56 protein-coding genes, 2 tRNA genes and 1 riboswitch are annotated in these 48452 nt (G+C 32.8%); of the genes, 54 read left to right on the forward strand and 4 right to left on the reverse strand.

The window, feature by feature from the left end; translation table 11 throughout:
• The first annotated feature begins 55 nt into the window (after positions 1 to 55).
• The 26 genes from ACO6VN_RS13625 to fabZ all read left to right on the forward strand — a co-directional run bounded on the left by ACO6VN_RS13625 (position 56) and on the right by fabZ (position 21479).
• The gene (locus ACO6VN_RS13625; protein WP_422404783.1) at positions 56 to 1483 is read left to right on the forward strand and encodes an aldehyde dehydrogenase family protein; all 1428 of its coding nucleotides are present in this window, start codon (positions 56 to 58) and stop codon (positions 1481 to 1483) included.
• Positions 1484 to 1906: 423 nt separating this feature from the next.
• On the forward strand, positions 1907 to 3223 hold the full coding sequence (gene rho, locus ACO6VN_RS13630; RefSeq protein WP_064204158.1) for a transcription termination factor Rho: 1317 nt from the start codon (positions 1907 to 1909) through the stop codon (positions 3221 to 3223).
• 110 nt (positions 3224 to 3333) lie between these two features.
• Positions 3334 to 3588, forward strand: coding sequence for a type B 50S ribosomal protein L31 (locus ACO6VN_RS13635; protein WP_016998893.1), 255 nt, complete (start codon positions 3334 to 3336; stop codon positions 3586 to 3588).
• 117 nt (positions 3589 to 3705) lie between these two features.
• A complete protein-coding gene (locus tag ACO6VN_RS13640) occupies positions 3706 to 4305 on the forward strand; it encodes a thymidine kinase (RefSeq protein WP_016998894.1) in 600 nt (199 codons plus the stop codon).
• Positions 4298 to 5374: a peptide chain release factor 1 gene (prfA, locus tag ACO6VN_RS13645; protein WP_422404784.1), complete on the forward strand. Its 1077-nt coding sequence runs from the start codon at positions 4298 to 4300 to the stop codon at positions 5372 to 5374. The genes ACO6VN_RS13640 and prfA overlap by 8 nt, the downstream gene beginning before the upstream one ends.
• Complete coding sequence (gene prmC / locus ACO6VN_RS13650; protein WP_422404785.1) at positions 5361 to 6215, forward strand: peptide chain release factor N(5)-glutamine methyltransferase; 855 nt, start codon at positions 5361 to 5363, stop codon at positions 6213 to 6215. Before prfA ends, prmC begins: the two co-directional genes overlap by 14 nt.
• Before the next feature lie 91 nt (positions 6216 to 6306).
• On the forward strand, positions 6307 to 7353 hold the full coding sequence (locus ACO6VN_RS13655; protein ID WP_422404786.1) for an L-threonylcarbamoyladenylate synthase: 1047 nt from the start codon (positions 6307 to 6309) through the stop codon (positions 7351 to 7353).
• The gene (locus tag ACO6VN_RS13660) at positions 7350 to 7766 is read left to right on the forward strand and encodes a low molecular weight protein arginine phosphatase (protein ID WP_016998898.1); all 417 of its coding nucleotides are present in this window, start codon (positions 7350 to 7352) and stop codon (positions 7764 to 7766) included. Before ACO6VN_RS13655 ends, ACO6VN_RS13660 begins: the two co-directional genes overlap by 4 nt.
• Before the next feature lie 86 nt (positions 7767 to 7852).
• A complete protein-coding gene (rpiB, locus tag ACO6VN_RS13665) occupies positions 7853 to 8290 on the forward strand; it encodes a ribose 5-phosphate isomerase B (RefSeq protein ID WP_016998899.1) in 438 nt (145 codons plus the stop codon).
• Positions 8287 to 8811 (forward strand): TIGR01440 family protein, encoded by a 525-nt coding sequence (locus ACO6VN_RS13670; RefSeq protein WP_103268935.1) that lies wholly within the window; start codon positions 8287 to 8289, stop codon positions 8809 to 8811. The genes rpiB and ACO6VN_RS13670 overlap by 4 nt, the downstream gene beginning before the upstream one ends.
• Positions 8812 to 8835: 24 nt before the next feature.
• Positions 8836 to 10077, forward strand: a complete 1242-nt coding sequence (glyA, locus tag ACO6VN_RS13675) for a serine hydroxymethyltransferase (RefSeq protein ID WP_016998901.1) — start codon at positions 8836 to 8838, stop codon at positions 10075 to 10077.
• 21 nt (positions 10078 to 10098) lie between these two features.
• On the forward strand, positions 10099 to 10728 hold the full coding sequence (gene upp / locus ACO6VN_RS13680) for a uracil phosphoribosyltransferase (RefSeq protein ID WP_216683333.1): 630 nt from the start codon (positions 10099 to 10101) through the stop codon (positions 10726 to 10728).
• 21 nt (positions 10729 to 10749) lie between these two features.
• On the forward strand, positions 10750 to 11886 hold the full coding sequence (gene wecB / locus ACO6VN_RS13685) for a non-hydrolyzing UDP-N-acetylglucosamine 2-epimerase (protein WP_216683332.1): 1137 nt from the start codon (positions 10750 to 10752) through the stop codon (positions 11884 to 11886).
• A gap of 161 nt (positions 11887 to 12047) precedes the next feature.
• Complete coding sequence (locus tag ACO6VN_RS13690; RefSeq protein WP_016998903.1) at positions 12048 to 12398, forward strand: ATP synthase subunit I; 351 nt, start codon at positions 12048 to 12050, stop codon at positions 12396 to 12398.
• A gap of 30 nt (positions 12399 to 12428) precedes the next feature.
• The gene (gene atpB, locus ACO6VN_RS13695) at positions 12429 to 13151 is read left to right on the forward strand and encodes a F0F1 ATP synthase subunit A (protein ID WP_016998904.1); all 723 of its coding nucleotides are present in this window, start codon (positions 12429 to 12431) and stop codon (positions 13149 to 13151) included.
• A gap of 51 nt (positions 13152 to 13202) precedes the next feature.
• Positions 13203 to 13421 (forward strand): F0F1 ATP synthase subunit C, encoded by a 219-nt coding sequence (atpE, locus tag ACO6VN_RS13700; RefSeq protein ID WP_016998905.1) that lies wholly within the window; start codon positions 13203 to 13205, stop codon positions 13419 to 13421.
• Between the two features lie 98 nt (positions 13422 to 13519).
• A complete protein-coding gene (locus ACO6VN_RS13705; protein WP_016998906.1) occupies positions 13520 to 14044 on the forward strand; it encodes a F0F1 ATP synthase subunit B in 525 nt (174 codons plus the stop codon).
• Positions 14044 to 14583 (forward strand): F0F1 ATP synthase subunit delta, encoded by a 540-nt coding sequence (locus ACO6VN_RS13710; RefSeq protein WP_016998907.1) that lies wholly within the window; start codon positions 14044 to 14046, stop codon positions 14581 to 14583. Before ACO6VN_RS13705 ends, ACO6VN_RS13710 begins: the two co-directional genes overlap by 1 nt.
• Before the next feature lie 19 nt (positions 14584 to 14602).
• On the forward strand, positions 14603 to 16117 hold the full coding sequence (gene atpA, locus ACO6VN_RS13715; RefSeq protein ID WP_016998908.1) for a F0F1 ATP synthase subunit alpha: 1515 nt from the start codon (positions 14603 to 14605) through the stop codon (positions 16115 to 16117).
• A gap of 31 nt (positions 16118 to 16148) precedes the next feature.
• A complete protein-coding gene (gene atpG / locus ACO6VN_RS13720) occupies positions 16149 to 17018 on the forward strand; it encodes an ATP synthase F1 subunit gamma (protein ID WP_422404787.1) in 870 nt (289 codons plus the stop codon).
• A 17-nt stretch (positions 17019 to 17035) separates the two neighbouring features.
• Positions 17036 to 18451 (forward strand): F0F1 ATP synthase subunit beta, encoded by a 1416-nt coding sequence (gene atpD, locus ACO6VN_RS13725; protein WP_422404788.1) that lies wholly within the window; start codon positions 17036 to 17038, stop codon positions 18449 to 18451.
• Between the two features lie 22 nt (positions 18452 to 18473).
• The gene (locus ACO6VN_RS13730) at positions 18474 to 18878 is read left to right on the forward strand and encodes a F0F1 ATP synthase subunit epsilon (protein WP_016998910.1); all 405 of its coding nucleotides are present in this window, start codon (positions 18474 to 18476) and stop codon (positions 18876 to 18878) included.
• Between the two features lie 193 nt (positions 18879 to 19071).
• The gene (locus ACO6VN_RS13735) at positions 19072 to 19302 is read left to right on the forward strand and encodes a DUF1146 family protein (RefSeq protein WP_016998911.1); all 231 of its coding nucleotides are present in this window, start codon (positions 19072 to 19074) and stop codon (positions 19300 to 19302) included.
• A gap of 152 nt (positions 19303 to 19454) precedes the next feature.
• A complete protein-coding gene (gene murA, locus ACO6VN_RS13740; RefSeq protein ID WP_194201562.1) occupies positions 19455 to 20750 on the forward strand; it encodes a UDP-N-acetylglucosamine 1-carboxyvinyltransferase in 1296 nt (431 codons plus the stop codon).
• 1 nt (position 20751) lies between these two features.
• Entirely contained in the window at positions 20752 to 21036 is a 285-nt protein-coding gene (locus ACO6VN_RS13745; RefSeq protein ID WP_016998916.1) for a DNA-directed RNA polymerase subunit beta, read from the forward strand.
• Positions 21036 to 21479 (forward strand): 3-hydroxyacyl-ACP dehydratase FabZ, encoded by a 444-nt coding sequence (gene fabZ, locus ACO6VN_RS13750; protein ID WP_016998917.1) that lies wholly within the window; start codon positions 21036 to 21038, stop codon positions 21477 to 21479. Before ACO6VN_RS13745 ends, fabZ begins: the two co-directional genes overlap by 1 nt.
• A gap of 94 nt (positions 21480 to 21573) precedes the next feature.
• Here fabZ and ACO6VN_RS13755 read toward each other — a convergent pair whose 3' ends face one another.
• Complete coding sequence (locus tag ACO6VN_RS13755; protein ID WP_016999715.1) at positions 21574 to 22011, reverse strand: YwpF family protein; 438 nt, start codon at positions 22009 to 22011, stop codon at positions 21574 to 21576.
• Positions 22012 to 22194: 183 nt separating this feature from the next.
• Between ACO6VN_RS13755 and ACO6VN_RS13760 the strand changes: the two genes are divergently transcribed.
• The 7 genes from ACO6VN_RS13760 to yidC all read left to right on the forward strand — a co-directional run bounded on the left by ACO6VN_RS13760 (position 22195) and on the right by yidC (position 28271).
• Positions 22195 to 22776: a single-stranded DNA-binding protein gene (locus tag ACO6VN_RS13760; protein WP_016999714.1), complete on the forward strand. Its 582-nt coding sequence runs from the start codon at positions 22195 to 22197 to the stop codon at positions 22774 to 22776.
• 470 nt (positions 22777 to 23246) lie between these two features.
• Positions 23247 to 24080 carry a LysM peptidoglycan-binding domain-containing protein gene (locus tag ACO6VN_RS13765; protein WP_194201563.1) on the forward strand — a complete coding sequence of 278 codons (834 nt, stop codon included), beginning with the start codon at positions 23247 to 23249 and terminating at the stop codon, positions 24078 to 24080.
• Positions 24081 to 24225: 145 nt separating this feature from the next.
• Positions 24226 to 24323: riboswitch (TPP riboswitch) on the forward strand.
• Between the two features lie 76 nt (positions 24324 to 24399).
• On the forward strand, positions 24400 to 25080 hold the full coding sequence (gene tenA, locus ACO6VN_RS13770) for a thiaminase II (RefSeq protein ID WP_135031102.1): 681 nt from the start codon (positions 24400 to 24402) through the stop codon (positions 25078 to 25080).
• A gap of 2 nt (positions 25081 to 25082) precedes the next feature.
• On the forward strand, positions 25083 to 25895 hold the full coding sequence (thiD, locus tag ACO6VN_RS13775) for a bifunctional hydroxymethylpyrimidine kinase/phosphomethylpyrimidine kinase (RefSeq protein WP_103268929.1): 813 nt from the start codon (positions 25083 to 25085) through the stop codon (positions 25893 to 25895).
• Positions 25888 to 26679: a hydroxyethylthiazole kinase gene (gene thiM, locus ACO6VN_RS13780; RefSeq protein WP_194201565.1), complete on the forward strand. Its 792-nt coding sequence runs from the start codon at positions 25888 to 25890 to the stop codon at positions 26677 to 26679. The genes thiD and thiM overlap by 8 nt, the downstream gene beginning before the upstream one ends.
• On the forward strand, positions 26679 to 27323 hold the full coding sequence (gene thiE / locus ACO6VN_RS13785) for a thiamine phosphate synthase (protein WP_194201566.1): 645 nt from the start codon (positions 26679 to 26681) through the stop codon (positions 27321 to 27323). The genes thiM and thiE overlap by 1 nt, the downstream gene beginning before the upstream one ends.
• A gap of 78 nt (positions 27324 to 27401) precedes the next feature.
• Positions 27402 to 28271: a membrane protein insertase YidC gene (gene yidC / locus ACO6VN_RS13790; protein WP_016999708.1), complete on the forward strand. Its 870-nt coding sequence runs from the start codon at positions 27402 to 27404 to the stop codon at positions 28269 to 28271.
• A gap of 116 nt (positions 28272 to 28387) precedes the next feature.
• On the opposite strand, the gene ACO6VN_RS13795 is transcribed toward yidC, so the two are convergent.
• Positions 28388 to 29044 (reverse strand): HD domain-containing protein, encoded by a 657-nt coding sequence (locus ACO6VN_RS13795; protein ID WP_194201567.1) that lies wholly within the window; start codon positions 29042 to 29044, stop codon positions 28388 to 28390.
• Between the two features lie 132 nt (positions 29045 to 29176).
• Positions 29177 to 30658: a cardiolipin synthase gene (cls, locus tag ACO6VN_RS13800; RefSeq protein WP_422404789.1), complete on the reverse strand. Its 1482-nt coding sequence runs from the start codon at positions 30656 to 30658 to the stop codon at positions 29177 to 29179.
• 164 nt (positions 30659 to 30822) lie between these two features.
• Between cls and ACO6VN_RS13805 the strand changes: the two genes are divergently transcribed.
• Complete coding sequence (locus tag ACO6VN_RS13805) at positions 30823 to 31026, forward strand: copper ion binding protein (RefSeq protein ID WP_016999705.1); 204 nt, start codon at positions 30823 to 30825, stop codon at positions 31024 to 31026.
• Between the two features lie 140 nt (positions 31027 to 31166).
• Positions 31167 to 31301, forward strand: a complete 135-nt coding sequence (locus ACO6VN_RS13810) for an Lmo0850 family protein (protein ID WP_016999704.1) — start codon at positions 31167 to 31169, stop codon at positions 31299 to 31301.
• Between the two features lie 106 nt (positions 31302 to 31407).
• On the opposite strand, the gene ACO6VN_RS13815 is transcribed toward ACO6VN_RS13810, so the two are convergent.
• The gene (locus ACO6VN_RS13815) at positions 31408 to 32601 is read right to left on the reverse strand and encodes an FtsW/RodA/SpoVE family cell cycle protein (RefSeq protein WP_216683326.1); all 1194 of its coding nucleotides are present in this window, start codon (positions 32599 to 32601) and stop codon (positions 31408 to 31410) included.
• Positions 32602 to 32781: 180 nt separating this feature from the next.
• Between ACO6VN_RS13815 and ACO6VN_RS13820 the strand changes: the two genes are divergently transcribed.
• From ACO6VN_RS13820 to ACO6VN_RS13910, 19 genes are all read left to right on the forward strand, one after another.
• Entirely contained in the window at positions 32782 to 33855 is a 1074-nt protein-coding gene (locus ACO6VN_RS13820; protein WP_135021142.1) for a D-alanine--D-alanine ligase, read from the forward strand.
• A gap of 11 nt (positions 33856 to 33866) precedes the next feature.
• Complete coding sequence (locus ACO6VN_RS13825; RefSeq protein WP_422404790.1) at positions 33867 to 35216, forward strand: UDP-N-acetylmuramoyl-tripeptide--D-alanyl-D-alanine ligase; 1350 nt, start codon at positions 33867 to 33869, stop codon at positions 35214 to 35216.
• Positions 35213 to 35902, forward strand: a complete 690-nt coding sequence (locus ACO6VN_RS13830) for an alpha/beta hydrolase (RefSeq protein ID WP_422404791.1) — start codon at positions 35213 to 35215, stop codon at positions 35900 to 35902. Before ACO6VN_RS13825 ends, ACO6VN_RS13830 begins: the two co-directional genes overlap by 4 nt.
• A 164-nt stretch (positions 35903 to 36066) precedes the next feature.
• The gene (locus tag ACO6VN_RS13835; RefSeq protein WP_194201572.1) at positions 36067 to 37596 is read left to right on the forward strand and encodes a DEAD/DEAH box helicase; all 1530 of its coding nucleotides are present in this window, start codon (positions 36067 to 36069) and stop codon (positions 37594 to 37596) included.
• Positions 37597 to 37682: 86 nt separating this feature from the next.
• Positions 37683 to 38162 (forward strand): PH domain-containing protein, encoded by a 480-nt coding sequence (locus tag ACO6VN_RS13840; protein ID WP_194201573.1) that lies wholly within the window; start codon positions 37683 to 37685, stop codon positions 38160 to 38162.
• Entirely contained in the window at positions 38152 to 39684 is a 1533-nt protein-coding gene (locus ACO6VN_RS13845) for a PH domain-containing protein (RefSeq protein WP_422404792.1), read from the forward strand. Before ACO6VN_RS13840 ends, ACO6VN_RS13845 begins: the two co-directional genes overlap by 11 nt.
• Positions 39674 to 40192 (forward strand): PH domain-containing protein, encoded by a 519-nt coding sequence (locus ACO6VN_RS13850; protein WP_194201575.1) that lies wholly within the window; start codon positions 39674 to 39676, stop codon positions 40190 to 40192. Before ACO6VN_RS13845 ends, ACO6VN_RS13850 begins: the two co-directional genes overlap by 11 nt.
• Positions 40170 to 40538, forward strand: a complete 369-nt coding sequence (gene acpS / locus ACO6VN_RS13855) for a holo-ACP synthase (RefSeq protein ID WP_194201576.1) — start codon at positions 40170 to 40172, stop codon at positions 40536 to 40538. The genes ACO6VN_RS13850 and acpS overlap by 23 nt, the downstream gene beginning before the upstream one ends.
• Before the next feature lie 47 nt (positions 40539 to 40585).
• Positions 40586 to 41734, forward strand: coding sequence for an alanine racemase (gene alr, locus ACO6VN_RS13860; RefSeq protein WP_422404793.1), 1149 nt, complete (start codon positions 40586 to 40588; stop codon positions 41732 to 41734).
• An 86-nt stretch (positions 41735 to 41820) separates the two neighbouring features.
• Positions 41821 to 41988 (forward strand): type II toxin-antitoxin system antitoxin MazE, encoded by a 168-nt coding sequence (gene mazE, locus ACO6VN_RS13865; RefSeq protein WP_016999693.1) that lies wholly within the window; start codon positions 41821 to 41823, stop codon positions 41986 to 41988.
• Positions 41989 to 42360: a type II toxin-antitoxin system PemK/MazF family toxin gene (locus ACO6VN_RS13870; RefSeq protein WP_016999692.1), complete on the forward strand. Its 372-nt coding sequence runs from the start codon at positions 41989 to 41991 to the stop codon at positions 42358 to 42360.
• 103 nt (positions 42361 to 42463) lie between these two features.
• Positions 42464 to 43468 (forward strand): SpoIIE family protein phosphatase, encoded by a 1005-nt coding sequence (locus ACO6VN_RS13875; RefSeq protein WP_194201578.1) that lies wholly within the window; start codon positions 42464 to 42466, stop codon positions 43466 to 43468.
• Positions 43469 to 43540: 72 nt separating this feature from the next.
• Positions 43541 to 43867 (forward strand): anti-sigma factor antagonist, encoded by a 327-nt coding sequence (locus ACO6VN_RS13880; RefSeq protein ID WP_016999690.1) that lies wholly within the window; start codon positions 43541 to 43543, stop codon positions 43865 to 43867.
• A 1-nt stretch (position 43868) separates the two neighbouring features.
• On the forward strand, positions 43869 to 44345 hold the full coding sequence (rsbW, locus tag ACO6VN_RS13885; RefSeq protein ID WP_016999689.1) for an anti-sigma B factor RsbW: 477 nt from the start codon (positions 43869 to 43871) through the stop codon (positions 44343 to 44345).
• Complete coding sequence (sigB, locus tag ACO6VN_RS13890; RefSeq protein WP_016999688.1) at positions 44320 to 45090, forward strand: RNA polymerase sigma factor SigB; 771 nt, start codon at positions 44320 to 44322, stop codon at positions 45088 to 45090. Before rsbW ends, sigB begins: the two co-directional genes overlap by 26 nt.
• Before the next feature lie 133 nt (positions 45091 to 45223).
• Positions 45224 to 47377, forward strand: a complete 2154-nt coding sequence (locus ACO6VN_RS13895; RefSeq protein WP_422404794.1) for a Tex family protein — start codon at positions 45224 to 45226, stop codon at positions 47375 to 47377.
• Positions 47367 to 47822 (forward strand): SprT family protein, encoded by a 456-nt coding sequence (locus ACO6VN_RS13900; protein WP_422404795.1) that lies wholly within the window; start codon positions 47367 to 47369, stop codon positions 47820 to 47822. The genes ACO6VN_RS13895 and ACO6VN_RS13900 overlap by 11 nt, the downstream gene beginning before the upstream one ends.
• Positions 47823 to 48081: 259 nt before the next feature.
• Positions 48082 to 48167, forward strand: a tRNA-Leu gene (locus ACO6VN_RS13905).
• Between the two features lie 22 nt (positions 48168 to 48189).
• Positions 48190 to 48263 (forward strand) — tRNA-Gly (locus ACO6VN_RS13910).
• Positions 48264 to 48452: the final 189 nt, after the last annotated feature.

Consider the following 48452-nt stretch of genomic DNA (forward strand, 5'->3'; position numbering starts at 1 on the left):
TGGGTATAACATACTATAATAAATAATGTAATGACTATAAAGGAGAAGATAATATATGAGACAAGATGTAAAGCAATATATTAATGGCGAATGGATAGATAGTCATAGTGGTAAAACTCTTGACGTAATCAATCCAGCAACTGAAGAAGTTGCAGGTAAGATTGCTGCAGGTAACAAAGAAGATGTTGACGATGCTGTAGCAGCAGCAAAAAGTGTATATGTAAAATTTAGAAACACATCAGTAGAAGAAAGAAAAGCATTATTAGAAAGAATTGCTGATGAGTATGAAAATAGAAAAGAAGATTTAATAGATGCAATGACAGATGAACTTGGTTCACCGATAGAAAAATCAGAATCAGTTCATTATCAAATGGGATTAAATCATTTTAGAGAAGCAAGTAAAGCAATTGATAGAATAGAATTTGAAGAACGTCGTGGTGATGACTTAGTTGTTAAAGAAGGTATTGGTGTTGCAGGTTTAGTTACACCATGGAACTTCCCAACTAACCAAACATCATTAAAATTAGCTGGTGCTTTTGCAGCAGGTTCACCTGTAGTGTTAAAACCATCAGAAGAAACGCCGTTTGCAGCTATCATTTTAGCTGAAATATTTGAAAAAGCTGGAGTGCCAAAAGGTGTATTCAACTTAGTAAATGGCGATGGTGAAGGTGTAGGTGATCCATTAAGTGAGCATCCAGATGTTCGCATGATGTCATTTACAGGTTCAGGCCCAACTGGTAGAAAAATTATGGAAAAAGCTGCACAAGACTTCAAGAAAGTTTCATTAGAATTAGGTGGTAAATCACCATTAGTTATTTTAGATGATGTTGATGTCGAAAAAGCAGCTAAAGGAGCAGTAGCTAAATTTGTTTTAAATACTGGTCAAGTTTGTACAGCAGCAACTCGTACAATTATACCTGAAAGTATTAAAGATGAATTTATAGAAGCTGCAACAAAAGCTATAAACAATGTAAAAGTTGGTAATCCTAGAGAAAAAGGACAAGATATTGGTCCAGTTATTTCTAAAAAACAATTTGATACAGTACAAAGTTATATTCAAAAAGGTATCGATGAAGGCGCAACACTAGCAGCAGGTGGAGTAGGTAAACCTGAAGGACTAGAAAAAGGTTATTTCATAAAACCGACATTGTTTACAGATGTTAAAAACGATATGACAATTGCTCAAGAAGAAATATTCGGTCCGGTAGGTACAATCATTACCTATAAAGATTTAGATGAAGCAATTGAAATTGCTAATGATACAGTATATGGATTAGCAGCTTATGTTTATGGTAATGATACAGATCAAGTTAGAAAAGTAGCTAGATCAATCGAAGCAGGAACTGTCGAGTTAAATGACGCAGGTAGAAAACCTGACTTACCATTCGGTGGTTATAAACAATCAGGTATTGGTAGAGAATGGGGAGACTATGGTATAGAAGAATTCCTAGAAGTCAAAGCAATACCAGGCTACTTTAAATAAGTATTATAAAAATGATACAGGATAAATTGTTCCTGTGAATATTAAAACCAGCAACTTTCTTAATCAAAATAGAAAGTTGCTGGTTTTTTAATAAATAGTAATTAGGATTTGGAAATTAACAGCTACTAACGTTCAAAATTGAGTAAATTCACATTGTATAATTAAGTTATAATTACAAAAATAATGTATTATTTCTTGATGTTTTAAGCTATTTTCACGATTGAAGTAACAAATTATAGTATAATTTTACTATAAAAAGAGATAAATATAGATGTTTAGGTATATTTTACCATATACAAGTATTTTTTAATTAAAGTTCACAACATATTTTGTCTTAAACGTAAAAAAATGCTATAGTTTAATGGCAGATTGTAAATCTGGGTAAAAGTAATAAATAGATTTTAAGAAATGGGTGTCAATATCATGGCAGAAAGAGTCAGAACAAGTCCTCAGTATGAATCGTTTCACGAATTATACAAGAATTATACAACTAAAGAATTAACATCTAAGGCTAAAGAACTCAAAATCAGTAGCTATAGTAAATTAAATAAAAAAGAACTTGTCTTAGCCATTATGGAAGCACAAATGGAGAAAGACGGAAACTATTATATGGAAGGCATTTTAGATGATATACAACCTGATGGATATGGTTTCCTAAGAACAGTTAACTACTCTAAAGGTGAGAAAGATATTTACATCTCAGCTAGCCAAATAAGACGTTTTGAAATAAAAAAAGGTGATAAAGTAACTGGTAAAGTTAGAAAACCTAAAGAAAATGAAAAGTATTACGGTTTATTACAAGTAGATTTTGTGAATGATCAAAATGCAGAAGAAGTTAAAAAAAGACCACACTTTCAAGCGTTAACCCCTTTATACCCACAAGAACGTATCCAATTAGAAACAACAGAAAAAAATTATTCAACAAGAATTATGGATTTAATTACACCTATTGGTCTTGGACAACGTGGAATGATAGTTGCCCCTCCTAAAGCAGGTAAAACATCATTATTAAAAGAAATCGCTAATGCTATTGCAATAAATCAACCTAATGCGAAATTATTTGTATTATTAATTGGAGAACGACCTGAAGAGGTTACAGATATTGAGAGATCTGTAGAACAAGCAGAAGTAGTGAATTCTACTTTTGATGAGCCGCCAGAACACCATGTCAAAGTAGCTGAGTTGTTATTAGAACGCGCTAAGCGACTTGTTGAAATTGGTGAAGACGTAATCATTTTAATGGATTCATTAACGAGATTAGCACGTGCATATAACTTAGTTATTCCGCCAAGTGGTAGAACTTTATCCGGTGGTTTAGATCCAGCATCTTTACACAGACCTAAACATTTCTTCGGCGCTGCAAGAAATATTGAAGCGGGTGGTAGTTTAACAATTTTAGCAACTGCACTTGTTGAAACTGGTTCACGCATGGATGATATGATTTATGAAGAATTTAAAGGTACAGGTAACATGGAACTTCATTTAGATCGTAAATTATCAGAGAAACGAGTATTCCCTGCAATTGACATAAGAAGAAGTTCAACACGTAAAGAAGAATTGTTACTTGATCCAAAAGAATTAGAAATGGTATGGCAGTTAAGAAACCTATTTACGGACCAAAATGATTTTGCAGAACGTTTTATAAGAAAATTAAAACGCACAAAAACTAATGAAGAGTTCTTTGAAGTTTTAAGAAAATCTATGTTAGAAAGTGCTAAAACTGGCAAGTCCATCATATAAAATTTAAGGTTGCAATTTAATTACTCAACATATATAATATGTAAGTATTGAGTGAATAAGTCACAAATAAACTCTGTTCCAGATGGTTCAGGGCAAAGGAGCTGAAAGAAATGAAACAAGGAATTCATCCAGAGTATCATAAAGTAATCTTTTTAGATACGACTACAGACTTCAAATTTTTAAGTGGTTCTACTCGTACTTCTAGTGAAACAATGGAATGGGAAGATGGCAACGAATACCCAGTTATCCGTTTAGATATCTCTTCTGATTCACATCCATTCTATACTGGACGTCAAAAATTCGCATCTGCGGATGGTCGTGTGGAACGCTTCAACAAAAAATTTGGTTTCAAATCAAACAACTAATCATGAAGCGCATCAAGCATCCTTTTTTAAAGGGTGCTTTTTTTTGTAAAAATTAAGAACAGAAATTTATAATATGATATAATTAAGCGATTATGTTGAAAAAGGTGGACAAGTAATATGTACGAAAATTACCATTCCGGTTGGATAGAATGTATTTGCGGAAGTATGTTTAGTGGTAAATCTGAAGAACTAATTAGACGGCTCAGAAGAGGTTTGTATGCTAAACAAGATGTTAAAGTATTTAAACCGGCTATCGACAATCGTTATAGTGAACAAGCAGTCGTGTCTCATAACGGTAATCAATTAGATGCTATAAGCATTGAACATTCAAGTGAAATTTTAAAGCACGATTTACAAGGTATTGATATAATTGGTATTGACGAAGTTCAATTTTTTGACAATGAAATCGTTGCAGTTGCACAAAAATTAGCCGAAGAAGGCTATCGTGTAGTTGTAGCAGGACTGGATATGGATTTCAAAGGTGTGCCCTTTGAACCTATGCCTGAAATGATGGCAGTCGCTGAAATCGTAACTAAATTACAGGCTGTTTGTGCTGTTTGTGGATCACCTTCCAGTCGCACACAAAGGCTTATTAACGGGGAACCCGCTCATATTAATGATCCTATTATTTTAGTAGGGGCAGATGAAAGTTATGAACCGAGATGTAGAGATCATCATATTATAAGAACAGAAACAAGGAGTGATATAAATGTTTGATCAATTAGAAATCGTAGAAAATAGATATGAACAACTTAACGAACTATTGAGTGATCCTGATGTTGTATCTGATACGGATAAGCTTAGAGAGTATTCTAAAGAACAATCTGATTTACAAAAAACAGTAGACGTTTTTCGAACATATAAATCAGTGAAAACTGATATCGAAGACGCAAAAGTAATGCTAGAAGAAACAGATGACAAAGACGATCAAGAAATGTTAAAAGATGAAATTAACAGTTTAACTGATCGCATCCCAGAATTAGAGTCAGAGTTGAAGTTCTTACTTATTCCGAAAGATCCAAATGATGAGAAAAACGTAATCGTTGAGATACGTGGTGCAGCAGGTGGAGATGAAGCTGCAATATTTGCTGGAGACTTATTTAGAATGTATTCTCGTTTTGCTGAAATGGAAGGATACAAAATAGACGTAGTAGAAGAAAACCCAAGCGATCATGGTGGTTATAAGGAAATCAGTTTTTCTGTTCAAGGGACGGGTGCGTTTAGTAAATTAAAATATGAAAATGGTGCACACCGTGTGCAACGTGTTCCAGAAACTGAATCGGGTGGTAGAGTTCATACTTCAACTGCGACTGTTGCTATATTACCAGAGGCTGAAGACGTGGAAGTTGATATTCGTAGTGAAGACTTGAAAATTGAAACTTATCGTTCTAGTGGTGCAGGTGGTCAGCACGTTAACACGACTGACTCAGCCGTACGAATTACACACGTACCTACAGGTATTATTGCAACATCTTCTGAAAAATCACAAATTAAAAACCGTGAAAAAGCACTAAAAGTATTAAAAGCAAGAGTTTTTGATATGATGGTTCGTGAAGAACATGCCAAATATGCTGAAAAAAGGAAATCAGCTGTTGGGACAGGTGACCGTTCTGAACGTATTAGAACATATAATTACCCACAAAACAGAGTTACTGACCATCGCATAGGTTTAACAATTCAAAAATTAGATCAAATAATGGACGGTAAAATTGGTGAAATTATAGATGCGTTAACGATGCATGAACAAACAGAGAAATTGGAAGATTTAAACAATGGAGAATTATAATTTTCAAACATTATTAACTGAAACATATAAAGCTTTATCAGCACGAGGGTTAGAAACTTCTCGTGCTGATTGGCTATTAGAAGACATATCTGGTTTGTCCAGAACACAAATCCTTTTAAAACAACAAGAGCCAGTACCAGATAATATACTTAAGAAATTTTTGACTTATAGAGAACGAATGTATTTAGGGGAACCCGTACAGTACATCGTTGGATTTGCTGAGTTCTATGGACGAAAATTCATAGTAAATAATGATGTACTAATCCCTAGACCTGAAACTGAGGAATTAGTTTTGCAAACATTAAATACTATAAATCAACACGAGCAAACAGTTTGCGATATTGGAACAGGCACAGGGGCTATTGCAATTAGCTTAAAGAAGGAGCTTACTAATTTAAATGTTATTGCAACTGATATTAGCGATGATGCATTAAAAGTTGCGAAAGAAAATGCTCGATTAAATCAAGCAGAAATTGAGTTTCTTCAAGGCGATGCTTTGAAACCTCTGATTAATAATGGCATTAAAGTCGATGTACTTTTATCAAACCCACCTTATATAAGCTACGAAGAAAAAGTAGAAATGTCAGAAACCGTACTGGAATATGAACCACACCTTGCTTTATTCACACAAAACAATGGTTTAGCTATTTACAAACGCATACTAAATGATTTAGATAAAGTGATGAAAAAAGATGGACTAGTCATATTTGAAATCGGTCATTTACAAGGTCAAATTTTAAAATCATATATTCATGAACACTATAAAGTTAAAAATTTGGCAATTATCAAAGATATAAATCAAAAGAATCGTATGATACAATTTAATTGGATGGGTTGTTAATAAGTTATGCACAAAAGGGTTGAGTTACCCACAAAATGTGTATAACTTTTATTTGTATACAGTAAATACGATGAGGAAGGGAAGTATAGCCTTGGAAACATATGTTTGGGATGTGCGTAAGTTTGTTCATAACTTAGCTAGTTATCCACACATCAATCAGATTATAGATGGTTACCGTCAAAATCAACTTATAGCTTTGCCGACGGAAACAGTATATGGATTAGGAGCAAATGCAAAAGACGAAGAAGCAATTAAAAATATTTATAAAGCTAAGGGTCGTCCATCTGATAACCCACTTATTGTTCATATTCATAATAAAAATCAATTAAAAGATTTTACTAAAAATATCTCAGAAGAAACAGAATTGTTGATGGATGCTTTTTGGCCAGGTCCAATTTCATTTATCGTTCCATATAAGTCAGGATATTTAGATGATAGAGTAACGGGAGGGTTGAATTCAGTTGCTGTAAGAATGCCTAGTCATGCTATTGGAAGAGAGATTTTGCAATTAGTCAATTTACCAATTGCAGCTCCAAGTGCAAATTTAAGTGGGAGACCTTCGCCTACAAAATTTGAACATGTAAAACATGACTTAAATACGAGGATTTATGGAATTATACAAGCTGAAGATATAGATGAAGGAATAGAAAGTACAGTAATAGATTGTACGACTTTTCCTTTTAAAATAGCAAGACCAGGGTCTATAACTGCTGAAATGATTAATGAGGTTTTGCCGAATAGTATTATAGATAAAAAAATAGATATAAATAAACCAATTGCCCCAGGAATGAAATATCAGCACTATGCACCTTCTCAACCAGTAACGTTAATAGAGGGTGGTATAACAAAACCGCTCGACCTTAATTTATTAAATAGTAAAAAACTAGCTTTTATTGGTCCAAGAAGCATAGAGCATTTAGTTCCTGAAAACATTAAATTTATTCCTTTAGGAAAAAATAAAAATGATATTAAAGGTGCTCATCATGATTTGTACGATGCATTAAGAATCGCAGACCAATTAAATGATATTGAACATATATTGATAAATGGTTATGAACGAACAGATCAAACTGTTGCATTAATGAATAGAATAGATAAAGCAAGCGGACATAGATTTAAAGGGGAAGATGAATTGTGAAAATAATATTTGTATGTACAGGTAATACTTGTAGAAGTCCATTAGCAGAAGCTATAGCTAAAGATTTGATGCCTGATTACGAAATACATTCGAGAGGTATTTCAGCATTTAACGGTGCACCGATATCTCAACAATCAATGGATATTATATTGGAAAATAATTTACCGATTCCTGAATCAGCGCAACAATTTAGCGATGCAGATTTAGATGCAGATTTAATTTTGACTATGACAGAAAATCACAAATCGATATTGCAATCCATGTATGAACATAAAAATATTGATTCATTAAAACATTATACGAGTGGAAAAGCTGGAGACGTAGTAGATCCAATTGGACAGCAAATAGGTGTGTATAGAAATACTTATGAAGAAATTAAGAAATTGATAATCGAATTATTACAGAGTAATTAAGAATACAAATAATTTGTATAATAGCTATATCACGCATGAAAAATACGTTATAATATGAAAGTATAAACAAATTGGGAGGTGGGAAGATGAAAGTAGCTATTGCAGCAGACCATGGAGGCTTTGAATACAAAGAAGCAATTAAAAAATTATTAGAAGAAATGAACATTGAATATAAAGATTTTGGAACACATAAAGGTGAATCAGTGGATTATCCAGATTATGCTAAACCTGTTTCAGAAAATGTAGCAAATGGTAATTTCGATAAAGGTATTTTAATTTGTGGAACTGGCATTGGTATGTCGATTGCTTCTAATAAAGTAAAAGGGGTACGTTGTGCACTTGTGCATGATGTTTTTACTGCGGAAGTAACAAGACAACATAATGATTCAAACGTATTAGCATTAGGCCAACGTGTCATCGGTGAAGGATTAGCACTTCTCATCGTCAAAACTTGGTTGACGAGCGAGTTCGAAGGCGGTAGACATCAAAAACGCATAGATAAAATTGAAGGCGATTGTTCATGAAAAATAATTTAATACAATTAATCAATGAACTTAAGTCTAAACAATTTTTTAATGAAAATGAACTATGTATTATAGGATGTTCTACTTCAGAGATTAGAGGGGCAAAAATAGGCTCGAATGGTTCAGCAGAGATTGCGAAAGAATTGTATGAAACGCTTGATTCAATACATAAAGAGACAGGTGTTCATTTTGCATTTCAAGGTTGTGAACATATAAATCGAGCTATTACAATCGAACGCGAACTGTTTGATCCCTACTTAATGACTGAGGTTTCTGTTGTTCCACAACGGAATGCTGGAGGCAGCTTATCAACCTATGCATATCAACATATGGATGATCCTGTATTAGTTGAACATATCAAATGCGATAAAGGTATTGATATTGGTCAAACATTAATTGGTATGCATATTAAGCATGTAGCAGTACCGATATCAGTTGAAACTAGACAAATCGGTGAAGCAGTAGTAACAGTAGCAACAAGCCGTCCAAAATTAATTGGCGGTGAAAGAGCAAAGTATTAAATTCTTAAAAGCGAGGGATTGTACATGTCATTTATTAAAAAGCAAGACGAAAAACTTTTCGAAGCAATGGAAAAAGAGTTCGACAGACAAAATAACAACATAGAATTAATCGCGTCTGAGAACTTTGTTTCTGAAGCGGTGATGGAAGCTCAAGGTTCTGTATTAACTAATAAATACGCAGAAGGGTACCCTGGTCGTCGTTATTATGGTGGTTGTGAGCATGTTGATATCGTAGAAGATATAGCGAGAGAACGCGCAAAAGAAATCTTCGGTGGAGACCATGTTAACGTACAACCACATTCTGGTTCACAAGCAAATATGGCTGTGTATTTTGTTGCTTTAGAACCAGGTGATACTGTGCTTGGAATGAATTTAAGTCATGGTGGACATTTAACTCACGGAGCTAAAGTTAACTTTAGTGGTAAACTATATAACTTTGTAGAGTATGGCGTGTCTAAAGAAAATGAACAAATTGACTATGATGAAGTTTTAAGAGTAGCTAAAGAAACTCAACCAAAATTAATAGTTGCTGGTGCTTCTGCTTATCCAAGAGGAATTGATTTTAAACGTTTCAAAGAAATTGCAGATGAAGTAGGCGCTAAATTAATGGTAGATATGGCTCATATCGCCGGTTTAGTTGCTGCTGGATTACACCAAAACCCAGTAGAATATGCTGACTTTGTTACAACTACGACGCACAAGACACTTAGAGGACCTCGTGGTGGCATGATTTTCTGTAAAGAAGAATATGCTAAAGAAATCGATAAAATCATTTTCCCTGGTATCCAAGGTGGTCCATTAATGCATGTGATTGCAGGTAAAGCTGTATCATTTGGTGAAGCATTAGAACCAGAATTTAAAGATTACCAAAAACAAGTGATTAAGAATGCTCAAAAGTTAGCTGCTACACTAGAAGAAGAAGGTTTACGTATTGTATCTGGTGGAACAGATAACCATTTAATCTGTGTTGATGTTAAAGGTTCTCTTGGTATTACAGGGAAAGTTGCTGAAAATGCTTTAGATGAAGTAGGCATAACTTGTAATAAAAATACAATACCATTTGATCAAGAAAAGCCTTTCGTAACAAGTGGTATTCGATTAGGTACACCAGCTGTTACATCTCGTGGATTTGATGAAAGTGCAATGGAAGAAGTTGGTAGAATAATGGCGACAGTGCTAAAAAATCCTGAAGATGAAACAACATTAAAAGAAGCACATGAACGTGTATTATCATTAACTTCTAAGTTCCCACTTTACAACAAATAATAGTTATTGGAGGATTGCCTTATGGGTAAAGTACATGTTTTTAATCACCCGCTCATTCAACATAAATTGAGCTATATTCGTGATAAAAAAACTGGAACAAAGGAATTTAGAGAGCTTGTTGACGAAGTAGGCATGCTTATGGCTTATGAAGTTACAAGAGATTTTGATTTAAAAGACGTAGAAATTGAAACACCTGTTACAAAAATGACAGCGCAAAGATTATCAGGTAAGAAATTAGCGCTCATTCCTATTTTACGTGCTGGTCTTGGTATGACAGAAGGTATTATGAAACTTGTACCTGCTGCGAGAGTTGGCCACGTTGGTTTATATCGTGACCCAGAAACACTTGAAGCAATAGAGTATTTTGTTAAGTTACCTCAAGATATTGAAGAACGTGAAATTATTGTAGTAGATCCTATGCTTGCTACAGGTGCATCTGCGATTGAAGCTATTCAATCATTAAAAAATCGTGGCGCTACTAAAATCCGCTTTATGGGATTAGTTGCTGCACCTGAAGGGGTTAAGGCACTACAAGAAGCACATGAAGATGTAGATATATATATTGCCGCTTTAGATGAAAAATTAGACGAGCATGCATACATTACACCAGGACTTGGTGATGCAGGTGACCGTCTGTTTGGCACTAAATAATAATAGGAGGATTTTATTACAATGAAGAAAATTATGACGATATTTGGTACGCGACCTGAAGCTATTAAAATGGCACCTTTGGTTTCAGAACTGAAAAATGATCCGGAGTTACAACCAATTGTAGTTGTGACTGCACAACATAGAGAAATGCTGGACTCAGTTCTTGAAACATTTGATATCACACCAGATTATGATTTGAATATCATGAAACAAGGGCAAACACTTTCTGAAGTAACTTCTAGAGTGCTAGGTGGACTTGAAAGTGTTATTCAAGAAGCGAAACCAGATATGATATTGGTACATGGAGATACAACTACTACTTTTGCTGGTAGCTTAGCTGCTTTTTATAACGAAGTCGCAATTGGACACGTTGAAGCAGGTTTAAGAACTTGGAATAAGTATTCTCCATTCCCAGAAGAAATGAATCGACAAATGACGGGGGTCCTTGCTGATTTACACTTCTCACCAACTGATCAGTCTAAACATAATTTACTTCAAGAAAATAAAAAAGACGAATCTATTGTTGTTACAGGTAATACAGCTATTGATGCATTATCAACAACGGTTAGTGAAAATTACGAAAGTGAAATCATTAATCGCCATAAAGATAAACGCATCGTGTTGTTAACAGCGCATAGACGCGAAAATATTGGCAAACCAATGGAAAATATCTTCAAAGCTGTTAGACGTATTGTTGAAGAGCAAGAAGATGTTGTCGTTGTATACCCAATGCATAAAAATCCAAAGGTCAGAGATATAGCTGGACAATTATTAAGTGATCATAATCGTATCGAACTAATAGAGCCATTAGAAGTTATTGATTTTCATAACTTTGCGGCAAATTCTCATTTGATTCTTACTGATTCTGGCGGTGTACAAGAAGAAGCGCCTTCACTTGGGAAGCCAGTCCTTGTTTTGAGAGATACAACTGAGCGCCCAGAAGGGGTAGAAGCTGGTACGCTAAAATTAGTTGGCATAGAAGAAGAGGATGTCTACAACGAAACGAAAAAACTATTAAATGATCAATCTTCATATGAAAGCATGAGCATTGCTCAAAATCCATATGGTGATGGCTTAGCATCTAAGAGAATATGTGAAAATATTAAGTATTATTTTGATATTTTGACTGAAGCACCTGCACCGTTCAAAACAAAATAAGTTAGAAGTGGTTTGTGTCAATTCTGTGACAAAAAAATGGCAAAAATTTGTTTTCTATTTTTGACATAGCATTGACACTATAAGGCCACTATATTATCATGAAAATTGTGTGATGAAACGGTTTTCAAAGATATATAACTAATTAAAGGAGTTTCAGCTGCATGTTTGATTTCAAGGGCTTTTTCAAGTCTTATTTACAGTATTTTATTTTCTTCGTTATTTTTCTAGTTGTCGTTTATTTCTTCTTGAAACATGAGTTCATTTTAGGACTAATAATTGGAACAATAGCATCAGCTGTTAACTTGTTTTCATGGGAAGTTTACCTCAATCGAGCAAAAAATGCTGAATCATTACAATTATCAACTGGAAACTGGGTAAGGTACCTTGTAACTATTGTTGCATGTTGTTTCTGGCTTAAATATCCAATAATTGTTGATATTATCGGAATTTTAGTAGGGCTGATGATTGCATATGTGTTAATCATGTTTAGGTCACTCAAAAATCTCGATTAAATAATTAAAATTGTGAAAAGAGGTGAAAATATGGAACACGAATCACCTTTGTGGTCCATCAATTTTGGAGGGTTTGACTTAATATTCAATCTTTCAAGTGTCTTAATGATAGTAGTTTCAGCAATTATCGTTTTTGCGATAGCTGTAGCTTGTACTAGAAATTTAAAAGTAAGACCTTCTGGTGCTCAAAACTTTATTGAATGGATTTTTGACTTCGTTAAAGGCATCATTCAAAGTAATATGGCATGGAAAGAGGGAGGGAAATTCCATTTCCTTGCAGTAACATTAATATTATTTATTTTTGTTTCTAATATGTTAGGACTTCCATTCTCAATTGTTGTAGGACACACATTATGGTGGAAATCACCAACAGCAGATCCTACTGTGACATTAACATTAGCTACTTTAATGGTATTGCTCACACACTTCTACGGTGTGAAAATGCGTGGAACGAGTGGATATTTAAAATCGTTCGTTCAACCGGTAGCTTTAATGGTACCATTCAAAATTGTTGAAGAATTTGCTTCAACATTGACGCTTGGTCTACGTTTGTACGGTAATATATTTGCAGGTGAAGTATTATTAGGTTTACTAGGTACTTTAGCTGCTGGCGGCGCTTTAGGAGTTTTAGGCGCATTTTTACCTGCTATGGTATGGCAAGCATTCTCAATTTTTATAGGTTCAATTCAAGCGTACATATTTGTAATGTTATCAATGGTTTATATGTCCCACAAAGTGGCAGAAGATCATTAATATAAAATTTAAAAAACAATTAATATTTTTAATTCTAGGAGGAAAATTATAATGAGTTTAGGTGTATTAGCAGCGGCAATCGCAATCGGTTTAGCAGCATTAGGAGCAGGTATTGGTAACGGTCTTATCGTTTCAAGAACAGTTGAAGGTGTTGCACGTCAACCAGAAGCACGTGGTCCATTAATGACAATTATGTTTATCGGTGTTGGTTTAGTTGAAGCCCTACCTATCATTGCAGTTGTAGTAGCATTCATGGTAATGAACCGATAAGCTAACATATTTTTAGAACAGGCGGAGTCTATCTAAAAAGGATTTCGCCATTCATTTATGAGGTGTTAGAACCTTGACTTGCAATGAAAGGAGTGTAATTGGCAGTGGATCATAACGTATTGGTTTTAGGTGCAACAGGCAGTGGCGTTGAATGGGGAACAGCTTTATTCACATTAATCACGTTTTTAATCCTGTTAGCTTTATTAAAGAAATATGCTTGGGGACCATTGAAATCCATAATGGATGAACGTGAAGAAACTATCAATAAAGATATTGATGACGCTCAAGCAGCAAAGGTAAATGCAAAAAAATTAGAAGAAGAAAATAGAGACATCCTTAAAAAGACTCAAGAAGAAGTACAAACAATTCTTGATGATGCAAAACATCAAGCTAAAGTACAACAAGAGCAAATTATAAGTGATGCAAATGTTAAAGCAAATGGGTTAATTCAATCAGCACAAGCAGAGATTCAGCAAGAGAAACAAAGAGCAATTGCTGATATTAATAATCGTGTATCTGAACTTTCTGTATTAATAGCTTCTAAAGTAATTAATAAAGAGATTTCTGAACAAGATCAAAAAGAACTTGTTGAAAAATACATTAAAGAGGCAGGGGAAAAATAATGGCGAATATAAGTCAAAAATATGCCCAAGCTTTATATGATGTAGCAGAAGAACATAACATAGAAGACACAATATTAAACGAACTCGAAACGCTAGAAAATAGTGTGAAACCAAATCTAGATGAAATTAAGGCTATAGATTATAATCCAAAGTTAGCTCAAGAAGACAGACAAGCTTTAGTTGAAAATGTATTCAAAGGCGTATCTAAACCTTTAATGAACACATTATTCTTATTAGCTAATAACAACAAATTGTCTTTAATTCCTAGTGTTTTTATAGATTATAGAAATATTTATAATCAAGTACATAGTCAAGATTTAATGAAAGTTGAATCTGTCTATCCGTTATCTAACGAAGAATTAGATGAAATAGGGAAAGTTTTTATTAAGCGTACAGGTTTAAAGAAATTAATTTTAGAAAATGAAATAAATGATTCTTTAATTGGCGGTGTTCGTGTAACGATAGGTACGAAAGTTTACGACGGCTCGATTCAGAATGATTTAAATCAATTAACAAAATCATTTCATCAAATGAAATAATTATTAAGGAGTGACATAGATGGCCATTAAAGCTGAAGAAATCAGTGCTTTATTACGCTCTCAAATTGAAAACTATGAGTCTGAAATGTCAGTTACCGACGTTGGTACAGTTATCCAAGTCGGGGATGGTATTGCATTAGCTCATGGCTTGAATGACGTTATGGCTGGTGAACTTTTAGAGTTTCATACTGGCGTTTTAGGTTTGGCACAAAACTTAGAAGAAAATAACGTAGGTATCGTCATTTTAGGACCTGCAGAAGGTATTAAAGAAGGCGATGAAGTTAAGCGTACTGGACGTATCATGGAAGTACCAGTAGGCGAAGAATTAATCGGACGTGTTGTGAATCCTTTAGGACAACCAATAGATGGACAAGGTCCAATTAACACTTCTAAAACACGCCCTGTAGAATCACCTGCAACAGGTGTTATGGATCGTAAATCAGTAGATGAACCTCTACAAACTGGTATTAAAGCGATTGACGCATTAGTACCAATTGGACGTGGACAACGTGAGTTAATCATCGGTGACCGTCAAACTGGTAAAACTACTGTAGCAATCGATACTATTTTAAACCAAAAAGACCAAGATATGATTTGTATATACGTAGCTATAGGTCAAAAAGAATCTACAGTTCGTACAGCAGTTGAAACATTACGTAGACATGGTGCATTAGATTACACAATCGTTGTATCAGCATCTGCAGCTCAACCTGCTCCTTTACTGTATATTGCACCTTATTCTGGTGTAGCTATGGGTGAAGAGTTCATGTTCAATGGTAAACACGTATTAGTTGTTTATGATGATTTAACGAAACAAGCAGCAGCTTACCGTGAATTATCATTATTACTACGTCGTCCGCCAGGCCGTGAAGCTTATCCAGGTGACGTATTCTACTTACACAGTCGTTTATTAGAACGTGCTGCTAAATTGAATGATGAATTAGGTGGCGGTTCAATTACTGCATTACCTTTCGTTGAAACGCAAGCAGGTGATATCTCTGCTTACGTACCGACAAACGTTATTTCAATTACAGACGGTCAAATATTCTTACAATCAGACTTATTCTTCTCAGGTGTAAGACCAGCGATTAACGCAGGTTTATCAGTTTCACGTGTTGGTGGTTCGGCACAAATTAAAGCAATGAAGAAAGTTGCTGGTACTTTACGTTTAGACTTAGCTTCTTATCGTGAATTAGAGTCATTTGCTCAATTCGGTTCAGACTTAGATGCTGCAACTAAAGCGAAATTAGAACGTGGTAAACGTACAGTAGAAGTACTTAAACAAGATCAAAATAAACCATTATCTGTTGAACGACAAGTTGTTATCTTATACGCATTGACTAAAGGTCATTTAGATGACATTCCTGTTGTAGACATTACAAGATTTGAAGATGAATTCTTAAATTGGATCGATTCTAATGCTAGCGATTTATATAAAGAAATTCGCGAAACAAAACAATTACCATCTGATGATAAATTTGTTTCTGCTATCGAAGGATTCAAAAAAGTATTTAATAAATCTCAAGTAGAGTAATATTAAGCTTTAAATAAAAGGTGGTGAAATTGTGGCTTCACTTAGAGAAATCAAAGGAAGAATCACTTCTACGCAAAGTACGAGTCAAATTACAAAAGCAATGAACATGGTTTCTAATTCTAAATTACGTAGAGCTGAAGAAAACGCAAGTGCATTTGAACCTTATATGAATAAAATGCAAGATGCAATAACAGCTATTGCTTCTAAAAGTTCGGATGTATCTCATCCGATGCTTAAAAAACGAGAAGTAAAACGTTCAGGTTATTTAGTGATAACTTCTGACAAAGGATTAGCAGGACCATATAGTGCAAATATATTAAAAAATTTAGTAAATGATATTAAAGAAAAACATAACAACAACCCAGATGAATATGCAATTGTTGTAGTAGGTCGTGTAGGTCGAGATTTCTTGAAGAACAGAGATTATAATGTTGTTGAAGAATATACGGGATTACCAGATCAACCTACTTTTAAAGATGTTCAAGCTTTAACTGAAAAAGCAGTAGACTTATTCAACGAAGAATTCTACGATGAACTGACTTTATACTATAGTCACTTTGTAAGTGTTCTTGAGCAACAAGTTAAGTCTAAAAGGATACTACCTTTATCTGATGAAGATACAGGAAAAGGTTCAAGCTTAATGGCTGGCTACGAATTCGAACCAGATAAAGAAACTATTTTAGAAGTTATATTACCACAATATGCTATTAGTTTAATCTATGGTGCTGTATTAGACGGTAAAGCAAGTGAGCATGCTTCTAGAATGACGGCTATGAAAAATGCTACAGACAATGCTTCTGAATTAATTGACGAATTATCAATACAATATAACAGAGCTAGACAAGCTGCAATTACTCAACAAATTACTGAGATTGTAGGCGGAGCAGCTGCACTAGAATAAGATTAGGAGGAATTTACATGGGATTAGGCCGAGTAACGCAAATTACAGGGCCAGTTATTGACGTACGTTTCCCACATGGTGAATTGCCGGAACTTAATAATGCTTTGACAATTAAAGTAGACCGTCCCGACGGTAACTCTTTTAATTTAGCATTAGAAGTTGCATTACACCTTGGTGATGATGTTGTACGTACAATAGCTATGGCATCAACTGATGGTGTGAAACGTGGTCAAGAAGTAGTAGACACTGGTAAAGCTATTTCAGTACCGGTTGGAGATGCTACATTAGGTCGTGTGTTTAATGTTTTAGGTGAAAAAATTGATTTAGGTGAAGAGCTTGATGAAAGTGTTCGTCGTGACCCTATTCATCGTTTAGCTCCTAAGTTTGAAGATTTATCTACAAAAGTAGAAATTCTTGAAACTGGAATTAAAGTAGTAGACTTATTAGCGCCATATATTAAAGGTGGTAAAATCGGTCTATTCGGTGGTGCCGGTGTAGGTAAAACAGTTCTTATTCAAGAATTAATTAATAATATTGCTCAAGAGCATGGTGGTATTTCTGTATTCGCAGGTGTAGGTGAACGTACACGTGAAGGTAACGACTTATACTATGAAATGAGCGATTCAGGCGTTATTAAGAAAACGGCAATGGTCTTTGGACAAATGAACGAACCACCAGGCGCTCGTGCTAGAGTTGCATTATCAGGGTTAACTATGGCTGAATACTTCCGTGATGAACAAGGACAAGATGTATTATTATTCATTGATAACATCTTCCGCTTTACTCAAGCAGGTTCTGAAGTTTCTGCATTGTTAGGTCGTATGCCTTCAGCAGTTGGTTATCAACCAACTCTTGCTACTGAGATGGGACAATTACAAGAACGTATTACATCTACTAATAAAGGATCAGTTACATCTATTCAAGCGGTATTCGTACCAGCCGATGACTATACTGACCCAGCGCCAGCTACTGCTTTCGCTCACTTAGATGCAACTACAAACCTTGAGCGTAAATTAACAGAAATGGGTATATACCCAGCGGTTGATCCTTTGGCTTCAACGTCGCGTGCCTTAACACCTGAAATTGTTGGTGACGAGCATTATGACGTTGCACGTCGTGTTCAACAGACTTTACAAAAGTATAGAGAATTACAAGATATCATAGCTATCCTTGGTATGGATGAATTATCAGATGATGATAAGAAAACAGTTGAACGTGCTCGTCGTATTCAATTCTTCTTATCTCAAAACTTCCATGTAGCAGAACAATTTACTGGCCAAAAAGGATCATATGTACCAGTTAGTCAAACTGTACAAGATTTCAAAGCAATACTAGAGGGACAATATGACCATATACCAGAAGATGCTTTCCGTTTAGTCGGTGGTATCGAAGCAGTTCTTGAAAATGCTAAAAACATGGGTGTAGAGGTCTAATACTAATTAGGAGGAATGGAAAATGAATACATTTACCTTAGATGTTGTCACTCCTAATGGATCTGTTTACTCAGCAAAAGATGTTGAACTTGTTGTTTTACATACTGAAACTGGAGAAATGGGTGTAATGGCTGGCCATATTCCAACTGTTGCAGCATTAAAAACAGGATATGTTAAAGTAAACAAAGCAAGTGGTACAGAGTATTTAGCTGTTTCCGAAGGATTTGTTGAAGTAAGAACTGATAAAGTTACTGTTCTAGTTCAGTCAGCTGAAACAGCTGAGGATATAGATAAAGAACGTGCGATTAATTCTAAAGAACGTGCAGAAGAACGATTACATAGTAATCGTGATGATGTTGATTATAGACGTGCTGAACGCGCGTTAAGTCGTGCAATTAATCGAATTGAAGTGGCTAAATTTAGATAATTATACAGGCTGAGACAAAAATATATGTCTCAGCCTAATTTATTATAATGGCAGTAGCTGACTGGACTGAAAATACGCTTATATCAAAGTTATTTCAATTCTGGTCATCTTTGTCGGGATGGGACTATGAAATATTTTTAGGAAAATGAAATATCTGTCCCACTCCCTTTGTTCTAGTGAAAGGATTGAGAGTATGGAATATTATGGTCAATTAGGTATTATAGGATTAATTCTTCATGTTGTATGTGTATGTTTAGCTTTTTGGGCGTTACAAGGCGTTAGGTTAGAGCAAATTTTCAAGAAAAATCATATAGCGCAAGCTCAAACATTTATAATCATTTTAGCTGTTTTATTAGGTACAAGTCTGAGTCGTTTTATTTTAGATATCCTCCAATATTCGTTACAATTAAAATTACTTTTCTAAAAATTACAAGAAAATACATAAATGTATGTAAAAAGAACAAAAAAGTAGTATAATGTTTTGGTGAATGTTTATGATTAATTAAAAGTGTGTATTTAATATATATATACTTTTGTAAATTAAATAATAGTGATGTATTTGTGGAGGACAATTATATGGATAAAATCGTCGTAAAAGGCGGGAAACGTCTAGAAGGAACAGTTGTTGTAGAAGGGGCTAAAAACGCAGTTCTACCTATATTGACAGCTACACTTTTACCGTCTGAAGGTCAAAGCGTTTTAACGAATGTACCAAAGTTAAGTGATGTTGATACAATAAATAACGTATTAACACATTTAAATGCAGAAATAGAATATGAGGCAGATAATAATACTGTAAAGGTTGATTCATCTAATCCTTTAAAAATAGAGGCACCTTATGAATATGTAAGCAAAATGAGAGCAAGCATATTAGTAATGGGTCCATTATTAGCAAGAGAAGGTCATGCTAGAGTTGCTTTACCGGGAGGTTGTGCAATTGGATCAAGACCAATTGAACAACATTTAAAGGGCTTCGAAGCATTGGGTGCTGAAATAGAATTACATAATGGATTTATAGAAGCAACTACACCTAATGGTTTAAAAGGCAGTAAAATTTATTTAGATTTCCCAAGCGTTGGTGCTACTCAAAATATTATGATGGCAGCTGTATTAGCAGACGGAAAAACTGAAATACAAAACGTTGCTAGAGAACCGGAAATAGTTGACTTAGCTAATTATTTAAATGAAATGGGTGCTCAAGTACATGGAGCAGGTACGGATACAATTAAAATAATTGGAGTCGATCATTTAGTAGGTGCGGAGCATTCTATTATTCCTGATAGAATTGAAGCTGGTACATTTATGATCGCTGGTGCTATTACAAGAGGTAATATAAATGTAATCGGAGCAATAAGAGAACATATGTCAAGCTTAGTTTCGAAACTAGAAGAAGCTGGTGTTCAAATAACAGAAATTAAAGATGGCTTAAATATTCAAGTGCCTGGTGAAATTAAAGCTATCGATGTTAAAACGATGCCACATCCTGGTTTCCCTACGGATATGCAATCTCAAATTATGGCGTTGTTATTAACTGCTAACGGAACAAGTAAAATAACTGAAACTGTCTTTGAAAATAGATTCATGCATGTTGAAGAATTTAAACGTATGAATGCTGATATATTTATTAACGGTAGAAGTGCTATGATTACGGGACATGATGACTTACAAGGTGCAGATGTAAAAGCAACAGACTTAAGAGCAGGTGCAGCACTTATACTTGCTGGACTAGTATCTGAAGGTTATACAAATGTTACAGAACTTAAACATTTAGATAGAGGTTATGTTGATTTTCATGGTAAACTAAAAACATTAGGTGCAGATGTAGAACGCATTAATGATGAAGGCAAGTTAAAAGATAAAGCGAGGGTTTAGTATGGCTGAAACACAATCATCGAGAACTGACGAAAAAAATAGAAAGTCGCCATTTAAAAGGTTTAAAGAAAAAATTCAAACGAGTAGAGTTGAAACGATTCAAGGTATTGAAGTTGAACATCGTGTAATACCGTTATGGATGAAATTACTTATATTGCTAATTTTAATGGTCTTGCTATTTGTTGTCGGGACTATGATTGGTTATGGCATTTTGCATAATCCATTTGGTGTATTTAAACCTGAAACTTGGCAGCACATCTTTGAATTAACAGGAAGGAGTTCATGATGGAAGAAATTATTTACGATTATAATGAAATTAAAAAAATAATACCTCATCGTTATCCATTTTTATTATTAGATAAAATTGTAGAATTAGAAGATGGTAAACGTTGTGTTGGTATTAAGCAAGTATCTGGGAATGAGCCTTTCTTCCAAGGTCATTTTCCTGATTATGCCGTAATGCCTGGCGTACTAATCGTTGAAGCTTTAGCGCAAACAGGTGCAGTAGCAATGCTACGATTAGAAGAAAACCAAGGTAAGTTAGCTATGTTTGCAGGAATCGATAAGTGTCGATTTAAGAGACAAGTAGTGCCTGGTGACACGCTAAGATTAGAAGTAGAAATCAATAGAATTAAAGGTCCAATAGGAAAAGGTACTGCTAAAGCAACAGTAGATGGAGAAGTTGCATGTAGTTGTGAAATTAGCTTTGCACTTGTGGATCAAAAATAAAAAATATATAGATGTATAAAGCCACACCATTGAATGTTCAATGGTGTGGCTTTATTTGTTGTAAATAGTCGAGAGATTTATATCTCACTCTTTATTATATATTACTTTTTTCATCTTTTAATTTTGGTTTAGATTGCATAAGTCGATTAAATGAAGTTTTAAGTTCTTCACCTGTTAATCCTTCTTCTATTAGTTGTTCTAGTAATCGTTCAGCATAAACTTGTCTTAAAGTATAAATATGACATTCAAATACTACTGAAATTTTTTCATCTAATTGCTCTATATATTTTATAGTCGCATCAAATAATGCAGGGTCATTAGATGGTCTTGTAATAACGACGCGTGTGTCTAATAATTTTTGAGTGTCATGATATTCTTTCATTTGTTCATAATGAATATCAGAGATTAAAATTTCTAATAACCAACCTGTTCCACTATTTTCTTTATTTATAATAATACCATCTAACAATTCATATTCTGTAATCTGTTCATCATTTACGATTTGAAAGCGAACTGCTTTAAATGTTTTCATAAACATCCCCCTTAAATGTTAAAACTACGAATGTTTAACTTTGTGTTCTATTATAAAGCACTTTTTAAGTAAATAACAATATTCTAAGGATATTGTTGAAAATTATGATTGTAAATATAAAAAAATGGATTTTGACGTAAAAATGTTGATTCCTTATATTAAAAATATAAGGAGGTGAAAGATATGCTTAATAAATCTGTTTTAGTTGGGAGGTTAACTAAAGACCCTGCCTATTTTAAGAAAGGTGACACTATCATTTCTACATTTTGTTTAGCCGTTGAAAGGGGTTATAAATCTAAAGAAGGTAATATGGTTGTTGACTTTATTGTGTGCAAAGCTTTTGGGAAATTAGCTTATAACATTCATCAATATACAAAGAAAGGTCAATTAATAGCTTTAACAGGCCAAATACAAACACGTGTATATATTAAAGATGATAAAAAGCAATATATTACTGAAATTATTTGTGAAACGATAAAGTTTTTAAATATGCCTTCAACAAATAGGAAAGGTGTCCCTCAATCTAAAGAAGAGATAAGTGATTTAATAAGTGAAAGTGCTGACACTTATTCAGAAGAACTATCTGTTAGAATGAGCGATGAAAGAAATACAGCTGAACAAAAGGCCAAAGAGAACGAACAAGATAACTTGTCGCAAGATGAAGTTTATAAACAGTATAATAAAATGATTGAAATTATACATGATGAAACAGACACATCTGAACAACCACAAACCTCGAATAAATCTATGGTAGTAAAATCATAGATTCATTCTAATTCCTCTATTAATAAAAATAGTCTTCCAAAACTAAAATACTCTCGATTCTATATTCCAATGTGTCTAGAATATATATAGCCAGACGCTTATTAAATTGTTCAAATTATTGGACGTTTAATTACTTCCTACAAACTTATTCTAAAATTTGTGGGAAGTATTTTATATTTTATAAGTAGTTTATATATGACTTAAGAGTTTAATTATAATTGTGTAACCAATTACAGTGGTGTTACAAATTGCACTTTAATTAATTTTACACAACTTAAAAGAATACTTTCATGAAAGTTCTCAAGAAAGTATAAAGCTGTAAAATATTCTTGAGATTTATGTAATACAATTGTAATAATTGGCTGTAATTTTTCATATAGTTGTAACCTATGTCATCAAATTTAATGATATAGTTTATAAAGTAAAAATCATAAATAAAGAGATAACCTTACAGGAGGAAATATTCAATCATGAAAAAATTATTAGCAGTTTCAACAGCAGCAGTTGCAGTTACGACAGGGGTAACAGCTACAGCTGATGCAGCAACTCATACAGTAAAATCGGGAGACACTTTATTTGAGATCTCTAAACAATACGGAACAACAGTTGACGCACTTAAAGCGGACAATGGTTTAAGTTCAAACTTAATCTTACCTAACCAAGTAATTAAAGTTAATGAAGCGAAAGCAGAAAATACTGAAGCGACTACAGAATACACTGTAGTTTCAGGAGATACTTTAGGGAAAATTGCATCTAAATATGATGTAACAGTATCTCAATTGAAAGCATGGAACAACTTAAATTCAGATCTAATTGTTGTTGGTCAAACTTTATCATTACAAGCACCAGCACAATCAGCTGAACCAGCAACAGCTCCAGTAGCTCAACAAGCTCCGGTTCAACAAACTGAAACACAAGTTGAAGCACCAGCTTACCAAGCTAACTATCAAGCACCAACACAATCATACAAAGCACCAGCTCAACCAACATATAATAAAGTTCAAACTTCACAAACTTCATATAAAGCGCCAGCTCAATCGGCTAGCACTGGTGGATCTACTAAAGCTCAATTCTTAGCTGCAGGTGGAACTGAAGCAATGTGGAATACAATTGTATTACCAGAATCAAGTGGTAATCCAAATGCGGTAAGCCCTAACGGTTACCAAGGTTTAGGTCAAACTAAAGAATCATGGGGAACTGGTTCTGTAGCTACACAAACTAAAGGTATGTTAAACTACGCGAAACAACGTTATGGTTCTGAAGCAGCTGCAATTGAATTCCGTAAAACTCATGGCTGGTGGTAAGCTAAAAGCTTAATTTTCAAGTTATATAAATAATATTAATTCAATCGTCTAGGAAATATCCTAGGCGATTTTTTATATTTTACTAATGTTGTTTAATTTGACCATTATAAATGTATTTGATAATCTTAAAGTAATTGAATAAAGGAATGACTACTAGGGGCGCCTATAGGCTGAGATGAATTCGTTCAGTCCCTTATACCTGATTTGGATAATGCCAACGTAGGAAAGTGGTCAATTAACGTATACTCTACTTTTAATTGACTTCTTTTTATACGAAAGAAGTCATTTTTTTATTTAAAAAATTATTAGGAGAGATAACATGCGTTTTTCTGAGCAGTTACAACAAAAAGTAGAACCAATTATTGAAGAAATATATAATGATGGATTCATTCAAGGGTTTGTAAATGATGACATTTCAGCAGAAGCTGTAAAGCATTATTTAAAAGCGGATGCCAGATATTTAAATGAATTTGCTAAAGTCTATGCGCTATTAATTCCTAAAATAGATTCTAAAGAAGAGTTGAAATTTTTATTAGAACAAATAGAATTCGCTTCTTCAGGGGAAGTAGGAGCTCATCAAATATTAGCGGATTATATCGGTGAAGATTATCATGAAGTAATAAAAGATGGGGCATGGTATCCTACTGCAGATCACTATATTAAGCATATGTATTATAATGCGTACGCACATGAAAATGTTGCTTATACTGTAGCAGCTATGGCACCATGTCCATATGTATATAGAAGGATAGCTCAACTAGCTATTGAGAGAAATAATTTTTCGTCTAATCATAAGTTACAAGAATGGTTTAAATTTTACTATAAAGGTATGGATGAACTAATGGACGTATTAGACAACTGGCTCGATACTTTTAGTGAAAATGCATCTAAAGCAGAAATAGAACTAGTCGAAAGAAATTTTTTAGAAAGTACTGTACATGAACGCAATTTTTTCAACATGTCGTATATTCAAGAAAAATGGGAATTTGAGGAGAGATAAATATGAAAAAACCAAACATTGCGTTATCGATTGCTGGTACCGACCCAACAGGCGGAGCAGGTATCATGGCAGATTTAAAATCATTTCAAGCGTCAGGAGTATATGGAATGGCAGTTCCAACTAGTATCGTTTCTCAAAATACTTTAGGTGTACAAGATGTCTACCATTTACCTATAGAAGTACTTGAATCTCAATTAAAAAGTGTATTCGATGATGAAACGCCAGATGCAATAAAAACGGGCATGATTGCATCAGAAGAAATGATGGAAACAATCAAACCTTATATTGAACAAGCTAATAAACCTTATGTCATTGATCCTGTAATGGTCGCTAAAAGTGGAGATTCACTGATGGATGATAAAGGTAAAAATAAATTAAAATCTATATTATTACCATTAGCTACTGTGGTAACCCCAAATATACCAGAAGCTGAAGATATAACAGGGTATAAAATTCAAACAGAAGAACAAATCAAAAAAGCTGGAGAATTTTTCTTAAATGAAGTTGGTTCTAAAGGTGTTGTCATTAAAGGTGGTCATTTAGAAGGTGATGCTATTGATTATTTATTTACACAAGAGGGTATAAGAAGTTGGAAGAGTGAAAGATTTGATACGCAACACACACATGGGACTGGTTGTACATTTAGCGCTGTGATTACAGCAGAATTAGCTAAAGGACATACGATAGAAGAAGCGGTTAATACAGCTAAGAGATTTATTACTTTAGCAATTAAGTACACGCCAGAAATAGGAAAAGGTAGAGGACCAGTAAATCATTTCGCATATCAAAAAGTAGAGGGATTGGATTATGAGTAAACTACAAAATATTCGAGAAACAGGGCCACTCGTAGTATGTTATACAAATGATGTTGTAAAAAACTTTACAGCGAACGGTTTAATATCGTTAGGAGCAAGTCCAGCTATGAGTGAAGAACCAGAAGAAGCAGAAGAATTTTCGAAAGTAGCAAGCGCCTTTTTAGTAAATATAGGTACAATTACAACCGATAAAGCATATGATATGAAAGAATATGCGAAAATTATGCATGATAATGGAGTGCCTGTTGTATTAGACCCAGTTGCAGTTGGAGCATCCACAATTAGAAAGACATTCTGCCAAACACTTCTTAACGATCAAGTAGTTGATGTAATACGAGGTAACGCATCAGAAATATTAGCTTTAGTTGATGAAGAAACAACTATGAAAGGCACAGATAGTGATGATTCGTTAGATGTAGTAAAAATTGCTAAAAAAGCGCATAAACAATTGGATTTACCGATTATATTAACAGGAAAAACAGATGTTATTGCATGTAATAATCAATATTTAGAATTAAATAACGGTAGTGAAATGCTGACAAAAATTACTGGTGGAGGATGTTTATTAGGCGCTGTAGTGGGTGCTTTTCTTGCAAATGAAAAACAAATTACAGTAGATTTATTAGGAGAAGCATTATCAACGTATAATATCGCTAGTGAAATTGCGAGTGAACAATCCGGTGCGCATTTACCAGGTACATTCAAAGTTGCATTTATTGATCAATTGAATGCAATAACGGATGAAATTGTTAAGCAAAAACAGAATGTGAAAGAAGTGAAATAATGTTTAAACAAGAATTGCTAAAAGTTTATTTTATAGCAGGCAGCCAAGACGTACCTAACAAAAATTTATATACTGTTCTTGAGGAAGCATTAAAATCAGGTATTACAATGTTTCAATATCGAGAAAAAGGGCCTAATAGTAAAACAGGCAAAGACAAAGAAACATTAGCGAAACAATTATTTGAACTATGTAAAAAATATAATGTACCGTTCATAGTAAATGACGATGTCGATTTAGCCTTAAAAATAAATGCTGATGGTATCCATGTTGGACAAGACGATAAAAATGTATCGTTATTTAAAGATAAGTTTGAAAATAAAATCATTGGATTAAGCGTTGCTAATAAAGAAGAATATGATTTATCAGATGTTTCACTTGTTGATTATATAGGTACAGGTCCTATACATTCAACGCTGTCTAAAAGTGATGCAGGTGAAGAGGGTGGTTATGACCTCATTTCTAACTTAAGAAGATATGATGAAAATATACCAATTGTTGCTATTGGAGGTATAACAGAAGCTGACGTCGTACCATTGATAAACGCTGGTGCGGATGGGGTTAGCATTATTTCAGCTATAGCAAAAAGTATAAATATTGAACAAACTGTGAAGGGCTTTCATAATCAATATAAAAAAGTACTATAAATTTAAGATATTGATTTATGTTGAATAGAAACTATGGTAGAATAACCTTTATGTGAGTATATCAATAGAGGTGGAAAAATGAAGAAAAAAGCTTTATGGCCATTATTATTCGGTGTAATGGTTGTGCTAGCTGGGTGTGATTATTCTAAACCTGAGAATAGAGATGGATTCTTTTATAATACATTTGTTAAACCAATGGATAATTTAATTCATTGGCTCGGCGCTAACTTAGATCACAACTATGGACTAGCAATTATAATTATTACGTTAATCGTGCGTTTAGTCTTATTCCCATTCATGATGAAAACGTATAAAAATCAAAAATTAATGCGTGAAAAAATGAAATTAGCTAAACCTGAAATGGAAAAAATTCAGGAAAGAGTTAAACGTGCTAGAACTCAAGAAGAAAAAATGGAAGCCAATCAAGATATGATGGCACTATACAAAAAGCACGGTATTAACCCAATGAACATGGGTTGTTTACCAATTGTTATTCAAATGCCTATCGTAATGGGCTTGTTCTATGTATTGAAGTTCCCAACTGAAGGTGGAATTACAGAATATCCACAATTCCTATGGTTCAACTTAACGCAACCAGATATCTTCATTACTATAATTGCAGGTATCATTTATGCATTACAAGCATTTGTTTCTATGAAATACGCTAATGTACCTGATGAACAAAAGAATATGATGAGAATGATGATGTTCATTTCTCCAATCATGATTATTTGGATGTCATACATTTCAGCTTCAGCATTAGGTTTATACTGGGCTGTCGGTGGTGCTTTCCTAGTTGTTCAAACTTGGTTAGGTAATGTCTTCTATAACAGTAAAGTTGAAGAAGAAATGAAACCAATCATTGAAGCGCACGAAAAAAACCAACAAGAAGCTAACAATGATAAGAAACCAGCTAAACTCGTTTCTAATAAAAAGAAAAAGAAATAAATCGGGATAACAACAATCCTGTAAAATAGAAAAAGCGGAAATTCTTTTAAATAAGAATTTCCGCTTTTTTATTGTCTAAGTTGCAAGACGAGGTCCACGTGCAACATTCGACGACACTATATTCCAACATTCCATTCTTCGAAAAATTGTTCTAAAAACATTATCATAAATTTATGTCTATCTTCTGCGATTTCTTTTCCTCTAACTGTATTCATTTGGTCTTTAAGTAATAATAATTTTTCATAAAAGTGATTAATCGCAGTATTAGGCTCATTATGATATTGATCTGCTGTTATCGTATTTAAATCTCTAGGTTTTGAATCTGTAATATGCATAGGTTCATTAAAATGACCTGCAAATTGAAATGTTCGAGCAATACCTATAGCACCTAAAGCATCTATTCTGTCCGCATCTTGTACAACTTTACCAGCTAAACTATTAAGCTTACCTTTATTTTTGCCGCCTTTATAGCTGATGTATTTTAAAATATGAATGATTTCTTTTTGTATTTCAGTTGAAAGTTGTACTTTGTTCATCCATACGTATAAATTATCCCAAGCTTTATTTGCGTCTTTAAATAATTTTCTATCTACAGAATCATGTAGCAAACTTGCCAATTCTACTATGAAAATATCTATTTTTTCATGTTTAGCTATATCTAAAGCGAGATGTCTCACTCTCATAATATGTTCAAAATCATGGCCCGTTGTATCCTCTTTGTGTAATGAACTAACGTGACGTTCAGCCTCTTTTATAATCCATTGTTTATCCATATCATTTTCTCCTTAAAAAAGTCCGGGACATAAATAATTGTCCCGGACTTTATATTGTATTGGTAAAGGTGACTAAGTGGGACTACGAAATCTTTTTCACAAAATAAGATTTTTGTCTCACTCTCATATTGTTTAAAGAAGTGGTGTTAGCAATCGAGCTAAACCTTCTTTAAGTTTTATCCATGTACTTCTACTATCATATTTTTCAATAGTTAATGTTGAAGAATGTTTCATATCGTTTTGATATGCTAATCTTGATGATTCAGCTATTTCCTCATCATATATGAATGCATTGACTTCAAAGTTTAATACGAAGCTTCTGTTATCCATATTAGCCGTACCGATACTTACAATTTCATCGTCTATAACGACCATTTTTGAATGAATGAAACCTTTCTCATATATATGAACATTAACGCCGGCTTTTATTAATTCACCAACATTAGCGTAAGTAGCCCAATAAACAAAAGGATGATCTGGTTTATTAGGTACCATAACGTTCACATCTACACCAGATAATGCAGCTATTTTCACAGCGTCCAAGAATGATGAATCAGGTATAAAATATGGTGTTTGAATATAGATATTTTTTTTAGCTTCTGAAATCATTTTAAGATAACCATATTTAATTTGTTCCCAGTCTTCGTCGGGACCACTGGAAGCAATTTGTACACCGACTTTACCTCCAGATTCAACATCTGGGAAGTATCTTGATTCATAACGCATTTTGTCACGTGTTGATTGAGAGTTCCAATCCATCATAAATCTAAGTTGTAAGGCATTAACAGAGTCGCCTTTTAATCGTAAATGCGTGTCTCTCCAATAACCGAACTTTTTATCTAGTCCTAAATATTCATCGCCAACATTAAATCCACCAACATAACCAACTTCACCGTCAATCACTACGATTTTTCTATGATTACGGTTGTTCATTCTAAAGTTAATGAGAGGTAATTTAGAAGGGAAGAAACTTGCTACTTCTCCGCCAATTTCTCTAAACTTTTTGAATGATGAAAGGTTAAGTTTACGTGAGCCCATATCATCATATAACATTTTGACTTCTAAGCCTTCGTGTAATTTCTTCTCGAGTTCTTTTAATATTTTTTTACCTAGATTGTCTTTTTTAAAAATATAATACTGAATATGTATGTAATGTTTAGCATTTCTAATATCTTCGATTAATGCATCGAATTTATCATTGCCATCAGTAAAAATTTTCACTTTATTATCAGTTGTTAAAAAGGCTGAATTATTGTATAAAAGCATATGAATTAAATGTTTATAATTCGCGATTTCTGGTTTATCTACTTCGAAATTATTTTCATCAATTGCTTTAAGTTGTTCATTAACAATATGTTCTAAACCTATTTTATCTTGTTCATCTAAATTAAAGATGCTTTTATTCTGAATCTGTCTACCAAATAATAAGTATAAAAAGAAACCGAGTAATGGTACGAATAATAATACTAACAACCATGCCCAAATTGCGCTCGCTTCTCTACGTTCTAGGAATATGATAACAAATCCAAATACAACGTTTAATATAAATGCCAATACCAATAGCACTGATATAATAAGAGAAAAATCAAATGAAAAATTTGGTACAAAATTCATATCAATGCCTCCATTTCTGTATCTTTAAACTAGTATAATACATTTAAAATAAAAATGGAAAGGTTGTATTTGACCATTTTCATATATATACATATAATTAAACAAAATAGGTATATATATAAATCAATGTAAATAAATAAAAATATGATTAGGAGATGTTCATAATGAAAGAACGTATCATAGATGTTGAAGGAATGAGTTGTGCTCATTGTAAACAAGCTGTAGAAGAATCAGTAGGGCAATTAATTGGTGTTAAAGAAGTTGTAGCAAGCCCTGAAGATAATCAAGTGCGTGTTGTATTTGAAGATCCAGCAAGCATAGATAATATTGAAAATGCAATTTTTGATGCAGGATATGAAGTTATTTAAGATATAATTGTTAAAATTTTAGTATAAATTAACAAAATATATAGAAAAATAACAAAATAGTCCATTTGAAGTATAGTCAAATACTATATAATAATGTAAAATGATAATAAGATATTTAATTTGAATAAGAGGTGGTACCCATGAAACAACCTAAGTCAAAGGTAAAGAATGTGGTCAAACTTTTATCATCATTAGGCGTAAACATAACAGAAACAAAGTCTCGCATTGAGATTATGCGCAGTTTACCAAACGTAGCTACAAATAAATTGAAATAATTGTTTAGTAGATTGTGTATAAATTGAGTTTGGAATAAATATCTCCAATCTCAAATTAAGAAAGGATTTATTCATTAGGTTTTTATCTAATGAATAAATCCTTTTTTTATTTATCTTCTTTGACTACTGCAAATTTATCTTTTTCATGATAATAAATTGATAGGATAATACCTATGCCGGCCATAAGCGACCATAGTGAAGATCCGCCGTAACTAATAAACGGTAAAGGTATACCTGTAATAGGTAACAACTGTATCGTCATACCAATATTTTGTACAACATGGAATAGTACAAATGTTAAATAACCAATGATGAAAATAGCATTGAACGGGTGCGAAGTAGTCGTTGCCAGTTTTATGAGATGGAAGAATAACATTAAAAATATGATAAGCACGGCTATTGTTCCAATAAAACCAAACTCTTCACCAATTATAGAGAAAATAAAATCGGTATGGTTTTCTGGTATATATACTTCGCCGTTATTCAGTCCTTTACCGAATATTTGGCCGGAACCGATTGCTTTTAAAGATTCTGTTAAATGATACCCGTCTCCAGAACTATACGTGTATGGATCTAACCAAGAATTGATACGTCCAAATTGATAAGTTTGAACGCCTGAAACTTTTTCAATGATACTTGGCTTATAAATCATTAGCAAAATAACACTAGATCCAAAAGCAAATAATGCTATAAACACTGGTGCCAAAATTCGCCACGTAACGCCTGAAACGATAATAACACCTAAAATAATTGCTATTAAAACTAAAGTCGTCCCTAAATCGTTTTGGAACAAGATTAATCCCATTGGAACGAGAGAAGTTAAGAAGATTTTGAATAATAAATTAAAATCTCTTGTTATTGATTTATTATATGTAAACCTATTATGTTGGTAAACAACATTTGCTAACACCAATATTAATATAATTTTCATAAACTCGGATGGTTGAACACTTATTGGTCCAAGTCTGTACCAACTTTTAGCACCATTAATAATCGGTGTAAAACTTGATTCAGGTGACACTAATAAACCAACTAAAGACAGGTTACCTAAGATGTAAACAATCCATACATATTTACGTATTGTTTTTGGCGATATAAATATTAAAATTATGGCCAAAATAAATCCCATGGCATAATACAAAACTTGTTTTAACAAAAAGTTTGTTCCATATTGTCCACTAGACATTGCTGAATTGATAATTAAACAGCTTGTTGCAAATAGAAGAAGGACGATAAATATTAATCGCCAATCGATTCTTTGAATAAATGACTTATTTAATGTACGAGTAGAAGTTCCCATTAATATACTCCTTTAATTAACGCTAAATTACATATTTTCCATTATAACTCGATTGTACATAAGATGGTACAATTTTGCCATTTTCAAGAAGTTAATTTTTAAATTAAAGATGTAGAAAGGTGCAACAATCATTAAAAACATGATAAAATATAGTCTACTAATTTACATGGGGGCGTCTTAATGTCTAAAGAAAATATATGTATCATTTATGGTGGGAAAAGCGCAGAACATGATGTATCTATTCTCACAGCACAAAATGTGATAAATGCAGTAGATTTAAATAAATATAACGTAGATATTATTTACATAACAAATGATGGTGACTGGATAAAAGGAGCAGAGTCCATCGATTATAAAATTGAAGATATTGAAAAACTACGTCTTCAATCTGACGAATTAACACCTATCTCAAGACTATTAGAACAAAGTAATCACGGTGAACCGTATAATGCGGTATTCCCATTATTACATGGACCTAATGGTGAAGACGGTACAATACAAGGTTTATTCGAAGTCTTAGATATACCTTATGTTGGAAACGGGGTACTAGCTGCGTCTAGTAGTATGGATAAATTAGTGATGAAACATTTATTTGCACATAGAGGATTACCTCAGTTACCATATGTCAGCTTTTTAAAAAGTGAATATGAAAAGTATGAACATAATATTATTGAACTTATACAAAACAAATTAGAATACCCAGTGTTCGTTAAACCAGCTAACTTAGGTTCAAGTGTTGGTATAAGTAAGTGTACAAATAAAGAAGAATTACTTGAAGGCATTAAAGAAGCTTTTCAATTCGATCGTAAACTTGTTATTGAGCAAGGTGTTGACGCGAGAGAAATAGAAGTTGCAGTATTGGGAAATGATTATCCTGAAACAACTTTACCTGGTGAAGTTGTAAAAGAAGTTCAATTCTACGATTATAAATCTAAATATCAGGATGGGAAGGCAAAACTTCAAATTCCTGCTGATATAGATGATGAAACTGCAACTACTCTACGTAATATGGCAATAGAAGCTTTCAAAGCAACTGATTGTTCTGGTTTAGCAAGAGCAGACTTCTTCTTAACAGAAGATAACACTATATATATAAATGAAACAAATGCAATGCCAGGCTTCACACAGTATAGTATGTATCCATTATTATGGGAAAACATGAATCTTAGCTATACTGAATTAATTACAAAGTTAATTGAACTTGCTATTGAGAGATATAATAGTAAAAAAGAAATTAAATACAAAATTGACTGAGGGTTATACGTATGAAATTTAAATTAAGTAAAATAAAAGATTGGATAGATTGCGAAATTCAAGATGAATTTATAGACACATATGTTGACGGTACTTGTATTGACTCTAGAAGCTTAACAAAAGGACAATTGTTCATTCCATTTAAAGGAGAGAACGTCGATGGACATCGTTTTGTTAAACAAGCTTTAGCTGATGGAGCAGGTGCTGCCTTTTGGCAAAAAGACATACCAAATCCACCTGAAGGTCCGATCATTCAAGTAGAAGATACTTTAAAAGCTCTTCAAGATTTAGCTAAAGCGTATTTAAAATATGTGAATCCAAAAGTTGTTGCTATAACTGGTTCAAATGGTAAGACAACAACTAAAGATATGGTAGAAAGCGTACTTCGTCAAAACTTCAAAGTAAAAAAAACACAAGGTAACTATAATAATGAAATTGGTTGCCCGCTTACGATATTGGATTTAGATGAAGACACTGAAGTTTCTATATTAGAAATGGGTATGAGCGGCTTTGGAGAAATAAGAGAATTAACGAAAATTGCACAACCAGATATTGCAATAATCACAAATATTGGCGAATCACATATGCAAGATTTAGGATCTAGAGAAGGAATAGCAAAAGCTAAATTCGAAATCGCTGAAGGTTTAAATGACAATGGCATCTTGATTTACGATGGTGATGAACCGTTACTTCAACCATTAGTTGCAGAATTAGTTAAGTCATCAATTTCTGTTGGTCTTAATGATGATAATAAAGTTAAAATATATACGAACCAAACTTCAAGTAGTGGTATTAACTTTAATTTGAATAATGAACATATTGTCTATCATTTAAATATATTAGGTGCACATAACGTGAAAAATGCAACATATGCTATTCAAGTCGCTAAGCAGTTAGGTGTAACTGATGATGTTATACAAAATGCACTTGCAGATTTAACGATTACAGACATGAGAATGCAACAAATTGATACATCTCAATATGGTTTATTTATAAACGATGCTTATAATGCTAGTCCTACGAGCATGAAAGCAGCAATTGATACACTTCATAATATAGAACAAAAAGATAAAACAATTGTTTTAGCGGATGTATTAGAATTAGGTTCTATCAGTAAAGATATGCATGAACAAGTGGGATTATATTTTGAAGGTAAAGATATTCAAAGACTTTTAACTTATGGACAAGAAGCGGCGCATATTTATAATAAGGCACAAGGCTTTGTAAATGATGCTCGTCATTTTGAAAATAAAGAAGATATAAAAACATATTTAAGCAAACATTTAAATTCTGATTCTGTCACTTTATTTAAAGGTTCGAGAGGAATGTCACTTGAAACGATTATTGATGAGCTAAAATGAAATTAGGCATACTTTTTTTACATGGGTACACAGGTGGCAGATACGAATTATTACCATTGATTGAGTATTTAAGTGAACGCTATGATTTCATGCTAGAAGCACCAGAATATCCAGGACATGGTTCACTTCTATTATTAAAAGGAACAGACGAAGATATGTGGTTCGAAGAAGCGAAACAATCATACGAGCTGCTAAGTAAAAAAGTAGATAAAATTGTTATAGTAGGCTTTTCTATGGGAGGAATCATTGCAGGGTTACTTGCTAAAATACATCCTCCAGACAAATTAGTTTTGATAGCGCCAGCTTATGAAAATGTTAATATTAAATATTTAGCTAAAAATCCATATAGATTTATTAATAACATGAGATACGCTGATGTTAAAATTTTAGAAATGATTCTTCTAAGAACAATTAGAATTAATTTCGAATCCTTTTTATCGTTTAAGAAGTTACAACAAAGAGCTTTATATATACCAGAACAAATAGTTTCACCAACTTTAATTATACATGGTACAATAGATGGACTAGTACCAATTGAAAAATCTCGTCAATTAGTTAAAAGAATGAAACAAGCTAAATTGGTAGAAGTTGATAGAGGACCACATGAAATTTGTATATCAAAAGTTAATAAAACTGTTTTTTATGAAGTTGAAAAATTTATATTTAAAAATAAAAAAATATTTTAAAACTGGGCTAAACCCTTTTTTAGCGCAGTTTTTTTGCATTTTAATTAGTGAAAATTAAATGTAAACTACAGTTTTATCAGATTGCGCTATTGTAAAAAGGGTGGTAGTATATAGAAGTTGAATAAAAAAGACGAGAGAATTAACTATATAAAAGGAGAATTATTTTGCAAAAATTTAAAGAATTAGGTATTTCCGAAGCTACCTTAAACGCTTTGGACGGAATGGGATTTACTGAACCAACACCTATTCAAGTGGAGAGTATTCCACATACATTAAATGGTACAGATGTGTTAGGTCAAGCACAAACTGGTACAGGTAAAACAGGTGCTTTTGGTATTCCATTAATAGATAAAGTAGCCGACAAACAAGGCGTACAAGCATTAATACTTGCACCGACGCGTGAATTAGCAATGCAAGTAGCAGAACAATTACGTACCTTTAGTAAAGGGCAAAACGTAAATGTTATCACTGTATTTGGTGGTATGCCAATCGATAGACAAATTAAATCATTGAAAAAAGGACCTCAAATTGTAGTAGGTACTCCTGGACGTGTTATTGACCACTTAAATAGAAAAACGTTAAAAACAGATTCTATTACCACTTTAATATTAGATGAAGCAGATGAAATGATGAACATGGGCTTTATAGATGATATGAGATTTATAATGTCTAAACTTCCAAGTGAAAATCGTCAAACATTACTATTCTCTGCTACTATGCCTAAAGCAATTCAAGAATTAGTACAAAAATTCATGAAGAGCCCTAAAATCGTTAAGACGATGTCAAACGAACTTTCTGATCCTCAAATTGATGAATATTATACTATTGTTAAAGAACTTGAGAAGTTCGAAACTTTCACAAACTTACTAGACGTACAAAATCCAGAATTAGCAATTGTATTTGGCCGTACAAAGAGACGTGTAGATGAATTAACAAGTGCTTTAATCACTAAAGGTTATCGTGCTGAAGGTTTACACGGAGATATTACACAAGCTAAACGTTTAGAAGTATTGAAAAAATTCAAAAATGACCAAATTGATATTCTAGTTGCTACTGATGTAGCGGCACGTGGATTAGATATTTCTGGCGTAAGTCATGTTTATAACTTTGATATTCCTCAAGATACTGAAAGCTATACTCACCGTATTGGTCGTACTGGTAGAGCAGGTAAAAAAGGCGCTGCAGTAACATTTGTTAACCCAATTGAAATGGACTATATCCGTCAAATTGAAAAAGCAAACAAACGTCAAATGACTGCTTTACGTCCACCAACACCAGGTGAAGTAATGAAAGCAAAAGAATCAGATGTTAAAGATAAAGTTAAAAAATGGATAGAAAACCCAATTGAAGGCCGTATCGAAAAAATTGCTGAAGAATTAATCAGTGAATACGGTAATCAAAAATTAGTAGCAGCTTTATTACAAGAATTAATTAAATCTAATGATGAGGCTGACGTACAATTAACATTTGAAAAACCATTATCTAAAAAATCAGGTTACAAAGGTAAACAAGGCAACCGCAGTGGTGGCGGTAGTCGTGGTAAATCTAGAACTAGATTTGATGGCAAAAACAAACGTCGTAGCAATGATAAAAACAATAATTTTGACCGTAATAAAGGTAAAAATAATAAACCTAGTAAACCACGTTCAAAAAAACAATTCTCAGGTAGAACATTCGCTGAGCATTCAAAATAATAATTAAAAAAGACGCATAATCTCAAAGGTTATGCGTCTTTTTTTATGATATAATACACCTAAATTGTAATGGAGAAGGAGATAGTATGTATAAAAAAGTTTTAGATAACAAAATGCCAAAGCAATCTATAAAATATGATTATATCGATCATTGTATTTCAATTGTTTTTTTAATTTTGTTATACAGTGTTTTAATTTGGTTATGGCAAAGGTTTGATTGGTGGCATTTTCTAATTTATCCTGTTACAGCCTTATTAGTAATCATAATTGTTTTAGGTTTTATAAATCCAATTATACGATTGAAGCGAACTTCATTTGAAATAAGTGAACACTCAATTGAAATTCAAAAAGGGTTATACTATCAAAAGCGTTCAGTACAGCCTATCAATAGAATTCAATTTATTGAAATTGAGCATGGACCAATTTCTAGAAGATTTAATATATATTTCGTTGTAGTCGTAACAGCGGGCAGTAAGATCAGACTACCAATGGTTAATCGAGAATTAGCCGAAGAAACAAGGAAGAAAATCATTACTAAAGTAAAAGAGGTGACAGATGATGTTTAATCCTCAAAAATTACATCCAATCTCATATGTCAGTGGATTATTACAATCTATAAAATCCAATTTATTTCCTTTAATTATAGGTATCTTTTTAGTAATTAGAAGTGGATTCGATAATATTTTCGAATTAATATTTCCAGGGGCTATCTTAATTTTTTCAGTGTTGGGTACAATTACTAAAAGTATTAAAATATACAAAACAAGATATTGGATTGAAAATGACCAACTTATTATGACATGGGGCGTTTTTTCTAAAAATAGAAAAGAATTAAACATTGCACGTATACAATCTATGGATACATCTCAAAATATAGTCCATCAAATATTAGGTGGTGTTAATCTAAGTGTAAAAACTGCAAGTGATGGTATAGAACTAGATACAGTCACTAAAAAACAAAGCGATGATTTATCTAATTACATAAAAGAAAGAAAAAATAAAATTAAAAATGCAAATAGTAAAGTTAGTGATAATGAAACTGATTTAAATGATGAACATAAAGAAGAACGAAATGGAAATGAACAAGAAACGATAAATGAGAAAGAAGATGTCGTTTTCTACAGATTATCAGTAAAAGAATTATTGAAGATGAGTTTTACAAGTGGTGGTATTTTAATAGTGTTCGCAGCTTTAGGGTCACTGTATGGCTTTTTAGCACAAGTTATGGATGTCGAAGCATTAATAGATCCGCTCATTAACCAATTTGTTAATTTAACAGTTATTATGGTAAGTTTAGGCGTAATATTTGTTATATTGAGTTATATTATTGGTTCGTTAATTGTCTTTGTTAAGAACTTTAGGTATCAACTAACGTTTGACGGAGAACTTTTAACTGTAAAATACGGATTGTTAACAGTTAAGAAAAGAACAGTACCAATTACAAGAATTCAAGCATTGAAAGAAGAAGAAACACTTTTTAGAAGAATAATTGGTTATACTAAAATTTCTGCAATTATAACGACAGACGGTAATTTTGAAAATGCTGAAGAGTTAGATGTTACACATGTAACGATATTACCATTTTTAAAGAAACATAAAGCATACAAGTTACTTGAAGAAATTATTCCACAATTTCAATTTAAACCAGTAAAACAAGGATTACCATTACAAGGAATTAGAAGAAGAATTTTTATTCCAAGCCTATTTATTATCGCTATTGTATTACCTATACAAATATACTTATGGTCATACACTTGGATTATAGGAACGGCAATTATTTTAATCATGTTATTATATGCGACTGTTCAAACTACAAAATCCGGATTTAAAGTATTTGATGATTCGATTAGTATTTTAAATGCATCGCCATTTGAATATGAAACAATTTGGGCAAATAGAGATAAAATTTTAACGTATGAGTTAAGCGAAAATCCTATTATTAAAAGAAAAGATATAGCACATTTTAATATTCATCTTGCATATGGCAATGGAATGTTGTCTAAAGGCTTGAGATTTATTAATAAAAAAGACGCTATCGATATTTATAATTGGTATAAGGAAAAGGAGGTAAGTGAAGATGCTTCCTAAACATAAAATGGACCCAAAAGGAAAAACAGTTGAACGAATAGGTACTCTGATTACTTTAGCAATAATTTTAATCATAACAATCGCTATGTTTGTCGTACTTAAATTGTGGTTAACAGATATTTCGAAATGGTTTATATTAATTCCTATTGGAATAGGTTTGATTATTGGTATATATGGCTTAATCATTCAACCATATTATATGTATCGCAATTTCCGTTATGACATAACAAATGATGAAGTAAATATTAAATCAGGTATTTTTATGATTGAAGAATCGACAATACCGATGGGTAGAATTCAGAATGTTGAATTATACGAAGGATTTATTATGAGAAAATTTAACTTGGCTAGTATTTCATTATCTACTGCAGGTGGAAATGACGGATTAAAATTTTTAAAAGTAGATATAGCTAACGAAATTAAACGTTCTATACAAAATAGAATTGATGATAGTAAAGATGAATATGAAAATGAAGGTGAAACATATGATTCACGGAGTAGGGATTGATTTAATTGAGATTGACCGCATTCGTGATTGGTATAATAAACGACCATCAATGGTACAAAAAATACTAACAAATGATGAAATAGAAATTTTTAATAAAATTTCATTAGACGATAGAAAAGTAGAATTTTTAGCAGGTAGATTTGCTGTAAAGGAAGCTTTTACTAAAGCAATGGGAACAGGTATAGGAAAAGATTATGGATTTCATTCTGTTAATTGTTTACCAGATTCAAAAGGGAAACCGAATATTAAATGTGAGGGATTTATAACGCATGTTTCCATTGCACATACTCAATCGTACGCGGAAGCATTTGTTGTAGTAGAAGTGGATAATAGTAAGCAAGAATAACAGCGATATGATAAAATACAAATATTATACAAGGAGGTGCTTTGCTGTTGTCCGAAAAATATTATAGGCCAACTTATATCAACGTTGATCTACCAGCGATTCTAGAAAATTATCAAGCAGTAGGCCGTTTACACCCAAATAAAAAGATTATGGCGGTAGTTAAAGCTAATGGATATGGATTAGGAAGTGTGTCAATAGCAACATATCTTATGAATGAAGGGGTAGACTTTTTTGCTGTTGCTACTTTAGACGAAGCAATAGAACTGAGAATGCATGGTATTAAAGCTAAGATTCTAGTATTAGGTATAATCAACACTCAAGATATTAATAAAGCAGTTCAACATAGAGTAGCAGTAACGGTACCATCAGAAGAATGGTTATCAAGTGCAATTGAATTGTTAAATGATGAAACAGATAAGCCACTTTGGATGCATGTTAAAATAGATACAGGAATGGGTAGAATCGGACTGAGAAGTATCGAATCTTACCAACATGTCATTAATACGATTGAAACGAATGAACGTTTAATTTTTGAAGGTGTTTATACCCATTTTGCATCTGCTGATGAACCAAATGACTTTTCTGAACAACAATATAATTTATTCGAGAAATTTGTAGAATCTTCACATACTCCAGAGTATGTTCATGCTCAAAATTCTGCTGGTGCTTTAAGATATGACGCATCTATTTGTACTGCTGTAAGGTTTGGTATTTCACTATATGGATATTATCCATCACAATATATACAAGAAATTTCAAACTTGAAATTAAAGCCAGCAGCGCAACTTGTAACAGAAGTTGTCCAAACTAAATATCTTGAAGTAGGCGATACAGTTAGTTATGGAGCAACGTACACGACCTCAGAAAAAACGAAAGTAGCAACTTTGCCTATTGGTTATGCAGACGGTTATTTAAGAAAAATGCAAAATACCTATGTTAATGTCAATGGTTCTCAGTGCCCTGTAATAGGTAGAGTTTGCATGGATCAAACAATGATTAAAGTACCTGATGATGTAGAAGTTGGAGATAAGGTTATTCTCATGGATAACGATATTGATTCGGAACAGTCAGCTGAAAAAATTGCGAACGCTTTAGATACAATAAATTATGAGGTACTTTGTAATCTAAAAAAACGATTACCACGTATATATTACGCAGGTGAAAATAGTGAAATTACAAATGAATTACTAAAATGATATAGTCAAAACTAAATACATTTGTTATGATATTAATAACTTAATTTTCATAATTTTAAAGCTTAATTAATCTGGAGGTATTTGTTATGACATCGTTAACACAAAATCGCAATCAAAGTTTAGAACAAACACTGAAAGAAGGATACCGTTATATGGCTGATTTAAATCTCTCCCTTGCGTCTGAAGCATATTATAGTGAATGTGAAGCTTGTGATTCTAATGAGTCACACTTAACTTCTCAACAAGGTGAATAAATGAGAAGAGGAGATGTATATCTCGCAGATCTTTCTCCAGTAACTGGTTCTGAACAAGGGGGAACAAGACCAGTCGTTATTATACAAAATGACACAGGTAATAGATATAGTCCGACTGTTATTGTAGCAGCGATTACTGGGAAGATTAATAAAGCTAAAATACCTACACATGTAGAAATTGAAGCAGCGAAATATAAACTAGATAGAGATTCAGTTATTTTGCTAGAACAAATTAGAACAATCGATAAGAAACGGTTGAAAGAAAAATTAACATATTTATCTGATGCAAAGATGAAAGAGGTTGATTCTGCAATCGCAATTAGCCTCAATCTCACTTTGCAATATAAATTTGATACATTAGGTAATACATAGGATATTGAATATATGTTTTAGAAGAATTATACATCTTTTAAAGCAACAATCGCTTTAGGATTAGCCTAAAGCTTTTTTAGTCTTTTAGAAACGAGGTGACTTTGTGTCAGAGCAGAAGAAGCAATATTATCAACAATTATTGTTAGAATACGTAAATACTTCAAATGATGATATTCTATCAAATTGCCAAACTTATTCTAATGAAGCAATTGAAGATAATGTTTCGCCAGAAGAAATCGTGCAATTGCATTTAGAAATCATTCGCGATCAAAATGATTTAACAAAACAACAGATTGTAAGTTCTTTTGACGTATTAATAGAAGTAATCATTGGCTATGGTTTCACATATAGAGACTATAAGAAATTGTTAAACAAGATTAAAATTCATGATAAGGAAATGGATGTGGCGTCAAGTTTACAACAAACGATGCTGAAACCCCAAATCCCTCAGTTTGATAGCATTCAAATTGGGGCAATTTCTGTGCCAGCACAAAGAGTAAGTGGAGATTACTTCAATTTGATTGACCATAATGATGGCACAATGAGCTTTGCAGTGGCAGATGTTATAGGGAAAGGTATTCCTGCAGCACTTGCGATGAGTATGATTAAATTTGGAATGGACTCATATGGCCATTCTCAATTACCAAGTGATGGTTTAAAACGTTTAAACCGAGTAGTCGAAAAAAATGTTAACCAAAATATGTTTGTCACGATGTTTTATGGACTTTATGAGGAAATTAATAATATGCTTTATTATAGCTCTGCTGGTCATGAACCTGGTTATATATACAGAAATCAAACTGGAGAGTTTGAGGAAATGACCGAAAGAGGAATTGTACTTGGTGTAAATAAACATACAAGGTATAAACAAAGCGAAATTAAAATTGAATTGCAAGATATGATTATAGTATTTACAGATGGCGTTACTGAATTAAGAGATCAGCAAAATGAATTCATTAAAACTAAAGATTTACTTAATATGATAAAAGAACATAAACAGTTACATCCACAAGATATCGTACAAATACTATATGAAGAGCTTGTGAAGCTTCAAAATCCTAACAAACGAGATGACTTAACAATATTAATTGTAAAACGTGTAAAATAATAAGATTAATATTAAATATATAGGGTAGATATTAATGATGAAAGTCTAATATAAGTAGGGGTGTAAGGAAGAATGAATCTTAACATTGAAACAACAGAACATGAAAATTATTACGAAATAAAGGTTGGCGGTGAATTAGATGTATACACTGCGCCAGAACTACAAGAAGTTTTACAACCAATTAGACAAAAAGGAACTCATGATATACATGTAAACTTGCAAGATGTGAGTTATTTAGATTCTACCGGTTTAGGTTTATTTGTTGGCACATTAAAATCATTAAACGAGCATGGGAAATCTTTATATGTACTCGGTGTATCAGAAAGAATTGAAAGATTATTTGAAATTACGGGTCTTAAAGAACTCATGCATGTCAACAAGGGAACGGAGGTAAAATAAAATGACATCTAACTATGATTATATAGAGATGAGATTTCCTGCAGCAGCGGAATACGTAGGATTAGTAAGGTTAACATTATCTGGTGTCTTCAATCGTGCTGGTGCTTCATATGAAGATATAGAAGACTCAAAAATTGCAGTATCAGAAGCGGTCACAAACGCAGTGAAACATGCTTATAGTGATAAAGTTGATGGAGAAATACTTATCGGTTATCTTGTATATACAGATAAAATTGAAATTATCGTTTCTGATTCAGGTAAAAGCTTTAACTATGAAGAAGCTAAAAAAGTGTTAGGTCCATATCAAGAAAGTGATAATGTTAATTTCATGAGACAAGGCGGATTAGGTTTGTTTCTTATTGAATCATTAATGGATGAAGTGAGTGTTCAAAAAGACGCTGGTGTTACAATAAGTATGATAAAGTATTTATCCAAAGAGCAGGTGCAAACACATGACGGAAGAGTCCAAAGCTTATAAAGAAGTTTCACCAAATGAAATAAATGCATGGATTGCAGACTATCAGGAAAATAATAATAATGATGCTCAAGAAAAACTTGTATTACATTATCAAAAGTTAATCGAATCATTAGCTTATAAATATTCTAAAGGTCAAGCACACCATGAAGATCTCGTTCAAGTAGGTATGGTCGGGTTGTTAGGCGCAATTAAAAGGTTTGATACATCGTTCGAGCGTAAATTCGAAGCTTTTTTAGTGCCGACAGTAATTGGTGAAATTAAAAGATATCTTAGAGACAAAACATGGAGTGTACACGTTCCTAGAAGAATTAAAGAAATTGGCCCAAAGATTAAAAGAGCTAATGAAGAGTTAACGAATGAATTAGGTCGTTCGCCTAAAATTATTGAAATTGCAAATAGGTTAGAAGTAACAGAAGAAGATGTATTAGAAGCTATGGAAATGGGACAAAGTTATAATGCATTGAGTGTCGACCACACTATTGAAGCAGATAAAGATGGATCGACTGTTACGCTGTTAGATATAATGGGAGATTCAGAAGAAGGTTACGATTTAACTGAAAAAAGAATGATACTTGAAAAAATCCTACCAATATTAACAGAGCGTGAACGGGAAATCATTCAATACACGTTTATAACAGGCTTGAGTCAGAAAGAAACTGGAGAAAAAATTGGACTTAGCCAGATGCATGTTTCTAGATTACAAAGAACCGCAATTAAAAAGTTGCAAGAAGCAGCCATGAAATGAATAAACTATAACGATAGAGAGTCTGGGACATTTATTTATGTCTCGGACTTTTTTATATTAATAATAAGTTAGCAATAATTTCATTTTCGTGATTTATGTTAAAATAAATTATAAACATTTTTAGGAGGCAACTATGAATCAAGAATTGATTAACATTATAAAAAATAACCATCCGTTTTCAGAAAAACAAATTAAAACAGTTCTAGAATTGCTAGAAGATAAGAATACAGTTCCTTTTATTGCGAGATACAGAAAAGAACTAACAGGTGGATTAGATGAAGTAGAAATCAAACTTATAGAAACTGAATATAATTATGCCGTTAATTTACAGAAACGAAAAGAAGAAGTTATACGACTTATCGATGAACAAGGGTTGCTTACTGAAGATTTAAAAAATGATATTTTAAAACAAACAAAACTTCAAAGAATAGAAGACTTGTATCGTCCATTTAAGAAAAAGAAAAAAACGAGAGCAACAGAAGCAAAAAGAAAAGGGCTTGAGGCTTTAGCAACATGGATTATTAAAGGCGAAGATACACATACACTTGAAGATGAAGCGGCTCAATATATAACTGAAGAAGTTAAATCAGAAAAAGATGCTATTAAAGGTGCACAAGATATAATCGCCGAAATTGTCTCTGATGAACCAAAATACCGAAAATACATATTAAATCAAATTGAAACTCAAGGTAAACTCGTAACTGAGAAAAAGAAAAAAGCAGAAGACGAAAAAAATATATTTGAAATGTATTACGAATATGAAGAGCCTATTAAAAAAATCGTGCCTCATAGAGTGTTGGCAATTAATCGTGGCGAAACAGAAGGTGTACTAAAAGTAAGCTTCGATATAGACCAAGAAAAGTTAGAGTCATATTTGATAAAACAATATATTGGTAAAAAGCATAAACATTTTGAAGTTATAAAAGAAGCAATACAAGATGGTTTAAAACGTTTAATATTACCATCTATTGAAAGAGAAATAAGAACTGAATTAACTCAAAAAGCTGAAAATCATGCTATTGAAATTTTCTCTGAGAATTTGAAGAACTTATTATTACAACCCCCATTGAAAGGTAAAAAGATATTAGGACTAGATCCAGCCTATAGAACTGGTTGTAAATTAGCAGTAATAAATGAGTACGGTTCATTTGTAGATAAGAATGTAATTTACCCTCATCCACCAGTATCTAAAATAGAACAGTCGGAAAAAGTATTTTTAGATATGGTTAATAAGCATCAGATTGAATTGGTTGCTATAGGTAATGGTACTGCAAGTAGAGAGTCGGAACAATTTGTGGCAGAAATGATAAAAAAACATAACTTATCTTGTCAGTTTATAATTGTTAACGAAGCAGGAGCATCAGTATATTCAGCTTCGGAAGTTGCACGTGAAGAATTCCCAGACTTTAAAGTTGAGGAAAGAAGTGCAGTGTCAATAGGTAGACGTGTACAAGATCCATTGAGTGAATTAGTGAAGATTGATCCTAAATCAATAGGTGTAGGACAATATCAGCATGACGTTAACCAAAAGAGTTTATCAGAAACTTTAAAATTCGTTGTAGAAACTGCTGTAAACCAAGTTGGTGTTGATGTAAACACAGCTTCACCATCATTATTAAGTTATGTATCAGGTTTGAGCAATACTGTAGCGCATAATATTATCAAGTTTAGAGAAGAGCAAGGCGCTATAAAACATCATTCTGAAATTGCGAAAGTACCTAGATTAGGTAATAAGACATTTGAACAAAGTATCGGTTTCTTAAGAATTTTAGAAGGTACAGAACCTTTAGACAAAACTGCTATACATCCAGAAAGTTATGAAGCAGCTTATGAATTAATTAAATATGTAGGGTTATCTAAAGAAGATATAGGAACAGATAACTTAAAAGAAAAATTAAATAAAATAGAATTAAATGAAACGAGTGAGAAACTAAATATAGGTGTACCTACATTAGAAGATATCATTTCTTCACTAATTGCACCTCTTAGAGACCCACGTGATCAGTTTGAAACACCAATTCTGAAATCAGATGTTTTATCCATGGAAGATTTAAAACCAAATATGGCATTAAGTGGTACTGTAAGAAATGTAGTAGATTTCGGTGCGTTCGTAGATGTAGGAGTTAAACAAGATGGTTTAGTTCATATATCTAAATTATCTAAAGGTTTTGTAAAACATCCAATGAATGTTGTTAGTGTTGGAGATATTGTAGATGTATGGGTGTTAGATGTTAATCTAGAAAAACAAAAAGTATCACTAACAATGATAAATCCTAATGGAAAATAATGATCTACAAGAACTTGTTTCACAAATTTCGTTGGAGTATTTTCAAAAGCCCTTTAAACATCAAGCAATATTTAATAAACGTTTAAGAACAACGGGTGGGCGATATCTACTTAATTCACATAATATAGAAATTAATCCAGAACAACTTAATCATTTCGGTGAAAAAGCACTAATTGATATTATTAAGCATGAACTTTGCCACTATCATCTACATTTAGAAGGTAAAGGATATCAACATAGAGATAAAGATTTTAAGCAGTTAATACAATTAGTAGATGCACCGAGATTTTGTAAACCTATTAAAAGTTATGATGAACGAGCTAATTATGTATATACATGTACTAAATGTAAATTGAAATTTAAAAGAATCAAAAAGGTAAATACACAGAAATATAGATGTGGCCGATGTGGTGGAAAGTTAAAAATAGTATCAAAAATAAACTAAAGGAAAGTACTACACTAGAAATTCGAAGTGTAGTACTTTTTTTATAAAAAAACGTACAAAAGTTGTTGACGAAATTAGAAATCCGTCGTATGATAATAAACGTTGCTTAAACAAAACGAACCAAAACGTTAAGGCAATTTCAAGAAAGTAAAATTACATTAAAAAGTTAAACTAAATTGTTGACTTTGTAAACATTAAGTAATATAATTAATGACAGTCACTTAAATAAGAAATTGATTGAAAGAGCTGCAAACCATGCGCGGTCGTGGCGGAATGGCAGACGCGCTAGGTTGAGGGCCTAGTGGGAGAAATCCCGTGGAGGTTCAACTCCTCTCGGCCGCACCATTCATCAATTTAAATCGAATAAGCGGGTGTAGTTTAGTGGTAAAACCTCAGCCTTCCAAGCTGATGATGTCGGTTCGATTCCGATCACCCGCTCCATAAAATTTTTAAAATGAACATTGAAAACTGAATGACAATATGTCAACGTTAATTCCAATAATTTGAGTACTGAAAGTACTTCAAAGAGTGATTGGCTTAACCAATCAACAAGAGCTAATCAAGCTTACTTCTTTTATGGAGAGTTTGATCCTGGCTCAGGATGAACGCTGGCGGCGTGCCTAATACATG

The organism is Mammaliicoccus sp. JADD-157 (genome assembly GCF_049310805.1).
GTDB lineage: Bacteria > Bacillota > Bacilli > Staphylococcales > Staphylococcaceae > Mammaliicoccus > Mammaliicoccus lentus.

Bases quoted from the DNA above. Each gene is read 5' to 3' on its own strand.
- rho (WP_064204158.1), top strand. From the start codon at position 1,907: ATGGCAGAAAGAGTCAGAACAAGTCCTCAGTATGAATCGTTTCACGAA.
- glyA (WP_016998901.1), top strand. From the start codon at position 8,836: ATGTCATTTATTAAAAAGCAAGACGAAAAACTTTTCGAAGCAATGGAA.
- atpD (WP_422404788.1), top strand. From the start codon at position 17,036: ATGGGATTAGGCCGAGTAACGCAAATTACAGGGCCAGTTATTGACGTA.
- atpB (WP_016998904.1), top strand. From the start codon at position 12,429: ATGGAACACGAATCACCTTTGTGGTCCATCAATTTTGGAGGGTTTGAC.
- rpiB (WP_016998899.1), top strand. From the start codon at position 7,853: ATGAAAGTAGCTATTGCAGCAGACCATGGAGGCTTTGAATACAAAGAA.
- acpS (WP_194201576.1), top strand. From the start codon at position 40,170: ATGATTCACGGAGTAGGGATTGATTTAATTGAGATTGACCGCATTCGT.
- sigB (WP_016999688.1), top strand. From the start codon at position 44,320: ATGACGGAAGAGTCCAAAGCTTATAAAGAAGTTTCACCAAATGAAATA.
- ACO6VN_RS13870 (WP_016999692.1), top strand. From the start codon at position 41,989: ATGAGAAGAGGAGATGTATATCTCGCAGATCTTTCTCCAGTAACTGGT.
- ACO6VN_RS13880 (WP_016999690.1), top strand. From the start codon at position 43,541: ATGAATCTTAACATTGAAACAACAGAACATGAAAATTATTACGAAATA.
- ACO6VN_RS13765 (WP_194201563.1), top strand. From the start codon at position 23,247: ATGAAAAAATTATTAGCAGTTTCAACAGCAGCAGTTGCAGTTACGACA.
- yidC (WP_016999708.1), top strand. From the start codon at position 27,402: ATGAAGAAAAAAGCTTTATGGCCATTATTATTCGGTGTAATGGTTGTG.
- ACO6VN_RS13805 (WP_016999705.1), top strand. From the start codon at position 30,823: ATGAAAGAACGTATCATAGATGTTGAAGGAATGAGTTGTGCTCATTGT.
- ACO6VN_RS13810 (WP_016999704.1), top strand. From the start codon at position 31,167: ATGAAACAACCTAAGTCAAAGGTAAAGAATGTGGTCAAACTTTTATCA.
- ACO6VN_RS13670 (WP_103268935.1), top strand. From the start codon at position 8,287: ATGAAAAATAATTTAATACAATTAATCAATGAACTTAAGTCTAAACAA.
- wecB (WP_216683332.1), top strand. From the start codon at position 10,750: ATGAAGAAAATTATGACGATATTTGGTACGCGACCTGAAGCTATTAAA.
- ACO6VN_RS13825 (WP_422404790.1), top strand. From the start codon at position 33,867: ATGAAATTTAAATTAAGTAAAATAAAAGATTGGATAGATTGCGAAATT.
- ACO6VN_RS13730 (WP_016998910.1), top strand. From the start codon at position 18,474: ATGAATACATTTACCTTAGATGTTGTCACTCCTAATGGATCTGTTTAC.
- ACO6VN_RS13690 (WP_016998903.1), top strand. From the start codon at position 12,048: ATGTTTGATTTCAAGGGCTTTTTCAAGTCTTATTTACAGTATTTTATT.
- ACO6VN_RS13755 (WP_016999715.1), bottom strand. From the start codon at position 22,011: ATGAAAACATTTAAAGCAGTTCGCTTTCAAATCGTAAATGATGAACAG.
- ACO6VN_RS13895 (WP_422404794.1), top strand. From the start codon at position 45,224: ATGAATCAAGAATTGATTAACATTATAAAAAATAACCATCCGTTTTCA.
- prfA (WP_422404784.1), top strand. From the start codon at position 4,298: ATGTTTGATCAATTAGAAATCGTAGAAAATAGATATGAACAACTTAAC.
- murA (WP_194201562.1), top strand. From the start codon at position 19,455: ATGGATAAAATCGTCGTAAAAGGCGGGAAACGTCTAGAAGGAACAGTT.
- ACO6VN_RS13635 (WP_016998893.1), top strand. From the start codon at position 3,334: ATGAAACAAGGAATTCATCCAGAGTATCATAAAGTAATCTTTTTAGAT.
- thiE (WP_194201566.1), top strand. From the start codon at position 26,679: ATGTTTAAACAAGAATTGCTAAAAGTTTATTTTATAGCAGGCAGCCAA.
- ACO6VN_RS13815 (WP_216683326.1), bottom strand. From the start codon at position 32,601: ATGGGAACTTCTACTCGTACATTAAATAAGTCATTTATTCAAAGAATC.
- atpE (WP_016998905.1), top strand. From the start codon at position 13,203: ATGAGTTTAGGTGTATTAGCAGCGGCAATCGCAATCGGTTTAGCAGCA.
- ACO6VN_RS13760 (WP_016999714.1), top strand. From the start codon at position 22,195: ATGCTTAATAAATCTGTTTTAGTTGGGAGGTTAACTAAAGACCCTGCC.
- ACO6VN_RS13820 (WP_135021142.1), top strand. From the start codon at position 32,782: ATGTCTAAAGAAAATATATGTATCATTTATGGTGGGAAAAGCGCAGAA.
- ACO6VN_RS13830 (WP_422404791.1), top strand. From the start codon at position 35,213: ATGAAATTAGGCATACTTTTTTTACATGGGTACACAGGTGGCAGATAC.
- ACO6VN_RS13840 (WP_194201573.1), top strand. From the start codon at position 37,683: ATGTATAAAAAAGTTTTAGATAACAAAATGCCAAAGCAATCTATAAAA.
- fabZ (WP_016998917.1), top strand. From the start codon at position 21,036: ATGGAAGAAATTATTTACGATTATAATGAAATTAAAAAAATAATACCT.
- thiM (WP_194201565.1), top strand. From the start codon at position 25,888: ATGAGTAAACTACAAAATATTCGAGAAACAGGGCCACTCGTAGTATGT.
- ACO6VN_RS13845 (WP_422404792.1), top strand. From the start codon at position 38,152: ATGATGTTTAATCCTCAAAAATTACATCCAATCTCATATGTCAGTGGA.
- rsbW (WP_016999689.1), top strand. From the start codon at position 43,869: ATGACATCTAACTATGATTATATAGAGATGAGATTTCCTGCAGCAGCG.
- tenA (WP_135031102.1), top strand. From the start codon at position 24,400: ATGCGTTTTTCTGAGCAGTTACAACAAAAAGTAGAACCAATTATTGAA.
- cls (WP_422404789.1), bottom strand. From the start codon at position 30,658: ATGAATTTTGTACCAAATTTTTCATTTGATTTTTCTCTTATTATATCA.
- ACO6VN_RS13640 (WP_016998894.1), top strand. From the start codon at position 3,706: ATGTACGAAAATTACCATTCCGGTTGGATAGAATGTATTTGCGGAAGT.
- atpA (WP_016998908.1), top strand. From the start codon at position 14,603: ATGGCCATTAAAGCTGAAGAAATCAGTGCTTTATTACGCTCTCAAATT.
- mazE (WP_016999693.1), top strand. From the start codon at position 41,821: ATGACATCGTTAACACAAAATCGCAATCAAAGTTTAGAACAAACACTG.
- ACO6VN_RS13850 (WP_194201575.1), top strand. From the start codon at position 39,674: ATGCTTCCTAAACATAAAATGGACCCAAAAGGAAAAACAGTTGAACGA.
- ACO6VN_RS13900 (WP_422404795.1), top strand. From the start codon at position 47,367: ATGGAAAATAATGATCTACAAGAACTTGTTTCACAAATTTCGTTGGAG.
- upp (WP_216683333.1), top strand. From the start codon at position 10,099: ATGGGTAAAGTACATGTTTTTAATCACCCGCTCATTCAACATAAATTG.
- thiD (WP_103268929.1), top strand. From the start codon at position 25,083: ATGAAAAAACCAAACATTGCGTTATCGATTGCTGGTACCGACCCAACA.
- ACO6VN_RS13745 (WP_016998916.1), top strand. From the start codon at position 20,752: ATGGCTGAAACACAATCATCGAGAACTGACGAAAAAAATAGAAAGTCG.
- ACO6VN_RS13710 (WP_016998907.1), top strand. From the start codon at position 14,044: ATGGCGAATATAAGTCAAAAATATGCCCAAGCTTTATATGATGTAGCA.
- ACO6VN_RS13795 (WP_194201567.1), bottom strand. From the start codon at position 29,044: ATGGATAAACAATGGATTATAAAAGAGGCTGAACGTCACGTTAGTTCA.
- prmC (WP_422404785.1), top strand. From the start codon at position 5,361: ATGGAGAATTATAATTTTCAAACATTATTAACTGAAACATATAAAGCT.
- ACO6VN_RS13735 (WP_016998911.1), top strand. From the start codon at position 19,072: ATGGAATATTATGGTCAATTAGGTATTATAGGATTAATTCTTCATGTT.
- ACO6VN_RS13625 (WP_422404783.1), top strand. From the start codon at position 56: ATGAGACAAGATGTAAAGCAATATATTAATGGCGAATGGATAGATAGT.